This is a genomic window from Curtobacterium sp. Csp1, from assembly GCF_013347185.1.
This window is the reverse complement of the sequence record NZ_CP054594.1, coordinates 464,688-520,839: the sequence shown is the minus strand read 5'-3', so window position 1 is coordinate 520,839 and position 56,152 is coordinate 464,688. Positions and strand designations below refer to the sequence as shown.

The window sequence follows — 56,152 nt, the reverse complement described above, 5'->3', positions numbered from 1 at the left end:
CGGCTCGGCCCGTTCGCGTCGGCGCTCGCCGAACTGACCGGTACCGAGCTCGTGCTCCCGATGAACACCGGGGCCGAGGCGGTCGAGTCGGCGATCAAGGTCTCGCGCGCCTGGGGCTACCGCGTCAAGGGCGTCCCGGCCGGACAGGCCACGATCGTCGTCGCGTCCGGGAACTTCCACGGCCGCACCACCACGATCGTGTCGTTCTCGGACGACCCCGACGCCCGCAACGACTTCGGCCCGTACACGCCGGGCTTCCGCACGGTGCCGTACGGCGACGCGGCCGCCCTCCGCGCGGCGATGGACGAGACCGTCGTCGCCGTGCTGCTCGAGCCGATCCAGGGCGAGGGCGGGGTCGTCATCCCGCCGGAGTCCTACCTGCCCGAGGTGCGGACGATCTGCGACGAGTCCGGCGCCCTGTTGGTCGCCGACGAGATCCAGTCGGGTCTCGGGCGCACCGGCCACACCCTCGCCGTCGAGCGCGTCGGGGTCCGGCCGGACCTGGTCACCCTCGGCAAGGCGCTCGGCGGCGGCATCGTCCCGGTGTCCGCGGTCGTCGGCTCCCGGGACGTCCTGGGCGTCCTCCGTCCGGGCGAGCACGGCTCGACGTTCGGCGGCAACCCCCTCGCGGCCGCCGTCGGCACCGAGGTCGTGGCGATGCTCGGCGAGGGCACGTTCCAGGAGCGGGCGCTCGCCGGCGAACCGCTGCTGCGCGGTCTGCTCGACGACCTCGTCGGTCGCGGGGTCGTGGCGCACCGCGTGGCCGGGCTCTGGGCGGGGATCGACATCGACCCCGCGCTCGGCACCGGCAAGGAGATCGCGCACGACCTGGCCGACCGCGGTGTGCTCGTGAAGGACACCCACGGGTCGACCATCCGCTTCGCGCCGCCGCTCGTCGTCACCGACGACGAGGTCCGGCTCGCGATCGGGACCCTCGGCGAGGTGCTGGCCGCGCGCTGACGCGACGCGACCACCCGACGGACGGGAGGCGCGAGGCGGATCCGCCACGTGCCTCCCATCCGTCGTTCCGGCCGAGACCGGCGCGTCAGCGCACCCGCCAGCGCTCCACCAGCTGGTCCATCAGGCCGTCGAGCCGCTCGTCCGTCACCTGTCGCGACGGGTCCGCGTCGAACCACGCGACGATCTCGCGCGCACCCTGCCGGATCGACGTGGTCTGCGCGAACTCCGGCACCAGCGTCTGCACCTTCGTGTTGTCGAACACCGAGGTGTTCGCCTTGTCGCCGAGCAGGCTCGCACCCCAGTCCGCGTCGAGCGCGTCGATCGCATCGGACGGCACGTGCACGATCTCCAGGTCCTCGACCCCGGCAGCGGCCGCGAGCTCGTGCGCGATCCGGTCCCAGGTCGGTGCCTCGTCGCCCGTGATGTGGAACGCCTCGCCGATCGCCTCGGCGCGGTCGAGCAGCCCGACGAACCCGACGGCGAAGTCCCGCGCGTGCGTGATCGTCCACAGCGAGCTGCCGTCGCCGCACACCACGACCGGCTTGCCCGCACGCATCCGCCCGAGGACCGTCCACCCGCCCGAGAACGGCACGAGGGTCTCGTCGTAGGTGTGCGACGGGCGGATGATCGTCATCGGGAAGTCGTCCTCGCGGTACGCCTCGACGAGCAGGTCCTCGCACGCGATCTTGTCCCGCGAGTACTGCCAGAATGGGTTCTTCAGCGGCGTCGACTCGGTGATCGGCAGGTGCGTGGCAGGCGTCTGGTACGCCGAGGCCGACGAGATGAAGACGTACTGCCGCGTCCGCCCGGTGAAGACCTCGACGTCGCGCTGCACCTGGTCCGGCGTGAACGCCACGAAGTCGACGACGACGTCCCACCGTCGGTCGCCGATCGCGCCTTCCAGCGCGGTGCGGTCCGACACGTCGGCCTGGAGGCGCGTCACGGCCTCCGGGATCGGCCGCTTGTCCGTCTCGCCCCGGTTGAGCACGGTCACGTCGAACCCCTGCTCGACGGCTTCACGCACACAGGCGGCGCTGATGATGCCGCTGCCGCCGATGAACAGCACGCTCGGTCCCGACATGGATGCTCCTTCGCTCCCGGCGGTGCCGCTGTGCACCGCGCTCCTGCGATCCTGCCCCTCAGTCGCCGCGTACCGTCACGGGTCGGGGCGCACCGAAGCGCTCCACGACAGGAGTGACACGCACATGGAGTACCGCTACCTCGGCGACTCGGGCCTCAAGGTGTCCGAGATCACGTACGGCAACTGGCTGACCCACGCCTCCCAGGTCGAGAACGACGCGGCGATCGCCTGCGTCCGGGCCGCCCTGGACGTCGGCATCTCGACCTTCGACACCGCGGACGTCTACGCGAACACCGGTGCCGAGACCGTCCTCGGCGAAGCCCTGAAGGGGGAGCGCCGGCAGTCCCTGGAGATCGCCACGAAGGTCTTCGGTCCGACGGGTCCGAAGGGCCACAACGACACCGGGCTGAGCCGGAAGCACATCCTCGAGTCGATCGACGGCTCCCTCGAGCGGCTGCAGACCGACTACGTCGACCTGTACCAGGCGCACCGGTACGACCACGAGACCCCGCTCGAGGAGACCATGCAGGCCTTCGCGGACGTCGTCCGGCAGGGCAAGGTCCTGTACGTCGGCGTCTCGGAGTGGACCGCCGAGCAGCTGCGCGCCGGGCACGCCCTCGCGAAGGACCTCGGGTTCCAGCTCATCTCGAACCAGCCGCAGTACTCGGCGCTCTGGCGGGTGATCGAGGGCGAGGTCGTCCCGACGTCCGAGGAGCTCGGCATCTCGCAGATCGTCTGGTCCCCGATCGCCCAGGGCGTCCTGACGGGCAAGTACCAGCCCGGGCAGCCGCTGCCGGAGGGCTCGCGCGCCACGGACGACAAGGGCGGCGCGAAGATGATCGAGCGCTTCATGAACGACGAGGTCCTGACCGCGGTGCAGGAGCTCAAGCCGATCGCGGACGAGCTCAGCCTGTCGATGGCGCAGCTCGCGGTCGCCTGGGTGCTGCAGAACCAGAACGTCGCGTCGGCCATCATCGGCGCCTCGCGGCCGGAGCAGGTGCACGACAACGCGGGCGCTGCCGGGGTCACGATCCCCGCGGAGCTGATGTCCCGGATCGACGACGCCCTCGGTTCGGTCGTCGAACGCGACCCGGCGAAGACGAACGACAGCAGCCCGAAGACCCGCGAACCCTAGGCCAGCGGCGGGTCTCCGGCGCTCAGCACGACCGGAAGCATGCGACACCGCGGAATTGCGCGGCGCGGCGTGCTTCCGGTTGTGCGGCGGCACGCCGAGCTGCGAGGCCGAGCCTCGAGCACGCCCCCGGGAACGCAAAAGAGCCCCTCACTTGCGTGAGGGGCTCTTCACCGTGGCTGGACACGGCATCGATCCGTGGACCTTTCGATTTTCAGTCGAACGCTCTACCAACTGAGCTATCCAGCCGTGGCGACCCTGACGGGACTTGAACCCGCGACCTCCGCCGTGACAGGGCGGCACGCTAACCAACTGCGCTACAGGGCCATGTGTACTTGTGGGTACTTCTCGGTGTTGCTCGGTTGCTTGCTCACTCACGTGGAGTGACCCCAACGGGATTCGAACCCGTGCTGCCGCCGTGAAAGGGCGGTGTCCTAGGCCACTAAACGATAGGGCCGCAAGCTGCGCCGTGCGCTACCGATGGACAAGCATACGGATGCCCCGGGCGATGCACAAATCGAGTGCCCCGGAACGTGCATCCCCGGCGTGTCGCGCTGTGGAGACGGGTCCGACCAACGGGGGAGTGCGAGCATCGTCGACGGCCAGGCGCCCTCGCACGGGGGTGTCCCTGCTGCGACCCCTGTTGTTACTGTTGCGTCTGTTGACAGTGTTACGTGCGTGAGCCATGCCGCGCTGTTACGAAATCGAGACTCATGACGACTGCACCTCTGTTCTCCCGCCTGCCCCGCCGCCGCGTCCTCGCCGCCGCGGTCGCCGTCGCGCTCGCAGCCGGCGCGCTCGGTGCCCTGGTGCCCGCGACCTCGGCGTCCGCGACGAGCTACCCCAGCTGGGACGACGTCCAGGCCGCGAAGGCCTCGCAGGCCGCCCAGCAGGCGAAGGTCACCGAGATCAAGGGGCTCCTCGCCGACCTCACCACCAAAGCGTCCGCCGCCCAGAAGGCGGCCGAGGCCGCCGGTACCGCCTACCAGACGGCGCAGACGAAGTTCGACGAGGCGACGCTCACCCACCAGACGCTGCAGTCCCAGGCGGACGAGGCCGAGCGCACCGCGAAGCAGTCCGAGGCGCAGGCCGGGCAGCTCGCCGCCCAGCTCGGTCGGGCGAGCGGCGACGACGTGACGACGGACATCTTCACGCACCCGTCCTCGTCGAGCGACCTGCTCTACGAGCTCGGCGCGATGTCGAAGCTCACCGAGCAGGCCGACGGCATCTACGCCCAGGCGACTCAGGACCGCGGCGTCGCCCAGGGTCTGGCGGACAAGGCGCAGTCGGCGAAGCAGGCCCTCGGCGCCCTGGCCGAGGCGGCGCAGGCGAAGGCGAAGCAGGCGCAGCAGGCCTCGGACGACGCACAGACCGCGGTCGACGCCCAGAACGACAACAAGACGCGGCTCGAGGCGCAGCTGACGCTCCTGACGACGAACGAGCAGAACGTCGAGGCGGACTACCAGAAGGGCGTCGCGGCCGAGAAGGCCCGGCTCGCGGCGATCGCGGCCGAGCAGGCCCGACAGGCGGCAGCCGCGCAGGCCGCGGCGAACCAGGGCGGTGGCTCGGGCAACGGGTCCGGCGGCTCCGGTGGCGGTGCCCCGACGTCGTCCGGCTGGGTCCGTCCCGCCGGCGGTTACCAGACCAGCCCGTTCGGCTGGCGCGTCGACCCGTACACGCACGCCCACGCCCTGCACGCCGGGGTCGACCTGGCGCCCGGCTGCTACTCGCCGATCTACGCCGCACACGACGGCACGGTGACGTTCGCGGCCAACGGCGGCGGCTACGGCAACGAGGTCGTGCTCGACAACGGCGGTGGGATCTCCACCGCGTACGGGCACATCGTCGACGGCGGCATCCTGGTGTCCGTCGGGCAGCACGTCTCCGCCGGCCAGCAGATCGCGAAGATCGGCTCCACCGGTTGGTCGACCGGGTGCCACCTGCACTTCGAGACCCGGGTGAACGGCTCCGCCGTCGACCCGGTCCCCTTCATGGCCGCGCGGGGGATCTCGGTATGAACGAGCGCGCCGTCGAGAGGCACTGACCATGAAGTCCGCCACCCGCACCGGCTGCACCGCGATGGTCGCAGCTCTCGGCATCGGTCTGTCGATCGTCGTGGTCGGTCCCGCGCACGCGGCGCCCTCCACGCCGAGCTGGGACGACGTCCGAGCGGCGAAGGCGGACGCGGCCGACGCGCAGCAGACCGTCGACGAGCTGTCGAGTCGGCTGCAGTCGCTGCAGGACACGGCGGACGCGGCACAGGTGGTCGAGATGCAGGCCGGGCAGGCGTACGCCGTGGCAGCGTCCGAGCAGCAGCAGGCGAAGGACACCCTCGACGACCTGACGGCGCAGTCGAAGCGCGCGGCGCAGCGGGCGAAGGAGTCCGCCGGGCAGGTCGCCGGGCTGATGGTCGAGCTGTCGCGCACGGGTGGCGGCAACATCTCGACCTCGATGCTCGTCGACTCGTCGGACTCGAAGGACCTGCTCTACCGCGTCGGCACCATGTCGCAGCTGTCCGAGCGCTCGGCGACGGCGCTGGCGCAGGCCCAGGCGGACCAGAACACGGTCGACGCCCTCGCCGCGCAGCAGTCCTCGGCGACGACCGCGCTCGCGAAGGCGACGGTTGCGTCCGAGCGGGCCCTCGACGCGGCGAACTCCGCCGCGAGCTCCGCCCAGACGCGCGTGCAGCAGGAGCAGTCGAAGCAGGCCGAGGTGCTCGCACAGCTCGCGTTCCTGAAGGGCACGAGCGTCGACGTCGAGACGGCGTACTGGAACGCGCAGCAGGCGCAGCGCTCCGAGATGCAGCTCGCGGCGGAGACCACCGGTGGCCGGTCGAGCGGTTCGAACACGTCGAACAGCCCGTCGTCGAACACCCCGTCCGGCGGCACGAGCCCCAGCGCGAACCAGCCCAGCGCGAACCAGCCGAGCAGCAACCAGCCCAGCTCGAACCAGCCGAGCAGCAACCAGCCCAGCTCGAACCGGCCCAGCTCGAACCAGCCCAGCAGCAACCAGCCGAGCACGAGCCAGCCGAGCAACCCGGCGCCCGCCCCGGCACCGGCACCCAAGCCCGCTCCCGCGCCGAAGCCCGCCCCGGCTCCCGCTCCCGCGCCGACCCCGGTGCAGAGCAGCCCGTCCAAGGCCGCCGGCGCCATCGCCTACGCCCGCGCACAGATCGGCGACGCCTACGTCTTCGGCGGTGCCGGCCCGAACGTCTGGGACTGCTCCGGTCTCGTGATGATGGCCTACGGCTCCCAGGGCGTCGCGACCGGCGGCCACAACGTCGTCTGGCAGTACAACCACTTCCAGTCGATCGGCCGGCTCGTCCCGCTGTCGCAGCGGCAGCCCGGCGACATCCTGTTCTACTCGAGCAACGGTTCGGTGAGCGGCGCCTACCACGACTCGATCTACACCGGCGGCGGGATGATGGTCGAGGCGGCGAATCCGCAGCGCGGCGTGCTCGAGCGGGCGATCTGGACCCCGAGCCAGCTCCTGCCGTACGTCGCCCGCCCGACCGGCTCGCTCTGACCCCGAGCGCAGATCCCGGCGACCCCGCGACGAACGACGACGCCCGCCCTCCTGATCGGAGGGCGGGCGTCGTCGTCGGTGTCAGGCGGTCAGTGACCGGCGGGCACGTACGCGGCCTGGCCGGCCTGCACGATCGCCTCGGCCTCGGCGGCGTCGCCCCAGCCCTCGGCCTTGACCCACTTGTTCGGCTCGAGGTCCTTGTAGCGCTCGAAGAAGTGCGCGATCTCGGCCTTGGTCTGCTCCGGGACGTCCGCGATGTCCTGGACGTGGGCCCAGCGCGGGTCCTTCGCCGGGACGACCAGCACCTTCGCGTCGTTGCCGGCCTCGTCGCTCATCTTGAAGACGCCGACGGGGCGGACCTTGACGCCGACACCCGGGAAGGTCGGGTACTCGAGCAGGAGGAGCGCGTCCACCGGGTCGCCGTCGTCGGCCAGGGTCTTCTCGAAGAAGCCGTAGTCGGTCGGGTAGACGAACGACGTGAAGAGCACGCGGTCGAGGTACACGCGACCGGTCTCGTGGTCGACCTCGTACTTGTTGCGGCTGCCCTTGGGGATCTCGACGACGACGTCGTACGCGGCCATGTCTGCACTCCTGGTTTGTCGATCGGGCTGTCGGTGGTTCCGAAAGCGCGGCTAACGTTACCGGGTGAACGCTCCGCGCCCCCGGCTCGACCCCGCCGTCGCCGAGACCCGTCGCGCCGTCCGCGGGCTGCTCGCGCAGGCCCGACAGGACGGGATCGTGCGCGACGGTGACCTCGTGACCGTCGCGCTGAGCGGCGGTGCGGACTCCCTCGCCCTCGCGGCCGCGACCGCGTTCGAGGCGCCGAAGCAGGCCCTGCGGGCCGGCGCCGTGGTGGTCGACCACGCGCTCCAGGCGGGCAGCGAGGCGGTGGCGACCCGTGCCTCCCGGCAGGCGTCGTCGCTGGGACTCGAGCCGGTGACCGTCCGTCGGGTCGCGGTCGGGTCCGACGGTGGTCCGGAAGCGGCCGCACGGGAGGCGCGCCACGCGGCCGTCGCGCTCGTCGCGACCGCCACCGGGTCGCCCCTGGTGCTGTTCGGGCACACGCTCGACGACCAGGCCGAGACCGTGCTGCTCGGCCTGCTGCGCGGCAGCGGGCCGGACGCCCTGTCCGGCATGGCCCCGCTGGTGCGGCGGGCGGAGGGACCGGCCTACGGCCGGCCGCTCCTCGCGGTGCGTCGGCACACCACCCGCCAGGCCTGCGTCGCCGCCGGACTGGCCCCGTGGGACGACCCGCAGAACGACGACCCCGCGTTCACCCGGGTGCGGGTGCGGAACACGCTCCTGCCGGCCCTCGAGCGGGAGCTCGGCGCGGGGGTGCCCGAGGCGCTCGCCCGAACGGCCGACCAGCTCCGCGAGGACGCGGCAGCGCTCGACCACTTCGCCGAGGAGCTCGCGGAGGACCTCGCCGAGCACGCCGAGGCGGGCATCTCGCTGTCGGTGTCGGGGCTCCTCGCGAACCCGCCCGCGCTCCGGCAGCGACTCGTCCGGCTGGCGGTCGAGGGGGAGTTCGGCGTCACGCTGTCGCGCACCCAGACGCTCGAGGTCTGCCGGCTCGTCACCGACTGGCGTGGACAGGGACCGATCGACCTGCCCGGGGTGCAGGCCGCTCGGGAGGGCGACCGGCTGGCGTTCAGCGCCGCGCCGTGACGGTTACCCTGGACCGGTGGAACTCTCCGACGTCCAGGCAGACCTGTCCGAAGTGCTCTTCACCCCCGAGCAGATCGACGCGAAGCTCGCCGACCTCGCCGCGGCGGTCGACCGTGACTACGCGGGCAAGGACCCGCTGCTCGTCGGCGTGCTGAAGGGCGCCGTCATGGTGATGGCCGACTTCTCGCGGCACCTCAAGATGCAGGCGCGCATGGACTGGATGGCGGTGTCGTCGTACGGCTCCGGCACGAAGTCGTCCGGTGTGGTGCGGATCCTCAAGGACCTCGACACCGACCTGCACGGCCGCGACGTCATCATCGTCGAGGACATCATCGACTCCGGCCTGACGCTCTCGTGGCTCAAGCAGAACCTGGAGTCCCGCGGGGCCGCGAGCGTCGAGATCGTCGCACTGCTGCGCAAGCCCGAAGCCGCCAAGGTCGAGGTCGACGTGAAGTACGCCGGCTTCGAGATCCCGGACGCCTTCGTGGTCGGGTACGGCCTGGACTTCGACGAGCGCTACCGCAACCTGCGCGGCATCGGCGTGCTCGCGCCGCACGTCTACTCCTGACGGTCCGGTCGGCCCGCTCGGCCGACTCGTCGAGCGTGTGGAGTTCGCCCGCAGAGGACACCCATCCCCGCCACAGAGTCGCGGCCGTATGCTGACGACCACGCAACTCCGGCAGAGAAAGGTGTCGGGCCTCCGTGCCCGGATCACATGGACTTCAAGCGCATCCTCCGCGGGCCGTACATCTACGTGCTGATCGCGATCGTGGGGATCTGGATCGGCTGGGCCGTGATCAGCCAGTCCGGCACCCAGCAGATCGACACCCAGAAGGGTCTCGAGCAGCTCTCGGACGGCAAGGTCTCCTCCGTGGTGGTGAACTCCACCGAGCAGCGCGTGGACCTCACCCTCAAGGACGGCAACGCGAAGGAGCAGTTCTACTACTCCACGCCGCGCGGCGAAGAGGTCATCCAGGCCGTCAACGACGCGAACCTCCCCAAGGGGTACAACGACACCGTGCAGCAGGGGAACTGGTTCCTCTCGCTCCTCGGCATCATCCTTCCCTTCCTCATCATCGGTGCCCTGTTCTGGTTCCTGCTCTCGAGCGCCCAGGGCGGCGGCTCGAAGGTCATGCAGTTCGGCAAGTCCCGCGCGAAGATGAACAACAAGGAGAACCCGCAGGTCTCCTTCGCGGACGTCGCCGGCTCGGACGAAGCGATCGAGGAGCTCCACGAGATCAAGGAGTTCCTGCAGGAGCCGGCCAAGTTCCAGGCCGTGGGCGCGAAGATCCCGAAGGGCGTGCTGCTGTACGGCCCTCCCGGGACCGGCAAGACCCTGCTCGCCCGCGCCGTCGCCGGTGAAGCGGGCGTGCCGTTCTACTCGATCTCCGGTTCGGACTTCGTCGAGATGTTCGTCGGTGTCGGTGCGAGCCGCGTCCGTGACCTGTTCGACCAGGCGAAGCAGAACGCCCCGGCGATCGTCTTCATCGACGAGATCGACGCCGTCGGTCGCCACCGCGGCGCCGGGATCGGTGGCGGCAACGACGAGCGCGAGCAGACGCTCAACCAGCTGCTCGTCGAGATGGACGGCTTCGACGGCAAGACGAACGTCATCCTGATCGCCGCGACGAACCGTCCCGACGTGCTCGACCCCGCGCTCCTGCGCCCCGGCCGCTTCGACCGCCAGATCGGCGTCGACGCCCCCTCGCTCGCTGGTCGCAAGCAGATCCTCGAGGTGCACGCGAAGGGCAAGCCGCTCGCCGCGAGCGTCGACCTGGAGCTCCTCGCCCGCAAGACGCCCGGGTTCACCGGCGCCGACCTGGCGAACGTCCTCAACGAGGCCGCGCTCCTGACCGCCCGCTCGAACGCGCAGCTCATCGACAACCGCGCCCTGGACGAGGCCGTCGACCGCGTGATGGCCGGCCCGCAGCGCCGCACCCGGATCATGTCCGACCAGGAGAAGCTCATCACCGCCTACCACGAGGGCGGCCACGCCCTGGCGGCTGCGGCGATGCGGCACACCGACCCGGTCACGAAGATCACGATCCTGCCGCGCGGCCGCGCCCTCGGCTACACGATGGTGCTCCCGCTCGAGGACAAGTACTCCGTGACGCGCAACGAGCTGCTCGACCAGCTGACGTACGCGATGGGTGGCCGCGTGGCCGAGGAGATCGTCTTCCACGACCCGACGACCGGCGCCTCGAACGACATCGAGAAGGCCACGTCGACCGCGCGCAAGATGGTCACCGAGTACGGCATGAGCCGTGCGGTCGGGTCTGTCAAGCTCGGCTCCGGGTCGAGCGAGCCGTTCGTCGGTCGCGACATGGGCGGCAACGGCGGTCGCGACTACTCGGAGAACATCGCCGAGACCGTCGACGCCGAGACCCGCGCCCTGCTCGAGGCCGCGCACGACGAGGCCTACCAGGTGCTCAACGCGAACCGCGACATCCTCGACCGCCTGGCCGGCGAGCTCCTCGACAAGGAGACGCTGGACGCGCCGGAGCTCGTCGAGATCTTCAAGGACGTCCGCAAGCTGCCCGAGCGCCCGCAGTGGCTCTCGAGCGACAAGCGGCCGGTCTCGAACCTGCCGGCGATCGAGTTCCCGGGCAAGGCCGCCTCGACCGCGGCGGAGCAGGGCGACACCGAGTCGCCGTCGAAGCCCCGCCGTCGGCCGTTCGGCAACCCCGGTATCGCCCCCGCCTAGGCCGGCATGACCGACCTGCCGACGAGGCGCGCGCGCCGGCTCGCCGAGGCGAGCTCGGCGCGCGACGTCGAGCTCGCCGCCCGCGCCGCAGCCGCCGAGCCCCCGACGGTCGCGATCGACCTCCGGGCGCCGGCACCGGTGCCCGAGATCGTCACCGCGTCGACCCGCGCCGACCGGACCGCGGCCGGACGGACCGTCGCCGACGGCACGCGCGTGATGGGCATCCTCAACGTCACGCCCGACTCGTTCAGCGACGGCGGGCTGCACCAGGCGTACGACGCGGCCGTGGCGCACGCCCGGCGGCTCGTCGCGGACGGCGCCGACCTGGTCGACGTCGGCGGGGAGTCGACCCGACCGGGCGCCGAACGGGTCCCCGTGGACGTCGAGCAGCAGCGCGTGCTGCCCGTCGTCCGCCAGCTCGTGTCCGAGGGCATCGCGGTGAGCGTCGACACGATGAACGCCGCGACCGCCGAGCGCGCGGTCGAGGCCGGCGCCGTGATCGTCAACGACGTCTCGGGCGGGCTCGCCGACGACGACATGGTGCGGGTCGTCCGGGACACCGGCGTCGGCTTCGTCGTGATGCACTGGCGCGGCCACAGCGACCGCATGTACCGGAACGCCGAGTACGCGCACGCCGTCGACGAGGTCCGCCGCGAGGTCGAGCTGCGCGTCGCCGAGCTCATCGTGCTCGGGGTCCGGCAGGAGCAGGTCGTGATCGACCCCGGCCTCGGCTTCGCCAAGCAGGGCGTCCAGAACTGGGAGATCCTGGCCGGCTACGAACGCTTCGCCTCGATCGGGTTGCCGGTGCTCGTCGCCGCCTCCCGCAAGCGGTTCCTCGACGGGGTCGGCAGCGCTGCCGGCGCCCCGCCGCGGGACCGCGACCTCGCCACCGCCGCGATCAGCCTCCTCGCCGCCGAACGCGGCGCCTGGGGGGTCCGCGTGCACGACCCGGCACCGACGCGTGCCGTGCTCGACGTCTGGGATGCCTGGAGGGCAGCACGTACATGAGGGACACCATCCGACTGACCGGGGTCCGCGCCCGGGGCCACCACGGCGTCTTCGACCACGAGCGCCAGGACGGCCAGGACTTCGTCGTCGACGTCGCGGTCGAGGTCGACGCGAGCACGGCCTCCGGCAGCGACGACCTCGCCGACACCGTGCACTACGGTGTGCTCGCCGAGCAGGTCGTCGCCGAGATCGAACGCGACCCGGTGGACCTCATCGAGACGGTCGCCGAGCGCATCGCCGCCGCGGTCCTGACGCACCGCGCGGCCCTGGCGACCGAGGTCACCGTGCACAAGCCGCAGGCGCCGATCACGGTGCCGTTCAGCGACGTGTCGATCACGATCCGGCGGACCCGCGGCGGTGCCGTCCCGTCCGAGGAAGAAGAGTGAGCCGGGCGGTCATCGCCCTCGGCGCGAACCTCGGCGACCGCGGGAGCACCCTGCGCGCCGCCGCCCGGGCCATCGCCGACCTGCCCGGCGTCCGCCCGGTCGCGTCGAGCCGCGAGGTCGAGTCGGTCGCGCTGACCCTGGACGGCCTCGACACGACGAAGCCGCGGTACCGGAACGGCGTCGTCGTGGTCGACACGGACCTCGGCCCGCAGGAACTCCTCGACGCGCTGCACGGGATCGAGGACGAGCACGGCCGCACCCGCGAGGTGCGCTGGGGCGACCGGACGCTCGACCTCGACGTCGTGGCGATCGACGACCTCGTGCTCGACACGACCACCCTGACGGTGCCGCACCCGCGCGCCGGGGAACGGGCGTTCGTGCTCGCGCCGTGGCTCGACGCCGACCCGGACGCCGTGCTGCCGGGTGTCGGACCGGTGGCCGACCTGCTCGCAGCGGTCGGCGACGACACCGAGCGCGTCGACGAGCCGCGCCTGTTCGACGAGCCGACCCGCGCCTCCCGTCCGACCCGCGCCTCCCGGTCGGAGCCGCTCGCACCGGAGCCGACCGCGTGAAGCCGACCCGCGCCTCCACCCTCGTCAGCGTCGCGCTCGTGGCGGCCGTCGCCGGGTTCGCGCTCGACGCGGTCCTGGCCTCGCGCCAGGCGCCGACGCTGTTCCTGTCCACCCCGCTCGGTGCGACCCTCGCCCTGATCGGCGTCGCCGTCGTGCTGATGGCCCGCCCGGTGCGGCGGCACGCACGCGACGGGGCGTCCCGGCAGCGCGCCGTCGACCCGCTCTACGCGACGCGCGTCGTGGTCCTCGCGAAGGCGTCGAGCATCGCGGGCGCGCTGTTCGGCGGCTTCGGTGCGGGGCTCCTGGTGTACGTCCTGACCCGTTCCGCGCTGCCGCCGCTAGGCTCGGTCCTGCCGAACGCCGTGGCGGTCGGGGGCGGTGCCGTGCTCGTGGTGTGCGCGATCGTCGCCGAGCGCATGTGCATCGCGCCACCCCCGGGTGACGACGACGACGACCTGCCGAGGGGCGGCACGACGGCGAACTGACCGACGACCGCAGGAGGCCGTGATGCCGCTGGAACGACTCGACGAGCCGGGCCTCGGCCTGACCGGGACCACGTGGACGCGGGTGTCGCCGAAGCTCGTCTGGACCGAGCTCGTCAGCACGGTGCTCGTCGGGCTCGTGCTCACCGCCGGCTGCGTGCTGTTCGCGGTGCTGAACGACGGCTTCGGCCAGACCGCCGGCACCGTGTGGAGCCTCATCGCGATCGTCGTGGCCGTGGTCGCCCTCGTGACGGCGGTCCTCACGCCGCGCCGGGTCCGCGCGATCGGGTACGCCCTGCGCGACGACGACCTGGTGCTCCGCCGCGGCCTGATGTGGCAGCGCTTCACCGCGGTGCCGTACGGCCGGATGCAGCTCGTCGACGTGAACCGCGGACCGCTCGACCGCGTGCTCGGCCTGAGCGAGCTGAAGTTCGTGACGGCGGCAGCCTCGACGAACGTCCGCATCCCGGGCATCCCCGCAGCCGACGCCGACGCGCTGCGCGACCGGCTCGTCGAGCTCGCCGAGACCCGCCGCGCCGGGCTGTAGGGGGCACCGTGACCTTCCGACCCGGACCGCCGCCACCGGCACCGCCCACGAAGGGCGACGCCGCCGCCGCAGCGCCCCTGACCGACGGCGAGTGGCACCGCCTGCACCCGCTGACACCGCTCCTCAAGGGCGGCATCGTGCTCATCGTCGTGCTCGGGTACGTGCTGAACAACCTCCGCGACCAGCTGCTCGAGTTCGTCATCCCCGGCGCAGGTCCCCAGGACGACGGCGACCCGGTCCGCTACGTGTGGGAGCACGGCGCCGTCGGGTGGGTGCTGCTCGGGATCGTGGTGCTGCTGATCGTGCTGATCGGGCTCTTCTACCTGTCGTGGCGGATGCACGAGTTCCGTGTCACGGGCGAGATCGTCGAGGTGCGGTCGGGCGTCCTGTTCCGCACGAACCGCCGGGCCCGGCTCGACCGGATCCAGGGCATCAACATCTCGCGGCCGATCATCCCGCGGATCGTCGGCACGGCGAAGCTCGAGATCGCCCAGGCCGGCAACGACGCGAACGTGCAGCTCGCGTACCTCGGGGCCCGGGCCGCGGACGACCTGCGCTCCCGCATCCTCGTGCTCGCCTCCGGCGCGAAGGACGACGACCCTGCGGTGGAGCGCACGTCGTACGGCCCGCTGCAGGACCGCGTCGAGGAGCTGTTCTCGCCCGAGCTCGACCCGGGCGCCGTGCACGCAACCCGCGTCGTGAAGGTGCACCCCGGTCGGCTGATCGCCTCGATGCTGCTGTCCGGCACGACGGTGTTCATCCTGCTGGCGGTCGCCGCGATGATCGTCAGCGTCGCGCTCACCGGCGAGTACGGGATCCTGTTCGGCCTGTTCCCCGCCGTCATCGGTGCGGGCGGGTACTACGTCCGGAAGTTCTCCCGGTCGCTGCAGTACACGATCGCGGACACCCGAGACGGCATCCGGATCGGCTTCGGGCTCGTCTCCACGTCGAACGAGACGCTCCCGCCGGGACGCATCCACGCCGTCAGCGTGGCGCAGCCCCTGCTGTGGCGGCCGTTCGGGTGGTGGGACGTGCGCATCAACCGGGCGACGAACGCCGGGAACGGTGCGTCGAACAACCAGCAGGCATCGTCGATCGTGCTGCCGGTGGGCCGGGCCGAGGACGTCCGTCAGGTCCTCGACATCATCCTGCCCGGGCTCGTCGGCACGGCAGTGGCCGGACCGTCGGCGTCCCGCGCGGCACTCCGCGAGGGCGCGTCCGAGGCCGTGGACGTCGTCGACGAGAGCCTCACGACGACCGGCGACCGCGGCGGCTTCGTGCACTCGCCCCGACGGGGCGCGTGGCTCCGCCCGCTGTCCTTCCGCCGCAACGGCTACCGGTTCGTGCCGGGCGCGGTGCTGCTCCGGCTCGGTGCGGTGTGGCGGTCGCTCGTGATCGTGCCGCTGCCCCGCGTGCAGAGCGTCAAGGTCGAGCAGGGGCCCCTCGAGCGCTGGCTGCGGCTCGCCTCGGCACACGTGCACACCGTGCACGGGCCGGTCTCGGCGCGCGTCGGCGCGCTCGACGCGCGCGACGCGCAGCGCCTGTGGTCGGAGACCGCGCACCGCGCGGTCGAGGCGGCCGCGGCGGACACCTCACACCGCTGGCGCGAACGGGAGGCACGGCGCGGCCCCGCCACGTCGGGCACCAGCGCGACCACCCCGTCCGGCGACGCGTTCCCGGGGAGCCGCACCGCGCCTCCCGGCTGGGGCGACGTCCCGACACCGGGAGCCGCACGGTGAGGGCGGGGCGACTCGGGGTCGGCGTCGTCGGTGCGGGGAAGGTGGGACCGGTCCTCGGCGCAGCGCTCGCGAACGCGGAGCACGCGGTGGTCGGGGTGACGGCCGTGTCGGACGCGGGACGCGACCGGGCCGAGGCGATGCTCCCGGGTGCCCCGGTCCTGGCGACCCCGGACCTGGTCGAGCGGAGCGAGCTCGTCCTGCTCGCGGTGCCCGACGACCAGCTGGCGGAGCTCGTGCGGGGGCTCGCCGACGCGGGGATCTGGCAGCCCGGGCAGCTCGTCGTGCACACCAGCCCGGACCACGGCGTCGGTGTGCTCGCACCGGCGCTCGCGGCCGGCGCGATCCCCCTCGCGATCCACCCGGCGATGGCGTTCACGGGCACGAGCGTCGACCTGACGCGCCTCCGCGACGCGTACTGCGCCGTCACCGCGCCGGCGCCCGTGCTCCCGATCGCGCAGGCCCTGGTCGTCGAGATGGGGGCGGAGCCCTTCGTCGTCGCGGAGCAGGACCGACCCGCGTACGCCGACGCCGTGCGTGCGGCGGTGTCGTTCTCGACCGCGATCGTCGACCAGTCCGCCGGCACGCTGTCCGGGGTCGGCGTCGAGCGGCCGGGCCGGGTACTCGGTGCGTTGGTGCGGTCCGCGGTCGACAACGCGCTCGCGGCGGCCGACGGACAGGCCGCGCTGTAGCGGACCCGACCGTCGACCCCCGAAGAGGGGCACGGACCGGGGGTCGTGCTCTCCCTGTGCATCCTGCTAGCGTCGAGACCGGCTCACCTCCGTCTCACCAGCGGAAGCGGGTCGGGACCCGTCCTCACCAGGCGGATCCGCACGGCTCGCTCTCACCAGGCGGGTCCTCACCCAGAGATCAGATGGAGTTTCCCCCATGACGCGGCACACCCTTGCCGCGACCTCCGCAGGGGTCGCCTCGGCGACCGCTCTCGGAGTCGCGCTCACCCTCCTCATCCCCACCGCGGCGCAGGCAGCGCCCGTGGTCTCCCAGGCGAACGGCCGGCTCGTGTCGACCACGCTGCTCACCACCGGCACCCTCGACTCGATCGCGTCGCTCCGCGGTGCATCGGCCGTCAACGCGGACGGTTCGGCGGACGTCGTCGCGAACACCCCGCTCGACGCCACGGCCCTGCAGTCCGTGGGGCTGCAGAGCGGTGGCGTGAACCTGTTCGGCAACAACGGCATCATCCAGCTCGGCGCGGTCGGGCAGTACGCGGTGGCGAACGCGGACGGGTCGTCGTCGGCGTTCTCCGGCGCGGTGAGCCAGGCGCCCAGCCTGCTCGGTGCCGGTGTGACGGTCACGCCGTCCACGCTCGGCGCTCCGGCGGCGAACAGCAACGCGCAGATCCGGGTCGGCTCGGCCACGGCGCCGGTCAGCCTCGACGCCCGCATCGGCGCGCTGGCCGCGTCGGCCACGCAGGACGTCAGCGGCAACCAGAGCGGGCAGTACAACCTGTCGACGCTGGACCTGACGGTCGGCGGGACGGTGCTCTCGCCGACGCTCGCGTCCCTGCGGACCGCCCTCGCGCCGCTGTTCGTCCTGGGCGGGACGAACCCGATCAACGCGGACGGCACGGTGCAGGTCACGCTGGCCGACATCCTCGCCGCGGCGGGGGTGAGCGACCTCAACCAGCTGCCGGCCGGGACCAACCTGCTGCAGTACGTGCCGGCCGCGGTCGTCGCCAAGGTGACGAGCACCGTCAACGCACTCCCCGGCATCGGGAACCTGTCGTTGGTCCCCGGCCTCCTCGCCACGCTCACGAACACCGTGCAGCCGGCACTCGGCACCGCGATCGACGCCCTGGCGCAGCTCAACGTCAACGTCAAGACGAACGGCGCCGACGGTGCCTTCACCGAGACGGCACTCCGCGTCGGCTTGCTGAACGCCGGAGCGCTCACCACGGTCGACATCGCCTCGGCGACCGTCGGTCCGAACGCCGGTCGCGCCGCCGTCCCGATCGTGAACCCCGCCTCGGCCGGGATTGCGGGCGGTGTCGGTCTGCTCGTCGCCGCGGCGTTCGCCCTCACGGTGGTCCGTCGTCGTCAGGCCCTCGCGGTCGCACGCTGATGTACACCGGCAGCGGCAGCGGGATCGTCGGCCCCGCGGTGCTGACCGGCGGCGCGGTCGTCGCCGGGTCGCAGACCACCTTCGGCCCGTTCCTCCTGCTGGCGGTGGGCATCGCGATCGTGGCCTTCATCGGCATCCGGACGCTCTACCGACGACGCCAGCAGCGTTCGGGCCCGCTCGGGTAGCGCGCCGGGACCACCGCCGCACCGCTCGGGTGCGACACCGTGTCGGGACGGTGCCGCACCCCTCGGGGGAACCGTCGCACGACAGCGTGCCCTGCGGTCCCCACCGGTGGTCGCCCTCCCTCGGGCGGCCACCGGCCCTCGCCGACGGGCCCCTGACCCGTCCGGCACCTGCGGTCGACCCCTCACCACGGTCGGCCCCTCCCGTGGCACCGCGTCGACAGCACGACGCGGTGCCACGGGCCTCGAACCCCCTGGAGCCGTCCACCGTGACCGCAACCGAGTCCGCGCAGATCCTCGCCTTCGTCCTGCTCGTGGTCTTCCTGGCCTACGTCCTCGCCATCCTCGTGCCGTTCCTCCGGCGCCGCCCGGACCGCGAGGGCGACGCCGACGCGTTCACCTGGCACGCGTTCGTGCCCTGCCGCGACGAAGAGGTCGTGATCGGCGGGACCATCGAACGGATGCGCTCCCGGTTCCCGGCGATGCACGTCTGGGTCATCGACGACGACAGCGACGACCGGTCCGCGGCGATCATCGCCGAGCGGGCGGCGGTCGACCCGCACGTGCACCTCGTGCAGCGCCGCCGTCCGGCCGCGCGCACCGGCAAGGGCGACGCGCTGAACGCCGCATACGCCCAGCTCGACGCGTGGCTGCCGGCCGGGACGGACCGTTCTGCGGTCGTCGTCGTGGTCGTCGACGCGGACGGGATCCTCGCCGAGAACGCCCTCCGGCAGGCCGCCGGCCGCCACGCGTTCGGCAACCCCGCGACCGGCGCGTGCCAGGCAGCGGTGTGGATGTCGAACCGCGACGACCGCGACCCCGCCGGCGCGGCCCCCGGGCGGCTCGGCCGCTGGTGGTCCCGGTACCTGATCCGCATGCAGGACATCGAGTTCCGCACGACCATCGCCGCGATGCAGTGCCTGCGCGGCCGGACGCTCTCCGTCGGGCTCGGCGGCAACGGGCAGTTCACCCGGCTCAGCGCCCTCGACGCCATCGCCCAGGGGGAGCGGACGCCGTGGCACGGATCGCTGCTCGAGGACTACGAGCTCGGCGTGCACGTGATGCTCGCCGGGTTCCGGAACGTGTACCTGCACGACACCCACGTCGAACAAGAGGCCCTCCCCGGCACCCGGCGCCTGCTCACGCAGCGCACGCGGTGGTGCCAGGGCGGCATGCAGTGCGCGCGGTACCTCCTGCGGATCTTCACCTCGCCGCACGTGACCAACGCCGGGGCGCTCGAGGCGAGCTACTTCCTGGTCCAGCCGTACCTGCAGATGGCCGGTGTCCTGCTCTGGCCGACCGTGTTCGTCGCGATGGTCGCGCAGGGATCGGTCTCCGAGGGCTCCTTCTGGGCCTGGTTCGCCGAGGCCTGGTGGCTCCTGCCGCTCGTCGTCATCACCGGCATCGCGCCGTTCGCGCTGTGGCCGCTCATCTACCGCCGGCACATCGGGGAGCGGACGGGGATCGGTACCACCCTCGGGTGGGCGCTCGGCTACTGGATCTACATGTACCAGAGCTACGTCTGCGTGCCGCGGGCCTTCACCCGCATCCTGACCTCCCGCAACGGCTGGGCGAAGACCCGTCGCAACGCGGAGACCGACCACCTGTTCGTCGCCAAGGAGGCCTGACGTGTCGCACGCCGTGACCGCCCCCGTCGTCTCGTCCGCGGGCCCCCGCCGCGCCGTCGGACTGCTGCTCCTCGCGCTCGCCGCGGCGCTCCTCGTCGTCCAGCCGACCTTCCGCGCGGTCGAGGCCGAGGTCACGGCCTGGGTGGTCGGACAGTTCACGGACGGACGGTCGAACGCGGCCGTCGACGTCATCTACTTCGGCATCGGTACGCAGGACGTGCACGGCATCCAGATCACGCCGATGTGCTCGACCGTGGTGCTGCTCGTGCCGCTGCTGGCGCTCGGCGGCGTGCTCATGCTGCTCGGCTCGGTTCCGTTCCGCCGAGCGGCCCTCGCGCTCCTCGGGGCGCTGGCGATCGCCGTGGCCTGCAACGTCATCCGGTACGTCGGGTCGTCGGTGGCGCTGCAGCGCTGGGGCACGGCGGGCTTCGACGTCGTGCACGAGTACGTCGGGTCGCTGTTCGTGATCTTCGGGTTCGCCGGGGCGGTGCTGCTGCAGATCGTCGTGTCGGTCCGGGGTCGGCGCCGGGGGACCGCGCCGGACCGGACGCGCGGGCCCCGGGTCCGTCGTGCTGACGGCCGGGCACGTCGTGCCGACGGTGGGCCCCGTCGCGCGGGCACGGAACACGCGGCGGGCGCGGGCGCCGGCGTCGGGGTGCGTCGCGCCGGGCGGCGGCGGGCCTGATGCGCCGGGTGCTCGGAGCGTCGACGGTCCGCACCTTCGGTCGTGCCGTCGGGGCGGTCACCGCCGTCCTGGTCGTCGCCGCCACCGCGGGGTGCGGGGTGCTCGACCGTCAGCCGCCGGCCGCCTCGACCCCGGCGCCTGTCGGCACCTGCTTCGACCTCCGCTACCTCGCCGAGGTCACCGCGGTCAGCCTGGGCGCCCCTGCGGTCGACTGCGACGACGAGCACACGCTGCAGGTGTCCGCGACCACCGAGCTGACCGGGTCCCCGGCCGACCAGCGGGAGCGTCCGACGCAGCAGGTCCTGCAGCGGCTGACGAGCCGGCTGTGCGGGTACGAGCAGGCGCGGGCGTTCGTCGGGGCCGCGGAACGCGACGGGGTCGTCCCGCTCGCCACCTGGGCGTACTGGCCGACCGCTGCCGAGTGGGCGGACGGCGACCGCGCGGTCACGTGCGCCGTCGGCCTCGTCGGCACCGGTGGCGGACCGCGCACCGTGACCCGCTCGCTCGAGGGCGTGCTCCCCACCCGCTCGTCCGCCGACGTGCGGCAGTGCTACCGGCAGCAGGCTCGGCCGGACGGCACGTGGGAGCCGACCGGGACGGCCGTGCCCTGCTCGGCACCGCACAGCAGCCAGGACGTGAACGCCTGGCTCGACGTCACGACCGGGGACCCGACGCAGCAGGACGTCGAGCGGATGTGCTCCCCCTTCGTCGGGGACTACCCGACCACGTTCGTCACCGGCGTGGCCGTGCAGCAGACCAACGGGACCCACTCACTGCACTGCGCCGTCGGAGGAGACAGTCGTGCCGGACTCACCACGGGAGCGTTCCTCCCGACCAGCCGTGGTTGACACGGCCCCCGCCCCGGTCGCCACCCCGTCGGCGCCGGCGACCCGCGGTTCCCGGCGGGCCGCGAGCGCCTGGCTGCTGCTCGTCTGGCGGTGGATCGCCCCGGGTGGGCCGGCCGAGGACCCGCGGGGCCGGTGGGCCACGGCCGTCGCCGCGGGGTGCCTCGCCGTCGCGGTGCTGCTCCTGCACCTGTTCGTCCCGACCGTCGTCGGGATGGGGGACCAGGGGGACGGCCAGCGGCTGATGTGCGCGTTCGGGGTCGCGAACACCGCCCCGTACGACTACGCCGCGAGCACGCAGTACGTCTTCACGCAGTGGGTGCCGCACCGCTGGGCGGGCGAGGCGTGCGGTGCAGGCGGGTCCGGCGAACCCTACGTGTCGTCCCAGATGCTGCTCGTGTGGCCGGCCGTCGTGCTGACGCCGCTGTTCGGCTGGGGCGCCGGCATCGACACCCGCGCAGTCGGCATCGTCTGCGTGCTCGTGTTCGGGGTGCTCGTCGCGCTCTTCGTGGCGTTCCTGCCCGGACGTGCGCTCTTCCGGCTGATCGCCGCGGCCCTCGTCGTCGCGGTCGTCGGCGACGGCGTCTTCGCGCGGTTCTTCGTGTCCCCGTACTCCGAGGCCGCGTGCTTCCTCGGGGTCCTGGCCATGGTCGTCTGCCTGCTGGCGATGTGGCGGCGGGGCGACCCGACGTGGCTGGGCATGCTGCTCTTCTCGCTCGCGACGGTGTTCACGATCACCGCGAAGACCCAGATGGTCGCCCTCCTGCCCGCCGCGGCCCTCGCGCTGTTCTGGCGTCCGCTGCGGGCGCGCCGGGAGCGGGGCGTCCCGGTCGCGCAGGCGCGCCGCCGGCGGGGCGGCCCGGACCCGCGCGCCGGGCGCCCGCGTCCCCGCGTCCGCGTCGTCCCCCGTCTCCTCGGGGCCTCGCTCGTGGTCGCCCTCGCCGGGGTCGCCGTCGGGTACGCGGCGATCCAGCCGCGGCACTTCACACTGCTCAACACCTACAACGCGGTCTTCGTCGAGATGCTCCCGCACAGCCCGGACCCCGAGGGCGACCTCCGCTGGTTCGGCCTGCCCGCCGACTGGGCGTCGAGCAGCGGCACGACGGTGGCGTCGGAGAACGCGGCCGTCCACCGGCCGGACTTCCCGCGGTTCACCGACGAGGTCTCCCAGGGCCGGATCGCCCTGTTCTACGCGACGCACCCGGCGCGACTGGTCGGGATGGCCGACCGCGGGCTCGAGGCGATGACGCAGCCGGTGCTCGGTTACGTCGGTGCGTACCCACCGGACGTCGGTGCCGAGCCGTGGCAGCAGGAGCACCGCTTCCCCGTCGTCGTGGTCGTGTCGGCGCTCCTCGGGACCGTGCCGTCGGCGATCGTCCTGCTGCAGATCGTCGCCCTCGCGCTCGGCCTCGGCCTCGCGTTCCGGCGGCGGCAGCTCGGCGACCGTGCCGCGGCCTTCGGGGCGACGGTCGTCGTCACCGCGGTCGCGACCTGGGCGCAGTTCTGGGCCGTGATGCTCTCGGAGGGGGCGTCGGAGATCTACAAGCACCTGCTGGTCACCGACCTGCTGAACATGCTCCTGCTCGTCAGCATCCCGCTGTCCGCCGCGCTCCTCGCCCGGCGGATCGCCACCCCGCGCAGTGGGTCCGCCCGCGGCGCACGGCGTCGGACCGGCCCGGTCCGGCGCACCACCCACCAGGAGCCCCGGCACGTCTCGTCGCTCCGACCGACCGGACCGGGAGGTCACCGGTGAACCCGCACGTCATGGTCGTCTTCGGGACGCGTCCGGAGGCCATCAAGGTCGCTCCCGTCGTGCGACGACTCCGCTCCGACCGCTCGATCGACACGACGGTCGTCGACACCGGCCAGCACGCCGGACTCCTCGAGCCCGTGTACGCGACCTTCGACTTCGACCCGGACGAGCGGCTCGACGTCGCGGTGCCCGGGCAGGACCTCACCGCCCTCGCCACCCGGACGATGACGGCGGTCGGCGCGGTCATCGCCCGACGTCGCCCGGACCTGGTGCTCGTGCACGGGGACACCTCGGCCGCCGCGGTGACGGCGCTCGCCGCCCACTACGCACACGTCGAGGTCGCACACCTCGAGGCCGGGCTGCGGTCGGCGGACCTGTGGTCGCCCTGGCCGGAGGAGGCGAACCGCCGGGTCATCGGGCAACTCGCCTCGGTCCACTTCGCCCCGACGCAGCGTGCCGCCGACCGTCTGCTCGCCGAGGGCGCCGACCACGCGGCCGTGCACGTGACGGGCAACACCGTGATCGACGCGCTCCTGCACACCCTCGACGCGACGCCTCCGGCGCTCCCGGCGCCCGTGCAGGCCGCGCTCGACGCCGGACGCCGTCTGGTGCTCGTCACGGGTCACCGCCGTGAGTCGTGGGAGAGCGGACTCACCGACACGGCCGCGGGCATCGCCGACACCGTCCGCGACCGCGACGACGTGTTCGTCTGGGCGCCGCTGCACCCGAACCCGATCGTCCGCGCGGCGATCGAGCCCGCGTTCGCCGGTCTCGACCACGTCCTCGTCGACGCACCCCTGGACTACCCGACGTTCTGCCGGGCGATGCAGGTCGCGCACTGCATCGTGACGGACTCCGGCGGCGTGCAGGAGGAGGCACCCACGCTCGGCACCCCCGTCCTCGTGACGCGGGACACCACCGAGCGGCCCGAGGCACTGGAGGCCGGCGCCTCCCGGCTGATCGGCACCGACCGCGCGGTCGTCCGGGCCGAACTGGCCGCGCTCCTCGACGACGACGACCGGTACCGGGCCATGGGCCGCGCGGTGAACCCCTACGGCGACGGACGCGCCGCGGAACGGGTGCACGAGGTGGTGCGCGCCGTGCTCGGGGACCGCGCCGTATGACCCGCCCCGGCGGCCCGGGCGGACCGGGACGTGGTCGGCGGCTCGCGACGACGGCTGCGCTCCTGGTCGCCGGCGTGCTCGTCGTGGTCGGCGTCGTCGGGATCGTCCAACAGGGGGAGCGTCCGCCGGCGACCCCGTCGCTCCCCGACCTCCGGGGCAACCGTGTCGACGCTGCCCCCGGGCTCGCACCGTCCCCGGCCGCCGTGCGCCGGATGGCCGTCCGGGCCGCGGACGGCGACGCGTTCCGGGTGCCGTCCGTGGGGCTCGACGTCCCACTGCGGTCCCTCGTCACGGTCGACCACGAGGTCCAGCCGCCGACCTTCACGGACGCGTTCTGGATCCGGGACCTCGGCACCGGCGTGCGGACCCCGGAGCGCGGCACGGTCTTCGTCGCGATGCACTCCCTGCGCGGCGGCGGGGTCGGTCCGGGCAACGCGCTGTACGACACGGCGTCGGGCACGTCCCGGGTGGGGGCCGGCGACGCCGTCGAGGTCGCGGGCGCCCGCTACGTCGTGACGGGGACCAGGACGGTGCCGAAGCCGTCGATCAGCGGCGACGCCACGGTGTGGGCGGACGTCCCGGGCCGGCTCGTGGTCATCACCTGCCTGGAACGACCGGACGGCGGCCCGTCCCGCGACAACTTCGTGGTCGAGGCGCGCCTGGCCCCCTGACGAGGGCGAACGCCCGCGCCTCGCCGTGCGGCCGCCCGCCGCCGTGCGGCCGCCCGCGCCGACGAGCGCCCGTCCGAGCGCGAAGCGCCGGGTACCATCGGAGCGTCCCCCACGACCCCATCGGAGCCGCACCAGCAATGAGCGAAGAGACCGCCGCAGAAGCCCTGTCCGCCGAGGAGACCAGCGAGCAGCGACAGGTCCGGCTCGACAAGCGGACGAAGCTCCTCGACGCCGGTATCGACGCCTACCCCGCCGAGCTCCCGATCACCACGACGATCCCCGCGGTCCGCGAGCAGTACGCCCACCTCGAGACCGGCGAGGAGACCCAGGACGTCGTCGGCATCGCCGGCCGCATCGTGTTCTCCCGCAACACCGGCAAGCTCTGCTTCGCGTCCCTGCAGTCCGGCGACGGCTCCCGCATCCAGGCCATGGTCTCGCTGGCCGAGGTCGGCGACGAGTCCCTGGCCCGCTGGAAGGAGTTCGTCGACCTCGGTGACCACGTCTTCGTGCACGGCCGCGTGATCTCCTCGCGCCGCGGCGAGCTGTCGATCATGGTCGACGACTGGGCGATGGCGGCCAAGGCGATCCTGCCCCTGCCGAACCTGCACAACGAGCTCAACGAGGAGACCCGGGTCCGTCAGCGGTACCTCGACCTCATCGTCCGCGACCAGGCCCGCGCGACCGTCCGTGCCCGTGCCGCGGTGATGGCGTCCCTGCGCAGCACCTTCACCGGCCACGAGTACCTCGAGGTCGAGACCCCGATGCTCCAGACGCAGCACGGTGGCGCCTCCGCCCGACCGTTCGTCACGCACTCGAACGCGTTCGACACCGAGCTGTACCTGCGCATCGCGCCCGAGCTGTTCCTCAAGCGCGCGGTCGTCGGCGGCATCGACCGCGTCTTCGAGATCAACCGCAACTTCCGGAACGAGGGCGCCGACTCGTCGCACTCGCCCGAGTTCGCGATGGTCGAGGCCTACCAGGCGTACGGCAACTACGAGCAGATGGCCGACCTGACGCAGGAGCTCGTCCAGAACGCCGCGAAGGCCGTCACGGGCGGCTCGCTCGTCGTCACGCTGCCGGACGGTTCCGACTACGACCTCGGTGGCGACTGGGCGCGCATGGACATGTACGAGTCCCTGTCCGAGGCGTCGGGTCACGAGATCACCCCGGAGACCCCGCTGTCGGAGCTGCAGGCGCTCGCCGACGCCGAGGGCGTCGAAGTCGCGCACGCCACGCACGGCAAGTACGTCGAGGAGCTGTGGGAGCACTTCAACGGGGACGAGCTGTACGCCCCGACGTTCGTGATGAACTTCCCGGTCGACACCTCGCCCCTCACGCGGCAGCACCGCACGCGTCCCGGCGTGGTCGAGAAGTGGGACCTGTACGTCCGCGGCTTCGAGCTCGCGACGGCCTACTCGGAGCTCGTCGACCCGGTCGTGCAGCGTGAGCGCTTCGTCGAGCAGGCGAAGCTCGCCGCGGGCGGCGACCCCGAGGCGATGCGCGTCGACGAGGAGTTCCTCCGTGCCCTCGAGCACGCCATGCCCCCGTCGGGCGGCATGGGCATGGGCATCGACCGCCTCCTGATGGCGATCACCGGGCTCGGCATCCGCGAGACGATCCTGTTCCCGCTGGTCAAGTAGACGGACCGGTCACGTCCCGCCCGGCCTGGAGGCGCGGTGCGGGTCCGCCCCGCACGGCGCCTCCCACGGTCGGCCGGGTTATGATCGCCGGGTGCCGCAGGGAGTCGTGACCGGGATCATCTTCGCCGTGACGCCGACGATCGTCGTCGGCCTCATCTTCTGGTTCGTCATGCGCGCGATCATGCGGGCCGACCGGACGGAGCGCGCGGCCTACGCGAAGGTCGAGGCCGAGGAGCGCGCCCGCTTCGAGCGCGAGCACGGCCGTCCCGCCCCGGCACCGACCTCGGCCGAGTAGCCGCTTCACCCCGCGTTCACCCGTCGGTGGTGCACTGACGCGGTGGATCCCGCAGAGCTCGACGCCGAGGACGCCTTCGGACATCCGGTGCTGCCCGACGCGGTCCGCGACGCGTCCTGGCTGGACGACGAGGACGACCTCGACGACCTCGACGAGGACGACGTGGACGTCTGACCGTCCGCTCCCGGCCACCGGCCGTTCACCGCGCCGTCGCCCGGCGGCGTGAGCATCGTCGGCATGTCCACCACGCACGTCTTCACCGGTCGCAGCCTCGTCGGCGACATCGAGAGCGAGTACGACGAGTTCGACCGCGACGCCGACCTCGAGGTCTCGAAGCGACGGGACGGGTGGCTCGAGCCCTCCTGGTGAACCCCAGATCGTCCTCCTTCGGGGTACGTCACGCCGGATCGAACCGATCCCGGCCGACGTACCCCGTTTTCGTGTCCACGGGACGCGGTCGACCGGGGTACACCCTCGGCAACGTTGATGAAACACCCCTGCAACACCGGAAACACGGCGACATCCCCTTGCGCCCGGGCATCGAGGCGGACCATGCTGTCGACCAGGACGTACCCCGCGGGGGACAGTTCCGGCGGTGAAGCACGAGGTTCCCTGGGAATCGATCCGATCGGTTTGTGGGGTACACCTCGGGACCGCTTTACTCGTCAACACCCCCCACCGAGGCCATCACCGTCGAACCGCAGGGAGAGTCACCATGACGATCGCGACCGCAACACCGAAGACGACGACCACTGGCACCACCGCGCGCCGCACCAAGAAGGCTGCAGCAGCGAAGACCGCGGACGCCGCGGTGGAGACCACCACGCTCGACACCGAGGTCGAAGCCGACGAGCAGCTCGCGGGTGTCCGCGGCGCCTCGGTCGACCAGGTCGGCGACTACCTGCGCCACATCGGCCGCCTCTCGCTCCTCACCGCCGAGGAAGAGGCGGACATCGCCCGCCGCATCGAGGTCGGCCTGTTCGCCGAGGAGAAGCTCGCCACGGGGCCCGGCATCGACAAGACCCTGCAGCGCGAGCTGCGCTGGCTCGTCCGCGACGGTGAACGCGCCAAGGAGCGCATGATCACCTCGAACCTCCGCCTCGTCGTGAGCATCGCGAAGCGGTACTCGCAGCGCGGCCTGCCGTTCATGGACGTCATCCAGGAGGGCAACCTGGGCCTCGTGCGTGCCGTCGAGAAGTTCGACTTCACGCAGGGCTACAAGTTCTCGACGTACGCCACCTGGTGGATCCGCCAGGCCATCTCGCGCGGTCTCGCCGACAAGGCCCGGACGATCCGCATCCCGGTGCACACCGTCGAGCTCATCAACAAGATCTCGCGCACCGAACGCGACCTGACCGTCGACCTCGGCCGCGCGCCGATGCCCGACGAGGTCGCCGCGGAGCTCAGCATGAGCACCGAGGAGCTCCTCGACCTGAAGGGCCGCTCGCACGAGCCGGTCTCGATCCACACCGTGGTCGGCGACTCGGACGACAGCGAGCTCGGCGACTTCATCGAGGACGAGGACGCCGCGAGCCCGAACGAGCTCACCGAGACGACGCTCCTGCACCGCGACATCCGCTCGATCGTCGCGGAGCTGCCGAGCGACGAGGCGAACGTCATCCGGATGCGCTACGGCCTGGACGACGACAAGCCGATGACGCTCGACGAGATCTCGAAGATCGTGCACACGACCCGACAGGCGGTCAGCCGCGTCGAGTCCCGTGCGAAGCTGCGCCTGTTCGCGAAGGCCGTGAGCCAGGACATGCAGCTGTACCTGACCGACTGAGGTCAGCAGGCTTCGGCCGGCGCGTCAGTGCCGGCACGGGGAACCGGGCCGTCCTGTGGGAAGGCGGTCCGGTGGGGTGATGGGACGGCCCGTCCAGGCACTGCCTGGGCGGGCCACTCGTCCGTCTGCCGACGAGTCCTGGCAGCCGACCGGTCGTCAGCCGTCCTCGAGGTCGCGGTTCAACCGCTGCCGCAGGTCCTGCGGGATGAGCTCGATGAGCTGGTCCGGGCGGACCGGCAGGTCGAGCAGGCTGAGCTTCACCCGGCCGGTGCGTCCGTGCCGCTCGGCGTCCAGGCGGACCACGCTCGCGGCGTCCTTCCGCAGCCGGACGTCGATCTGCGCCCCGGTCGCGACCTCGCCGACGACGAGTCCGTCGACCTCGAGTGCGGCGCTCCTCGTGCCCTCGGCGATGTCGAGTCGGTAGCGCTCCCGCGCAGCGAGCACCACGGCGCGGTCGATCCCGGCCATCGGCGCCACCGGGGTCACGACGGAACCGGAGAGCGCGGGGGAGAGCACGGGACCGCCGGCCGCGTAGTTGTACGCGGTGGACCCGGCCGGGGTGGCGGCGACGATGGCGTCCGCGCGGTAGTAGCCGTAGCCGAGCCCACCGACGCTCAGGTCGGCGGAGACCTGGCCGGCGCCGGGACGTCGCACCACGGTGAGGTCGTTGAACGCCAGGTAGTCGGTCCGTGCACCGCTCCAGGACAGCCGGGCCTCGAGCGCGTGGTGCGGCTCGAGCTGGTACTCGCCGGCGGACAGCCGGTCGAGCGCGGCCTCGAGCTCCGGCGGCTCGATCTCGACGAGGAACCCCACGTTGCCGTAGTTGACGCCGAGCACCGGTACCGGGCGCTTGGCCACCAGGCGCATGGCCCCGAGCATCGTGCCGTCCCCGCCGAGCGCCACGACGAGGTCGATCTGGTCGGTGAAGTCGTCCTCCTCCACCACGTCCACCCCGCCGCCGAGGCGCTGCGCGTCCGAGCGGCGTGCGACGAGCCGCCCCTGTCCGGAGGCGTTCCACCGCTGCAGGGTCGCGACGGACTCCTGCACGTTCTTGGTGGGGTGGACGACGAGGCCGACGACGGGCTGCTCCATGCCCTGAGGGTACCCACCACACCCCGCCTGCCCACTGGGCGAAGCGAGGTCACGCCCACGGCGAACAGGGGCAGCCCTCCGGGGGTCCGCTGGTTAGTCTCGATGTACGTCACCGAGCTCCCACGAGCCCGGCAAGGGAGAGCACATGTTCGAGAGATTCACCGACCGAGCCCGTCGTGTTGTCGTCCTCGCTCAAGAAGAAGCGAAGATGCTCAACCACAACTACATCGGCACCGAGCACATCCTCCTCGGCCTCATCCACGAGGGCGAGGGCGTCGCCGCCAAGGCGCTGGAGTCGCTCGGCATCTCGCTCGATGCCGTCCGCGAGCAGGTCCAGGACATCATCGGGCAGGGGCAGCAGCAGCCGACCGGGCACATCCCGTTCACGCCGCGCGCCAAGAAGGTGCTCGAGCTGTCCCTGCGCGAGGCGCTGCAGCTCGGCCACAACTACATCGGCACCGAGCACATCCTGCTCGGCCTCATCCGCGAGGGCGAGGGCGTCGCCGCACAGGTGCTCGTCAAGCTCGGCGCGGACCTCAACCGCGTCCGCCAGCAGGTCATCCAGCTCCTGTCCGGTTACCAGGGCAAGGAAGCGGTCGCAGTCGGCGGCGAGACGCAGCAGAACGCCCAGCAGGGGTCGCAGGTCCTCGACCAGTTCGGTCGGAACCTGACCCAGGCGGCGCGCGACGGCAAGCTCGACCCGGTCATCGGGCGCGAGAAGGAGATGGAGCGGGTCATGCAGATCCTCTCCCGCCGCTCCAAGAACAACCCCGTCCTGATCGGTGAGCCGGGCGTCGGCAAGACCGCGGTCGTCGAGGGCCTCGCGCAGGCGATCGTCAAGGGCGACGTCCCGGAGACGCTGAAGGACAAGCAGCTCTACTCGCTCGACCTCGGGTCGCTCATCGCCGGCTCCCGCTACCGCGGTGACTTCGAGGAGCGCCTGAAGAAGGTCACGAAGGAGATCCGCACCCGCGGCGACATCATCGTCTTCATCGACGAGATCCACACGCTCGTCGGTGCCGGTGCTGCCGAGGGCGCGATCGACGCCGCGTCGATCCTCAAGCCGCTCCTCGCCCGCGGTGAGCTGCAGACGGTCGGTGCGACCACGCTCGACGAGTACCGCAAGCACTTCGAGAAGGACGCCGCACTCGAGCGTCGCTTCCAGCCGGTGCAGGTGAACGAGCCGTCGCTGCCGCACGCGATCAACATCCTCAAGGGCCTCCGCGACAAGTACGAGGCGTTCCACAAGGTGTCCATCACCGACGGTGCGATCGTCGCCGCGGCGAACCTGGCGGACCGCTACGTGCAGGACCGCTTCCTGCCGGACAAGGCCATCGACCTGATCGACGAGGCCGGTGCACGTCTCCGCCTGTCGATCCTGTCGGCGCCGCCGGAGCTCCGTGAGTTCGACGAGAAGATCTCGACGGTCCGCGGGTCGAAGGAAGCCGCGATCGAGGAGCAGGACTTCGAGAAGGCCGCGAGCCTGCGCGACGAGGAGAAGAAGCTCCTCGGCGAGCGTCTCCGCCTCGAGAAGCAGTGGCGTGCGGGTGACGTCGCCGCCTCCGGCACCGTCGACGAGGGCATCATCGCCGAGGTCCTGGCGCAGGCCACGGGCATCCCGGTCTTCAAGCTCACGGAAGAGGAGACCTCGCGGCTCGTCTTCATGGAGAAGGCCCTGCACGAGCGCGTCATCGGCCAGGAAGAGGCCATCTCGGCCCTCTCCAAGACGATCCGCCGCACCCGTGCCGGCCTGAAGGACCCGAACCGTCCCTCCGGCTCGTTCATCTTCGCCGGCCCCACGGGCGTCGGGAAGACCGAGCTCGCCAAGGCCCTCGCGGAGTTCCTGTTCGACGACGAGGGCGCACTGATCTCCCTCGACATGTCGGAGTTCGGCGAGAAGCACACCGTCTCGCGGCTGTTCGGTGCCCCTCCCGGGTTCGTCGGCTTCGAGGAGGGCGGCCAGCTCACCGAGAAGGTGCGTCGCAAGCCGTTCTCCGTGGTCCTGTTCGACGAGATCGAGAAGGCCCACCCGGACATCTTCAACTCGCTGCTGCAGGTCCTCGAAGAGGGTCGCCTGACCGATGGTCAGGGCCGCGTGGTCGACTTCAAGAACACCGTCATCATCATGACCACGAACCTCGGTTCGCAGGGCATCGCCGGTGGCCCGGTGGGCTTCCAGGTCGAGGGTGACTCGGCCGTCGGCTACGACCGCATGCGCTCGAAGGTGAACGAGGAGCTCAAGAAGCACTTCAAGCCCGAGTTCCTGAACCGCGTCGACGACACGATCGTGTTCCCGCAGCTCTCGCAGTCCGAGCTGCTGCAGATCGTGGACCTGTTCGTGAAGCGCCTGGCGGACCGCCTGCTCGACCGCGACATGACGGTGGAGCTCACGCTCGCCGCCAAGGAGCAGCTCATCAAGGTCGGCTTCGACCCGGCACTCGGTGCCCGGCCGCTCCGCCGCGCGATGCAGCACGAGGTCGAGGACCAGCTGTCCGAGCACATCCTGCAGGGTGAGCTCAACGCCGGCGACCACGTGAAGGTCGACTTCGCCGAGGGGACGTTCCAGTTCGAGACCGGGCGTCAGCCGGGTCGCGAGGAGGTCCTCGCCGGGGCGCCGACGCTCGAGAAGGCGCCGGAGACCCCGCAGGGCGAGATCGAGTCCTAGGACCGGATCAGACCAGACCACAGGAGGGCGGTGCCAGATGGCACCGCCCTCCTTCGCAGGCTCAGTCGGCGCGCCCCGCGCAACGCTTCGCGTTGCCACTCAGCGGGGCGCGCCCGTCCGTTCGTGGTTCCGATGTGCGTGATCCGGCTCGCGCCGGACCGGACCCCCGTCCGGGGGTAGCATCTTGGGAGTGCGAGGGTTCCCCCCAACGCCTCGTGCACGATGTCCGGCTGGTTCCCCCCAACAGGTCGGACGTCAGTGGCCCCGGTCCTTCGGACCGGGGCCACTTGCACGTGCGCGGGCGGGATCAGAGCGCCGCAGCGAAGGCGCGGACGGCGCCCTCCCAGCGGTCCGGGTCCTCGTTCCACTCCAGGGTGTGCCGGGCGTCGCGGAAGGTCTCGACGCGGGCACCCCGTGCCGCCAGGCGGGCGACGTCGTCCGCGGCGACGAGGGCGTCCGCGGCCGAGTGCAGTAGGAGCGTCGGCGTCCCGTCGTCCTGCCACCGCGTCACGGTCAGTGGATGCGGCACGCCCGCCAGACGGCTGAGCCCGGGGGTCGTGGCGACCCGGACGGCGACCGTGCCGACGGCGGCCGGGAAGCGTGCGGCCGTGACCGCCCCGCGGAGTGCCGAGCGGACGTCGAGCAGCGGGGCGACGCCGACGATGCCGTCCACGGAGGTGCGGGCCGCGGCGGCGGACGCGGCGAGGGCCCCGGCGGACCAGCCCTGCAGCACGACGCGCTGGGCACCGCGGGCGCGGGCGGCGTGGGCCGCGGCGGCGATCCGGTCGACGGCCGCCGGGTCGAGGGAGCGCAGCGGCAGGTCCGTCGTGTCGACGACCTGGTTCGAGGCACCGAGCGACCGCCAGACCCGCAGACCACGGAGCACCTGCTGCGGGCCGATCGACTGGCCGTGGACGTGCACCACGTGCGTCTCGGCGACCCCGTCGGGTTCGATGCCCGGGACGTCCTGCTCGTCGGCGTACACGAGCTCGGACTCCGGCGGGGTGAACGGCGCGGGACGGAGGAGTCGCCGCGCGGCAGCCGCCCCGAGGGCCACGCTGCCCGCGCTCGCGATGACCGTGCCGGTGAGTGCGGTGCGCAGGAGCTTCATGGTGCCCACTCTGCCACCGCCGGGTGCGCGGGCACGGCGCGACCACGGACGGACGGAAGGCGCGGTGCCAGCCGGCACCGCGCCTCCCGTTCGTCAGTGGGTCCGGACCGTCTCAGGCCTGGACGTCGCCGCGCCAGCCCGGCTCGGTCGGTGCGTTCTCGACGCGCTCCTTGAAGTTCTGCAGGTCCTTCTTGACGGCGTGCCCGCCGACGCCGACAGCGGAGCCGAGCTTCTCGAGCAGGCCCGTGGGCTCCCAGTCGATCTGCGCCGTGACCCGCGTCTCGCTGTCCGACAGCTTGTGGAAGGTGACCACGCCGGCGTGCTCGACCTCGCCGTCCTTGACGGTCCACGCGACGCGCTCGTCCGGGTGCTGCTCGGTGATGACGGCGCGGAAGTCGCGCTCCTGGCCGGCCACCTTGACGGTCCAGTCGGTGGTCTTGTCGTCGACCTGGACGATCTTCTCGACCTCGTCGAGGAAGGTGGGGAACTCCTCGAACCGGGTCCACTGGTCGTAGGCCTGGCGGACGGGGACGCTGACGTCGACGGTCTCGATGATCTGGGGCATGCTCGCTCCTTCGTTCGGTCCTGGGTACACCTGGGACGGTAGGCGCGGACGGCTGGGCGGCCTCCAGGGCGGTGTCCCCCTGCTCGGGCGGCGGGCTGGCGGCGGGCGTCCTATGCTCGAACGGATGACTGGACACGCCAAGCACGCGTTCGACGAACAGGACGAGCACGGGATCCGCGTGCGACCGGCGCTCGCGTCGGACGTGCCGCACATCCAGCGGCTCATCGCGCCGTACGTCGACCGGCGCATCCTGCTCGGCAAGGAGAACGTCGCGCTGTACGGGTCGATCCAGCAGTTCCGGATCGCCGAGGGGCCCGACGGCGTGCCGATCGGGTGCGGCGCCCTCGCCGTGTTCTGGGACGACATCGCCGAGGTGCGGACGCTCGCCCTCGACGAGCGGTGGATCCACAAGCGCGTCGGACACCGGATGCTCGAGGCGCTCGAGCACGACGCCCGTGAGCTCGGCGTCGCCCGGATCTTCTGCCTGACGTTCGAGGTCGAGTTCTTCGCGAAGCACGGGTACCTGGAGATCGGTGAGCAGGTCGTGTCGCCGGACGTCTACGCCGAGCTCGTGCGCTCGTCGGACGAAGGGGTCGCCGAGTTCCTCGACCTGGCCCGGGTCAAGCCGAACACCCTCGGCAACACCCGCATGCTGAAGATCCTCTGACGCTTTCGACGGTGCCTCGGCGTCGCGTCCCGGGCGTGGGGCGATCCCGTCCTACCCTGTGCGCATGTCCTCGTTCCGCCACCCCGTCGGCCCCCAGTCGTCCGGTGTCTACTGGCGTCGTCGTGCGCTCGTCGGCGGGGTCCTGCTGCTCATCGTCGTCGTGGTCGTCCTGATCGTGGTCGGCCGGGGGAGCGGGGCGTCCTCGGCGTCGGCGCCCGGGGCGACGGCGTCGGCATCGGGTTCGGCAGCGGGTTCGACCGGCGGTGCTGCCGGTTCCGCAGCCGACTCTGCTGCTTCCGCTCCTGCTGCGCCGTCCGCATCGGCTTCTGCGGCGGCGTCCGGATCCGGGTCGACCTGCTCGGCGGACCAGATCACGCTCGCCGCCGTGCTGGACAAGACCGTGTACGGCCCCACCGAGGACCCGAAGATCGCGATGTCGATCACGAACACCGGCTCGGACGCCTGCCACATGGACCTCGGCTCGGCGCAGCAGGTGCTGACGATCAGCTCCGGTGACGAGCAGTACTGGTCGTCGAAGGACTGCCAGACGAACGGCACGAACCAGGACGTCACGATCAAGGCCGGGCAGACCCTGACGACGCCGTCGATCACGTGGGACCGGACGCGCTCGTCGACGACCACGTGCGACTCGTCCCGTCCGGCGGTCACCGGTGGGGGTGCGAGTTACCACCTGCAGGTGGCGGTGGGGGACCTGAAGTCGGAGAAGTCGGCGCAGTTCGTCCTGAACTGAGGCGCTGGCGGCCGGCGGTGGCGTCGCGTGTCGGCGGCGTGCGTTGCGCGTCGAACCAGGTTTCCGACGTCGAACCAGGCGCTTCCGCTGGTTCGACGTCGCTTCCGTGGTTCCGTGCGCGGCGGCGGCACGGCGACGGTGCGGGCGGCGCGAGCGCCGTGACCGCCCGGGAACGCAGAACGGGCCCGCCGTCCGAAGACGACGAGCCCGTTCGAGAAGCTGAGGTGATCAGCCGATGACGGAGATGTTCTCCGCCTGCGGGCCCTTGCGGCCCTCGGTGATCTCGAACTCCACCTTCTGGTTCTCCTCGAGCGACTTGTAGCCGTTGCCAGCGATCGCGGAGAAGTGCGCGAAGACGTCGGCGCTGCCGTCGTCCGGAGCGATGAAGCCGAAGCCCTTTTCGTTGTTGAACCACTTGACGGTGCCAGTTGCCATGATGGCGTTTCCTTACTTTCTTGCCAGGCGAGATATCGCTGCCTGTCTTGCGAGGCGACACGTACTGCCGCCGATCCACCGACGGATTGTCGTCAGATCGATGCGCCCCGCGGGCATGGGCCGGCGGAACGGGTTCGGGGCCAGGCGACCTGAGAGGGTCAGTGACCGTTGGCGCTCGAAGGTGCAGAGCACCAGAAGAACGATGGACTCCCGCCGAGGCGGTTGTGACCAACCTACCGTGCCGAACGGCCCCAGCGGGAGTCCCGTGACGACATCTGTGCACGAGGACAGCGTTCCACCGCCGCTTTCCGCAGTCCCGCGCCGTCCGAGCGGCGCGTGGTGCGGTCACGGGAGCGCCGCGGAAGTGGTGGACTAGAGGCGATGGCAGACAAGGAACAGCGCTTCCGGAGCGAGCAGCTCGAGGAGGCCCTCGCAAAGCAGGACGTGGCAGCGGTGGCGTTCGCCCTGCGCAACGACATCGTGATCGTGCCGCGGCTCGTCACGGGCAAGAAGGACATGCAGGTGCGCGTCTTCGGCCGCGAGGGGTCCGACAAGCGGATCCTGCTGCTGTTCTCGTCCGCGGACGCGTACACGGCGATGGTGCCGGACGAGAAGATCCGGCAGGTCATGGTCTACGACGGGCCCCGGCTCGAGGAGTTCCTCGCTGCGCACCTCGACTCGCTCGAGGGTGTGTTCTTCGACATCGCCGGGCCGCACACGATGCAGTCGACCCCTGCGGACCTGCTGGCGGCGCTGCGCGCCTGACGCGGTCGGGGTCGGTCCTGCCAGTGCGGCTGGTCCGACGGTCGCGGCGGTCCGGTGGTCCGGTAGTCGCGTCAGTCGGCAGGGTCGGCAGGGTCGGCAGGGTCGGCAGGGTCGGCAGGGTTGGCAGGGTCGGCTGTTGCGGCAGTCGGCCGCTCCGGCCTGGAGGATCGGATCGCCCCCGTCCCGCCGGTTGCTTCCTCCGGTGGCCGGGCTGGCGTGCGCCGGGTCAGAACGCCCGGTCGAGCTCGCGTTCGCGCGCGGACTGCGTCATCGAGAAGGCCACCCGGAGCGCTTCGCGGAGGTGCTCCGACCCCGCGCCGAGCACCGTCGTGAAGCCGAGTCGTGCGGCTTCGCTCGCCCGTTGCTTCGCCCCCGTGGCCGGCCGGATCTCGCCGGCGAGGCTGATCTCGCCGACCGCCGCGAGCGTGTGCGGGTACGGGCGGTCCCGCGCGGCGCTCGCGAGCGCGAGGGCGATCGCCAGGTCGGCGCCCGGTTCGGTGAGCTTCATGCCGCCGACCGTCGACACGTACACGTCGGCGTCGGAGAGCTTCAGCCCGGCACGACGTTCGAGCACGGCGAGGAGCATCGCGACCCGGGACGCGTCGACCCCGTTGACCACGCGGCGCGGCTGGGGTGCGGAGCTCGGCACCACGAGGGCCTGCACCTCGACCGGCAGGGCCCGACGCCCCTCCATCGCCACGGTGACGCACGTGCCGGACACCGGGGTGCCGTTGCGCGACATGAACAGTCCGCTGGGGTCCGGGACCTCGTGGATGCCGTCGCCGGCCATGTCGAAGCAGCCGACCTCGTCGGTCGGACCGAAGCGGTTCTTGAGCGCCCGGACGAAACGGAGCGCGGTCTGGCGGTCGCCCTCGAAGTGGCACACCACGTCCACCAGGTGCTCGAGGAGCCGCGGCCCCGCGATCGTGCCGTCCTTCGTGACGTGCCCGACGATCAGAACCGGCAGCGCCCGCTCCTTCGCCACCCGGATGAGCGTGGACGCGACCTCCCGCACCTGCGAGGTCCCGCCCGCGATGCCGTCGACGGTGCTCGACGAGATCGTCTGCACCGAGTCCGCGATGACCAGGTCGGGCTGGACCTGGTCGATCTGGCCGAGGATGACGCCGAGGTCGACCTCGCTCGCCAGGTAGAGCTCGTCGTGCATGGCGTTCGTGCGCTCGGCGCGGAGTCGGACCTGGTCGACGGACTCCTCGGCGCTGACGTAGAGGACGCGCTTCCCCGTCGCCGCCGCGCGCGAGGCGACCTCGAGCAGCAGCGTCGACTTGCCCACACCCGGCTCGCCCGACAGCAGCACGGCTGCGCCGGGGACGATGCCGCCGCCGAGGACGCGGTCGAACTCGCCGATGCCCGTGTTCCACCGCTGCACGACGGTGCCGGTCGCCTGGGTGATCGGACGGGCCACCCGTGCTCCGGCGACGGCGACCGGAGCGGTGCCGCGGGAGCTCGCGGCCGCAGCGGTGGTGTCCTCGACCGTGCCCCACGCCTGGCACTCGCCGCAGCGGCCGACCCACTTGATGCTGCTCCACCCGCACTCCGAGCAGCGGTACAGGGACTGGGTGCGCGCCATGACGTCGAGGCTAGGCCGCTCCGCCGACATCACCCGTCCGCCGGCCCGGGGCGGTGTCGGAGTGGGAGCTGATGCTGGTGCTGCCCTCGTTCTCGCTCTCGCTCTCCTGCTGGTGCGGCAGCGGGATCGAGCCCGTCATCCGATGCCGGAGCCGCTCCACCCGCCCCGGTCGCTCGCTGTGGTCGAGCTCCGCCGCGTGCTCTGTGTCCTGCTCCGCACGCGCAGTGGCGACCGCGCCGGCCTCGCGCCCGAGGTCCTCGGCCTCTCGCGCGGACAGGTACTGCCGGATCGCCGCCACCGTGTCCACCCGGGCGTCCACCGCGGGCTCGAACGCGCTCGCCCAGATCTCGTAGCCGCGGTCGTTCGGGTGGAACAGGTCGCCGTAGCTGTTGAAGAACGTGCGACGAAGCCCCACGCGCTTCGTGATGACGTGCAGCGGTGCCACGGTCAGCCCGAGCTCGTCGGCGACCCGGTGGACGATCTCGTTCGCCACCGCCACCTTGCGCTCCCGGTCCGGCACGAACATGCACGGCAGCTCCGCGACGATCGCGTGGGAGGGCACCGCGCTGTAGATCGCCCGGATGTTCCGCTCGAACTTGTCCGGGTGGAAGTCCGCGATGTCGTTGGCGCCGATCGACACCGTGCAGATGTCCGGGGTGTGGTTCCGGAGCTTCGGGAGCTGGTCGTTCTTCGCCCCCCACGTCGTCGACCCCGAGACGCTGAGGTTGACCACGCGCACGGACATCCGCGACCGGTGTCGGATCCGGCGTGCCAGGAGCCCCACGTACCCGCGTGCCGGCGTCGTCGCTCCGACGCCCTGCGCCGCCGAGTCGCCGATCGCCAGGTAAGTCAGCTGGCCATCGTGCTGCAGGCGCTCCCGCCACCAGTCCGCGTGCACGGGCAGCATGTCGACCACCCGCTGCGCAGCGGCGCGCTGCCCGCGGACCCCGGCACGGGCGCCGAAGAGCCCACCCCCCACGACGGCGAGTCCGCCGAGGACCGAGGTGAGCAGGGCGACGATGGTGCGCGTTCTCATGCCGAGGACGGTACGCGGGCCGGCTCGTCCTCGACTCCGGCCGAGCTGGACTGTGGACAGGAGGTCGGACAGCACCGCCTGTGGAGGGTGGCCGAGCTGCGGTGGTTCGACGCGCCTCCCGGATCGTGTAAACTCTTCCCCGGTACCGTGTCCGAGCGGCCGAAGGATCATGTCTCGAAAACATGTGTGGGGGCAACTCCACCGTGGGTTCAAATCCCACCGGTACCGCCACAGGGCGATTCACGGAACTCAGTAAAGAAATTTACGGAACTCGTGAAGCCCGCACGAAGGCCCCCAGGATGCCCTGGGGGCCTTCGTTCTTACGCCTCTGAGCGGTCTTCAGCCGGTCGCGATATGGCACCTCGCCTGTGTGCTGGAAACGACCGCCGGTCGCCAACATCGCTCGTGGCCTCGCCGTTGCAATGGCAGCTCCTGGTCGAGAAGCCTAGAGCTCAACTGGCGCGGAACGCTCGGACCGCGGCGACCCGAGGGATATCGACCCACAGTCGAATGCTTCGCTCGGATACGGTGTCACCAGAGACGATGAAGGCGGCAGGTCCCAAGCGGTCGAGTTCTGCGGCGAGAGCAGCTGCTTTCGCGGCGCTAAGGTGTCCGACTTTTCGGCCTCGGCCGTACACTGCGACCGCGTTCTCGTCGTGCTCGTTAGCGGGTTCACGCACCAATGCGTACTCTGTCCCGCCGTATCGGGTGCGTTCCGAATCTGTCACCCAGTACGCCGAGCCGACGATTCGGTACCTCGACGACGGAAGTGCTCGCATATCGATCTGCTGCAGCTGTTTGTCGAGACGGACCGCGATGACGCCGGAACGGTTTCGGCGTCCCACTGCTGTGGACGCTTCGAGTCCGGGCGTAACGTTCTTGGCTCGGTCGAGGTCAGAGGTTTGATCGGCATTGTTGGGTGTGCTCGGCTTTTCGGTGCTGGTCGGGTCGAGCCTCTGTGACTCGGGCCTGCCTTCGTCTGCACGAGTGAAGTGTCGGACGAGGAGTCGGACGCCGAGAACGAGCACGATCATGACGAGCACGATTTCCAACACCATGCGGCTACCGTAGCCGTGATCGTCCCGCCGATCGCGGCCGAACGGACAGACGGACGGCCGCGAGCATGATCTCTCAGCCAAAGTTGTACGCCTAACCCATCTCGTGAACTGACTCGTGTTTCTAGGCGGCGTCCGTTGACGGAGTAGTGCCAATGGGTACGGTGAGCGTCCTGCCAATTCATCCCCGGCAGGCCGCTCACCGTGTCCCGTGTCACCGTCCGAGCCGGTGAATCTGACGGAGCAGTAGCTGTTCTCCTGCGGCGAGGAGTCGGAGCCGCAGTGGCGTCTTCTTGCGCCGTCGAGCGGCGACAGTGTTCCGCCAGTTGGTCTGATGTTCGGTCAGATCGGACCGATGGTCAGCGAGGGCGACCTGCGGTTCAATCTGGCAGTACTTCTGTGTCTCCGCGGGAACATGCTCGAGGTTGTGCGTGGCGAGCATGTATCGCAGGGGCCCAGGAACGCCTCGGCCACCAGGGTGGGCGATGAGACTTACCAGTTGTGCGAGGACTGCGGCGCTGACTGACGCTGATAGCGCTGCGACGTTCTGTTTCGCCGGCGCGGCCATGCTTGCCGCCGCAATGTACTTCGGGTCGTCGAGGAGGCCACGGCGATCCAGGCTGAGCTCGTTCATCTGCACCTGACCCATGCAGATGAGACATGGCCGACCGGGGACAAGGGTGTGTGAGCGCCAGATACCGGATCGCAGCCGACCGTCTTGGAACGAATTGAGCCCGATTCCGCCGTCGATGACGGGTATGAGGTCTGCGTACGCCAATGTGTTCAGCACAGCTCGTGGCCATGGCCGATCGACGCAGGAGACGATAACGTCGTAGTCCAACGCAGCGGCGAAGCCGTCGGGGTCGGTGACCGATAGTTCATGTCGGTGCACGGTGAATCGCTGGGCTGTTGCAGCAGTGGTGGCGAGACGAGCTACAACGTCGACTTTCGCGCGTCCCAGCGCGGCGTCCAAGCGAGTTGCGCCGACCATACGGTCAAGGTTGAGCTCTTCAACGGCGTCGTAGTCCATGATGCCGATGTCGGTCAGCCCGGTCGCAGCAAGTCGTTGTGCCACATCCAACCCGACACTGCCGGTACCGACGACGAGGACCCGTAGCCGAGCCATCGTTGCCTGAGTTTGGTCACCCCACGCTGACACCGTACGCACCTGAGCAGCGGTCGTCGCTGGCGCCGGGCGGAGGTCAGGGTTGAACGTCATCTCGAGCGCTGGTGCCACCACTCGCACGGACTCCGCCCACTGCGGGTCGTTGTCATGCCAGAACCGTGCGGACCACGCTCCGTCACCAGCGAGCGTCATGCCGACCAGTGGCATCGATGTGATGGCGGTGGCTGCACGGCGGTAGTCCGCTTCGGTGTCGTGGTCGGGTCGGCTGAGCCCTTGCCAGTTCGTTCCACGGGGGTGCGAGTGGAGCAACACGATGCCTTCGCCCTGCTGGTGCGCCTCTCGGGCAGCGCGGATCACGTACTCGCTGGTGAACGACGCGTTGCCGTGCACAAACCGCTCACCTTCCTGTGGGAGCACGACCCTGCGGAGAACCGCGGTGGTTCGAGACGCACCGGTCGATGGCGCCCAGGTTGCGATGACGACGTCTTCTTGGCGGTCCCTGCGGAGCAGGTGTCGGCGCAGGTCGAGGTTGACGTCCTCAGTCATGGCGACGGAGTAGCGCGTCATGATTGGTCCTTCCCTGTCGCGGCGGACACGATCCCACGCACTTGCCGGATCCATGCTGTTGCCGGTGGCACGGTCATATCCCACGGTCCGAGGTCGCGGGAGTGTCGCTTCCATCCCGGCAGCGTGTCCGTCTCGTCGGTGTTCGTCTCCCCGGTCGGGAACGTCACAGAGTCAGGAAGGTGCACCCAGTGCGGCGGGATCTGCGGCCAGTTCTGCACTTCGGTGACACTCACACCGGTCGGAACCTCTTGGCCGGCGCAGCTCCCGGCAACCGCCAAGATTGTGTAGAGCAGTCGCGGCCCGTCGGCCCGTACCGGTACGCCGGCTGCCGCCATGTCTTCCGTGAAGGCCCGCGTGGCCCGGTCGGTGGCTGACTCCTCGCTCACGCGACGCCGCCGATTCGCTTCGCGGTGACGAACTCGTCACCGTCGTGCAGTGTGATCACGTCGTCGGCCGGCAGGACGGCGGTTCCTCCGTGACCACCGACTCGGGCGAGGTCGTACTGGGTCGGGTCCAGGCCGACTCGTCGGAGGATCGCTGCTGCGGTGAGGTCGTCGTCCCAGGAGGTCTGGGGTTCCCCGTCGACGGTGAAGTGCACCTTTGAGCGGGTGACGAACCGGTCGCCGTCTTGCAGGTTCAGGATCTGTCGGTCCTTCACATGGTCCTCGACGCCGCCGTGACCGACGCGGAAGAGGTCGTAGGCGGCGGGGTCCTTCCCGCCGAGGAGGATCAGGTCGCTTGCGAGCTGGTCGGCGTCCTTGGTGGTGTGCTGGTGTCCATCGATGGTGAGGTGCAGAGCGTTGATGGTCATCGTGACCCTCCGTTTCAGTAGCAAAACGCTGTTGCAGATCAGGCTGGCACAGACTGATCTGTTTTGCAACTAGAACACTGGTTCGGCTGCCGGTATGATCGAGCCATGGAGATCCATGCCTGACACCTCGATCGACGTGAGCGCCCTGAAAGATGCTGTCGGCGGGAGGGTCGAAGCCGACGGCGTCTCATGGCGGACCGCGGCAGCGCAGATCGGCGTGAGCCCGTCGCTGCTCACTCGCCTCCGCAACGGGCAACGCCCTGACCTCGAGGCGTTCGCGAGAATCACGAGGTGGTTACGCATCGACGCCGGCCGATTCCTCATAGACCCGGATGCGGCGCCCCGCGAGGAGCCCCCTCTAGAGTCGGAGATCGCCATGCTGTTGCGGGCCCGAAGGGACTTGAACGACAACGATCGCGACCACCTGAACTCAATCTTGCAGATGGGGATTCGGATGGTGCGGGACAGTCGAGAGGACTGACCGCACCATGTCAATCAACAAAGCAGCACTCGCGCGTCTCGCTGGCGACATCCGCACCGAGACGGGGCTGAGTCCTCAGGATGCCTTCGATCCATGGGAGTGGTCCCGACGCAACGGCGTCAAGTTCGTCGCGATTCAAAGCATCCCCGGAGCGGAGGAGGCGGTTCGTTACTTCACCGCGACCCGCTTCGGTGTGTGGTCGGCGGCACTCGTCAGTGACGGTGTCGGACATGCCGTCTTCTACGACGACAGCCGTCCGAGGGTGCGGATCATGTCGGATCTCACCCATGAAGTCGCGCACGTCGAAGCCGAGCATCTTCTGACGCCTGCGTGGACGTCCGAGGACGGCAAGTGCGGGGGTGGAAACCGGGAGCAGGAGGAAGAAGCAGCGGAGCTTGCCGCTGCGATACTCGTGCCGAAGGAGCAGGCAACGTTATGGGCTCTGCGCGGATGGCCGGCGGAGTCTCTCGCTCGGAAGTACGGCGTGAGCGACAAGCTCGCCGAGTGGCGGATGAACGTTTCCGGCGGCAGGATCATCGCGAATCGGACCCGCAACCGCCGCGCGAGGTAGACGCTCCGTTGCACCCGAGGGCCACTCCTCGACGCCAGCGGCTGCGGATCGATCGGGTGCTTGCACGGGCAAGCGCGGCGTTTCGCTTGCGCGACGCCGCACCGTGTGGAGTCAATGCAACGTTTCCGACCTGCGGGTCCGTAGAATCCGGGCAAGCGACCGTCGGAGTCGCCGCATATCATGAGGATCACCAAGGGCTGACCGCGACACGCTGGCAGCCCTAGCAGTGTTGTGAGGGGAGAGAAATGCAGAGCGCGCATGCAGGACTCAGCGTCGGTCTTGCTACATCCGCCGCAGGTTTGCAGATGACCCGAGTGGCTACTGCCGCCGCGCGAACGCAGCACGGCCAAGCACCGCTCGAGGCTGAACGCAACGCCATCGACGCCGTCGTCGCGAAACTTCGATCCGAGGTTGAGCTTCTTCTCGGACGGCGTGACGCGGTAGTCGCCGACGAACCGGCCTACGCAATGGCCAGCTTCACACTTGACGCGCTGCATTCGCAGCAGCAGGGGCCCTCCTCCCCCGGGGAAGCGGACCGAGAGGGTACGGTCCGTGCACTGCAGTCCATCATCGAGCGGCTGCAGCAACTGCATGACGACGAGGTCGCAGCCGACGACGCACGGTTCCTTGAGATGCTGTTCCTTGCCAGTGGCGCCAACGCGTCCCAGTCGCTCTCCACCAGTGGTGAGAAGACGCCAGCGCTGCTCTGATGGATGTTGTAGCGCAGCAGGGGGCACGCGCACGGCACGAACGGAACGCCCTGCTCGACCGGATCCGTGCCTTTTCCGCGCACGTGAAGGAGCAGATCGCGGCGCTTGGTAGCTCCGGCACCGGTGCACACCTCGCTCTCGACCTGTTCGTCGACTACTGCGATGCCGTCTCGACGGAAGTGAGCGACGCGTTCGACCTCGCGCCCAACGAAGCAAACAAGCTCACACAGCTGCAGCAGTGGAGCACGCACTTCCGTCAGCGTGTGCAGTTCTTCGACGACCAGTTCCGACGTGGCCCCGGCCAGGTGCCCCTCCCCGTCGTCGACCTGATCGAAAACGAACTCATCGGTATGGGTATCACCGGCTCCCGAGCTGTCCTCAGCGTCGGCACGCCGAGCAACTTCATGACGTTCACCGAAGACCTCGCCGCAGCTCTCTTCGAAGGTCTGACGAACCCGCCGATGCGCCTGACCCCGCTGGCGATGATCACGGTGCCCGACCTCGAAGGTTCGCAAGCATCATGGATCCCGATCGTCTGCGGGCACGAACTCGCGCACTACATGCAGCGGCAGAAGGCGGTTATTCGGAGCCACACCAACACGCTCGACGACGATGCCGTCGCTCGGCTGCCCGACCGGCCAAACGGCTTCTCCGACACCGCCTGGGCCCGACGCCTGAATCAAATCGCGGCCGCCTGGTTGGAGGAGCTCACCTGCGACGCCTACGCCGTCCACCGATTCGGGGCTGCCGCGGTCATCGCAATGACGGACTTCCTGCACTACGTCGGCCCGGTCTCCAAAGCAGGGCAAACCCACCCGCCTCGCACTCTCCGAACGAGACTGATGCTGCGATGGCTGGACAGCACCGCGGGAGGCGACAAACTCCACATCGCCGACACCGCCCGCCTCCGCAGCGACGACACTCCAACCCCTCCCGCAAGCCCACTACCGTCGTGGGCGCTACTACTCGAACAGCACTTCGAGACCCACGCAATGGCAATTTGGGCTGACGTCGCCGCCTGGTCGGCTCGACCTACCTACGACCAGGCCACCGCCTCCGACAGGATCGAAGACTGCGCCGCACAACTGCTCAGCGGACGACCCGCCGTCGCACGCGAAAGCGGCCCAACCCGCGGTGCCGCATTCACGGAAGCCGACATCCTCAACGCAATCTGGCTCGGGTTCGCCAGCTACACCGACATGCCCCTGAATCGCATGGCGCTGAAGTCGCTGGATCTGCTCGCCTTCCTGCGGACGTGGAACAAAGCCGGCGGTGGCGCGGCCCCCAACGAGCCGCCGATGAACAGCATCACCCCCGCAGGCGCTCTGTCCGCTGGCGAGATCCGTAAGCGACTGTCCGCAGAAGACCGCAGCCGCCTCATCGTCACCCCACGACTCCCGCCAGCAGTCAACGATGCCAGCGTCGACCTTCGACTCGGCAACAACTTCATCGTCTTCGAACGCTCAAACCTCGGTGAGTTCGACGCCCTGGACGACGCCCGCGACCCCCGGGCCATCCAGACACCCGTGGTCCGTGAGTGGGGCGATGTCTTCTTCCTTCACCCCGGACAGCTGGTTCTCGCCGCGACCCTGGAGTACCTGGTGCTGCCGGACGACCTCGCCGGGCAGGTCATCACCCGCTCCTCGTACGGACGGCTCGGTCTGCTATCCGCGACGGCGGTCCAGGTGCATCCGGGCTTCGCCGGATGCTTGACGCTGGAATTGGTCAACCTCGGAGAACTACCGATGGCAATCACTCCGGGCGAGCGCGTCGCGCAACTGATGTTGTGGCAGACGGAAGCGCCGCAGAGTGCCGGAGCCGCGACGAAGAAGTACACGTATCCGACGGGACCCGAGTTCTCGAAGATCCGCGGCGACGACGAAGCTGACGTCCTGCGGCGCATGCGGGACGCCTTCCGCACCCGGTGACTGCAGCATCCACTCCGCTGCCTTGCGCTTCGCGCGGCCGCGGTGTTCTCCGCTTCCGCTGCGGCGTCGGTAGCGCTCCGTAAGCCCGGAGCTGGCGGAATAGCCGCCTGAACTGGGCTTTCTCTCAAGAGTTCTAGAACTCACGCCTGGGGAGACTGGTCGCGCATAGGTCCGTCCATGACCGAGCAAATCAACTCACAGCCGGCGGACTCTTCCGTCAACCTCATCCCTGTAGCACACTACGGACAGAAAAATGGCCACCACGCCGAGGGAGCAGAGGACCTCATCGTGAACTACCGTCCCATGCAGACCTCGGCCACCGAGTGGGCCGTTCTCCGGCCCTTCGTCATCGACGTCGCGCGTTCCGTGCCGTTCGTCCGCCACAAGCAGACGGTGCTGCTGCTGCGCGCGCTGACCCGACTCGCGAAGTGGGCGAAGAACACCGCGATGCTCCCGTTGGAGGCCGATATCCTCCTGGACCCAGACACTATCGCCGAGGCCTGCAGCACATTCGACAGCCGCTTCGTCGCTGGTAGTCACCAGTGGGTACTGCTCCGAGCGGCGGAAGAGCGCGGTCAAGAGTTCAGTCCTCGCAGTCTGACGGACCGCGACCGCTCCCTTCAGCCGCTCAGCGCCGACGAGTTGGCGGCAGCCGCCACACGCATCGCGACCTTCACGCAGGACCGTGACATCCGAACCGCAAACATGGCGATGGGCCTCAGTGGAGGAGCCGGACTGACCTTCAAAGAACTGCTCGCCGCCAAGACCAGCGACATCGCCAGCGTCACCGGCGGCTACAACGTCACCATCCGCGGCTCAGCGCCTCGCACGGTCGCGGTACTCAACGACTGGACCATCTACGTCGACCGAGCCCTCAAAGTTCCCACCCCCGACGACTGGGCTATCTGCACCGGCGTCAACGACCCGAGTTCCCGGCTGAAGCACTACCTGCATCGCCGCCGCAACCGCCACTACCCCGACATCCCTCGACTGCGGAGCACCTGGATGCGTCAGGTCTGCGGCATCCTCACCGTCGGCGAACTCGTGTACGCAGCCGGCTACCGAAGCGCCGGGTCTCTCGGCGCGTTCGACCCCTACCTGCTGCGCCGCGCCGACGACGCGCTCCTGCCCATCCTCCGCAGCGCGAAGGCAGTGACCCGATGAGCGACGCGAACAACTTCGACAAGGTCGCCGACGCCGTCCTCCGCATGGTCGCCGGCAGCAGCCTCCTCGATATCAGCGAAGTCGAGAACGCTGGGAACAAGACCACCCCCATCACCGAGGCAAAGGCGGAACTCGCCCTCCGACGCGTCGACGCCACCGGAACCCCGGACATGCTCGCGGCATGGCGCCGCGAAGACAAGACGTACCGCGGCGGCCGTCCCGCGGCTGTCACCGACCGGGCCAACCTCGCCGTCGGACTCATGCTCGCTGAGGAACGCTCCCCACTGCTGGTGTCTGAATTCGCGACCGCGTTCCGCACCCGTCTCACGCCCGGCGCACGTCGCGCGCTCGGAGTGGAGCAGGTGAAGGTGATGGCGGACTCCAACCGCGACCAGCGGGCGTGGTACGCCCGCTGCTGGCGGGGCATCCACAGCATCCTCGACACCTTCAACGCCTGGCCCGCTCCGGGGCAGGTGATGAGCCTCGAGGAACGCAACGCCGCCCTCGCCGCACGCGACCCGCGGATGCAGGCCATCAAGTCCGTCCGAGCGCGCGAGTTCACCTACGCGTGGCTCGAGATGACGTTGCAGGCCCTGCCGCAGGAGTACCGGGACGCATGGAAGGGCGGTCTCTCCGCCGACCAGACCGCCGTTCGAGCACCGAGCCAGCTGATGCCGTGGCGGCGCGACCACGAACTCGACGGCAGCCCCGAAGTCCCGAACCAGTGGGAAGTCATCGACGAGAACGGTGACAAGACGCTCATCGAAGCGCCGCGACCCGTCCTCGAAATCGACGCCACCCCGTACCCGCGGAACAAGTCGAAGCAGGACAAGACGTTCAAGGGCGGCGACCTCGCCTATGAGATGTCGTACGCAGCGAACATCACGATGATGGTCACCGAACCGGGCCAGCCGCTGGCACACCCGCAGCTCATCGTGTCCGCCAGCCTTCACCGATTCGGCCGCAGCATCGCCGAGCACACCCTCGCCGGCATCGAGTCCCTGCAGAAGCGTGGCTGGAACCCGAAGCGACTGACCGTCGACCTCGGCTACTCGGCCGGCATCGCACCAGTGAACTTCCACATCCCACTGTCAAAGATGGGCGTGCAGCTGGTGTCCGACTACCACCGCAGCCGGCTCGGCACCCACCAGGCTCTCTCCGGCGGCGCACTCCTCGTCGAAGGAACCCCCGTCTGCCCGGCGACGCCAATGGACCTGCGCACCGCGACCAAGGACGCCAACGCGGGCACCATCACTCCGCAACAGTGGCGGGAGCGGAAGGACCGACTGAACAAGTTCGCTCTCCGCCCCAAGGAGAAGGTCAACCCCGACGACGGCTCGCAGCCGTGGATGTGCCCCGCACGAGGGCTCGCCCCGACCGTGAAGTGCGCCATCGTCGAGATGGCCGCGAAGGCCAAGGCGGACCCCACCCGGCCGAAGGTGCACAAGTCGATGCTCCCCGGCCACCTCGACCGCGTTTGCAAGCAGCACTCGGTCCGCATGGAAGCAGAGGAGCTCGCAATGGTCCAGCCGATGAAGTACGGCAGTGAGGAATGGGCGAAGACCTACTCCCACGACCGTCAGTCCATGGAGTCGATGAACGCCCACCTCAAGGCAGGGCACGGCCTCCACGAGTCCCGAAACCGACGCATGCACGGCCTCGCCGCGCAGAGCTTCGTGTTCACCCTCGTTATCGCCGCAGCGAACCTCGGTCGTATCAACAAGTTCCTCTCCGACCGTGCAGCTGGAGTGGAAGGGCCCACCAGCCGTCCGCGGAAGCGTGACGTCGAGGACCGCACCCGCTACCGCCGTTGGTCCACGCCCCCGAAGGTCGTCCGCGGGCAGACCACGAAGGAGAAGCGTCAGGCGGCGGCGAAGGGACGCAAGACCGTGGCTGCGCCGCCGGTGCCGAAGGACCACGTCACCATGTTCAGCGAAGTCGACGCATTCGACAGCGCCGACGACACCGCAACCGGGTGACCTCATCCCCGGACAGTTATGAACGCCGCCTCGACCTTCGGTCGGGGCGGCGTTCATGCTGAGCGACGACTACGCACGCCTGCGCTCGCTCCTCTTAGCGGCGGGGCCCGTTGCCCAGGAGGTCCAGCGGGGTGCGGAAGGTTTCACGGGCGAGCGCGGCGCCGATGAGCGCGATGGCAGCCGCGCCGACCACGATGAACGCGGCGGGCAGCCAGTTATCGATGTTGCCACCGACGAGCGCAGTGCCGAGTGCGGGGGAGAAGCCGGCGTTGAGGATGCCGACCTGCAGGCCGATGGCCAGGCCGGAGTACCGCACCTGCACGCCGGATTGTTCGGCGAACCAGGAGGTGTAGATGCCGTTCGCTGCGGCATACGTGATGCCGGTGATGACGCACGTCGTCACGAACACCAGTGGCATGTTCCCTGCGGAGATGGACGAGAAGTACACGAAGACGAGTCCCGCAGACAGGATCAGACCTCCGGCGAACACGGGCCGTCTTCCGATGCGGTCCGCGAGTTGCGCAAGGAAGGGTTGAGAAACGACCGCCACCAGGTTGCCGACGACGCTTGCCCACAGCATGTCTGCTGCCTGCAGGGTGCCGATTTGGGTGGCGAACGCGAGTCCAAAGGACTGCATGAACGTGTTGATGATGATGACGAACGACATCAGCACGACGGTGAGGAACGGTCCCCAGTGGGTGCGGAATAGCTGCACGATCGGCAGCTTCGGCACCTCGCGTCGGTATTGCTCTGCCGTGAACGCCCGGGGTTCTTCCAACCGTCGGCGTACGAGGTACGCCACGACGAGGACCACCAACGACAGGAGGAACGGGATCCGCCACCCCCAGGTGTCACGAGCTTCCGCGGGGAGCGCAGCGATGGGAACGAACACCAGGGATGCAAGCACGATGCCAGCACTGATCCCAGACGAGGTGAAGCTGGTGAAGAAGGCGCGTCTGCCCTCCGGGGATTCCTCGACGGTCAACGTCGACGCACCGGCGGTCTCTCCTCCAGCGGACAAGCCCTGCAGGATGCGTAGCACGACGAGCAGGATCGGTGCGAGGTACCCGGCTGTTGCGTAGGTGGGGAGCACCCCGATGAGGAACGTCGATGCACCCATGATGGTCAAGGTGAGCACCAATGTGTTCTTTCGGCCGATCCGGTCGCCGAGGTGCCCGAAGGCGAAGCCGCCGAGCGGTCTGAAGATGTAACCGACGCCGAACACGGCGAATGACTGAATCAGGGCGATAGTCGGGTCGCCCGCCGGGAAGAAGATGCGGCTGAAGATCAGGGACGCAGCCGTCGTATAGACGAAGAAGTTGTAGTACTCCAACGCTCCACCGAGGAAGCTTGCGAGGGCTGCTCGTCGCGCTCTGTGGAGCGTCTCCGGTGTTGCTGTTGCTGTTGCTTGCATGGACCTCTCCTCATTGAGTGGACGCACGGGACCTCATGGTGAGCGCAGGCTGCATGGTCAACCGGACGTGAAGACACGCTATGTCCAGCCGGAGGACTTCGGGACAACCGCTAAATGCTGGTCCTAATACACGGAGCAGCCGCGCTTATGGCTCGAAGTTCATGCGTCCCGAGCATCACGGAGAAGAGCGCGTTGTTGGGCACTGTCGGGGGGCCCGACGAACGGGAGGAGCCGGTCGAGCGCTTCGGCGGACTGCAAACCAGCAGCCGGAAGCAGTGTCGGCAGTGGTGTTCCGATCGTGAGGTGATGCACAAGCCAGGTGGCGCGAAGGCGACGTGCCTGCACCGTGAGGCGTTGATGTGACCGGCTGACAAAATCGGTGATGAGGTTCGGGTTGCCGCCGGCCTGACCGCTGCGGAACAACCATCCGTCGGCAGTACCCGCGCGTTCCTGGAGGAGGTGCTCCCAGACGTACAGCACCGGGACAGTGCGTTCAGCGGCGCCATGCACGTGGACGATGAAGCCGTCGGCGTCGTGGCTGATGTCCGCGCGTCGAGCGGCCACTATCTCGCGGCCGGTCAGGCCAGCCCCTAGCCCCAAAGCGAGCAGGGCGCCGGCGGATGTGCGCCGGTCGTCAGAGTGCTGGCCGCGCGCCCAACTCTCGAGCGCGGCCTGCTCGGAGTCGGTGTACGGCGAGACCGGGGAGGAACGCGGGATCTTGAACTCGTCCGGGTCGTCGGGTTCGTCACGGACAGCTCGAGCAACGGCTCGGAGCTTCGACCGCATCGTCGATCTTCCGCTCGTGGAGTACGTCACGAGCCCGACGTGTGCGAACTCGTCGATCGTCGCGGAGTCGAACAGGATGCTGGTATCGAGCGGCAATGCGGCAGTTTCCACTGCCCAGCGGACGAGTTTGGTGGTCACCGGGAAGAGCTGCTTCTCGGTGTACGGCGACTGGGTCGCCGCTAGGTAGACGACGCTTTCGACGTACGCACGTATCGGCGCCCACGATGCGGCCGGTATTGCGGGCGTGTACGGGTAGTGGTCTGGGCTCATAGCGGGTTCCGGTCGGCAGTGGACGACCGACCGCGGGGCCGGCGTTGCCGTGTGGAGGTATGGGTCGCCTCTACGCTGGGATCATGACTAAAGCGCCGAGGGTGATGCCGCGCGATCTCGCGGACGCACCTTGGCCCGATATGCCCTCGAGTGACCCGCTGGGCGAGGTCGCGCGGCAGTTCGTGCTCAACGTTCGAGCTGCCTTGGATGGGCGAAGTGTCCGATCCGTTGCGGCGGAAGCGGGCATGAGTCATGGCACGCTGCTGAACGTTGTGAATGGCCGTGTGTGGCCCGACCTGTACACGATTGCACGCTTGGAAGCGACACTCGACGCCGGGCTGTGGCCGCGCCGACCGTAGTGTCATTGCAGCCTCGCGCGTCGTAGCCGAATCGACCGGTTCACCCGGCGAAACAGGTACACGGACCGGTGCCGCCTGCCTTCGGCCGCGACGGCTGGAGGCGGGTACCAGGTGCCGCCCGCGGCGACAGCGAGCTGCTGCAACGGCGACCACGGGCCGTTGGGGTAGTACGACGGGCTGGGACCCGCCATCGGCGTCGCTGCTCGGTCCTGCACGTCGCGAAGCCAAGCGATCCATTGAAGCCGGTATCGCACGGCCCCAGCTGTAGGCGATTCACCAGTGACGTCGATCACGCGTTCCCGGGATGCGAGGTCGAGGATCAACGCACCGGTGCTGCCGTCCCCGTTGATGCTCATGCTCAGCACGCCACCATGCTCCGTCATCGTCAAGGTCCAGCAGTCGGGTACCTCTATGGCGTCGGTCCAGGCATCGAGCGGGCGGTGCACCTGGACTCCGCGCCCACACCAGACCGACATGGACAAGATTCTATCCACCAATCGGCCACGTGTGAATCTGCACGTCGCCGACTTCAACTAGTCGGCGGGTACGCCGCGTCCCGATGAGTGGTCAGCTTTGATACTCACGCGGTAGCCCTATACGGACGCAATCAGGTCTGTGAGCCGTCTCCGTCAGCTCGGCAGGTTGTGGCGTAGGTCGTAGCCGGTGTCGGCGACGAACTGCAGCCGGCCTCTTACTTCCTCGATTGATGCCGCGTCGTCGTCGTTGCGCATGTCGGCTCGGAGCAACGTGTTGGCGGTGATGATGTCGTCGGTTCGGTCCGTGTAGCCGGCGGCGGCCGCGGTGAGGAAGATGGTGGGATCGGCGGCGACGACGAGTTCGGTGCCAGCAAGCCCGATGGGGTCGGGTTCGAAGCCGAGCGCGGCCATGTCGACCTCTTGCTCCGTGAAGGCGACGAGCCGGTACGGCATCGCGCGCTTGCTGATGGCGGGGTAGCCGGGGCGGTCCGAGATGGCGCGGCCGGAGATTCGGCAGCCAGCTGCGATGAGCCGGTCCGCTTGCTCGACGAGCGGCAAGTCGGACGTCCACCGTGTCCTGACGCCGCCTGGTCCCGGGTAGCAGGCAATGGTGAAGTCCACGAGCCCACCAACCTGTCGGGATTCCCACCCGATGTCGGTGCGGTGCACGCGCTTCCCGAGACGGGCGAGCGCGTCATCCACCTGCGCGGCGGTCAGCCCTGCCCGCACCAGCCCGTCGAAGGTGGAGCCGTTGACGGCGAGCATCCGCGCGACGGCGAAGGTGACGTAGATCGGTGCCGCATCCTTCCACCGTTCCTTCGTCCCGAGGGCTTGTCTGCCGTCGATCCAGACGCGTCGCCTGTCGACATCGACCAGCAGCACCGATGTCGTCTGTTCCGCGAGTGCAATCTGTGCCGCGGTCACGGTTCGTGGAGCCAGGAGCAGGAGTTCTGCCTCGTTAGGGTCTTCGTCTCGAGGCCGTTGGGTGAGGGTGGGGAAGCGCGCGCGGCGGCCGTCCGCGATGCGGATCGTGTCGAACGTCTCGACGACCGCGCGAAGCCCGGCGAGCTTGAGGACGGTGAGCGCCTCGGTGAGATCGGTGGTGTCGCCGAGCCCATACGGCATCGTGATCTGCGGCCTGCCGGAGTATGCGGCGGCGACCCACTCGAGCCGGGCGCCCATTAGCTGCGTTCTTCTGGGGTGTCGGGTCGGGTGAGGGCGATGAGCCAGCGGGTCTCTTCGAGGAACGGCTCCCACCCGGTACGGGTGTCACCGTGTGCTGGTTCGCAGATGTTGCCGGTATCGGTGCTACGGATGATGACCTGCCGCAGCGTGGTGCTGGAAGGCTCGCGGAAGAACACATGCCCGTGGACGCCGGTGTCGTCGTAGGCGACGTTGAGGAGGAACAGGTCCGGTCGATTGGTCATGGCCGCCACCGGCGTCCACGGAACAGGGCGATGATCGTGGTCAACGGTCGCCCTTCCCGCATCCAGTCCAACGGGGTCAGGATCCGGTCGTCGACGGTGAGGAACTCGAGGGGCGTGGTCATGAACTCCGTCATCGCAGCCGCGTCGAGAAGTGGCTGCGGTGCTGCTGCGTAGAGGACGTCGAGGCCGGGCAGCAGTGACGACGGGTCGCCGAACTCGGGGAGTGCGGGTCTCACGAGTTGCCAGTCGGGGATGCGTTCTTCGCCGTCGAGGTCGAAGCTCGTCAGACGGCACGAATCGAATAGCTCACCGACCTCGTCGATGCTGATCTGCAGGGCCGCGGCGACTTCTGGCTCGGTGAGGGTCGTGTTGAGGAGGTTCCGGCGGATGCGGGCTTGTGTGGTCTGCCACCAGTCTTCGGGAACGTCTGCCGGGCCGACGGCGGAGTGGTCGGGTTGGCGGGGGATCTGTCGGCCCTCATCGGCGTACGCGCTGAGTTGTTCGCGGGTGACTTCACCGCGGGCGTACATCCACAGTTGGGACTGCCAGGGCATGTCGTCCGGGAACCCTTCTAAGTAGCCGGAGTGGATCACCGCCCGGACGGCTTTCTCCCGCTTCGCGATTTCGGAGGCGGGGATGAGGAGGGTCTGCACGATGCGGTTCGCTTCCCGCACCGCCGGCACCGAAAGGTCCGACAGGACCGTGTTGGTCCTGTCGTAGAGCTCGTAGCCGGGCTCGACATCGATGGGGCGGACGAGGATCTGCGCCAGGTTCGCGTCCGGGTTCTCGGTGTCCTCGAGGAGGACGTGCCCCCAGAGGATCCGGTCGTTCGACAAGTGCAGAGACACCAGACGCATCATCAGCAACTACCTCCAGAGGTTGGTCGGGAGCGGGGCGGTTCAGGGCTGGGGGAAGTCGGCGGCGGTGCGGCCGATGCGCTCGGGCGTGTAGCGAAGGAGGAACCGCATGATGCGGTCTGCTTCGACCATCGCCGGGACCGCGGGGTCCTGCGCCGTCGGGTCGACGTTGGTGAGGCGGAACCAGGGCGGTTCGTCGGTGTGGTCGATGAGGACCGTCGCCGGCTTCTCGTCCGGGTGGGCGGGGTCGGTGAACATGACGGAGCCGAAGAACCGGGTGTCGTCGAAGGCCAACGTCAGCGACAGCAACTGCAAGGTCATCAGCGGGCTCTCGTCAGCTGCCGTTGGGATGCCAGCGGAGGTCGTGGGCGAGGTCGGACCGGAAGTGCAGCAGCTGCCGCAGCCCGTTCACCGCATCCGTGTTCGCGGCCACCCAGCTGTCTGCGTAGAGGACGTGCGCGGTGATGAAGTCGTCCGTGCAGCACCCCTCCGCGCCGGTTAGGACGGTGGTGTCTTGCGGGATGACAACCGACGCTGTCGCCTCGTTCGCGGTGGCGGGTTCGTAGCCGAGCGCTTGCATGTCGGGGTGGTGGGCGAAGAACGCCGTCAGCCGGTTCGGCGGGACGATGACGCCGGACTGGTGCGCGGCCCATCGGTCCGACATCACCCCACCCAGCGCAATCAGCTGGTCCGCCTGCGCGTCGATGGTGGTGTCGCGGCGCCAGCAGGTCCGGATTCCACCGACACCGGGATACGCCGCCAAGGCCCAGTCGCACAGGGCGGCCTGGTCGGCTGCTTCCCATCCAATCGGAGTGTGAAAGACGTTCGCCCCGAGCGCTGGCATCGCGGCGCGGACCTCGTCGAGTGGGACGCCGATGCGGTCCGCAATGGACTGGGAACCGCCGCCGTGGATGACGATGGTGCGGGCGATGGCGAACACGGTCCGCCAGCCACGTGTTGCGTCCCGCTCCATCGACGACCCGTGCACCTGCCGTCCGTTCGCC

Annotated in this window: 56 protein-coding genes and 4 tRNA genes (2 of these 60 only partly in view); 38 read left to right on the top strand and 22 right to left on the bottom strand. The window is 70.0% G+C overall.

Annotation, left to right across the window (positions count from 1 at the left end; genetic code table 11):
- On the top strand, positions 1-960 hold the 3' portion of the coding sequence (gene rocD / locus HUN58_RS02550) for an ornithine--oxo-acid transaminase (RefSeq protein WP_180225858.1). The gene continues 261 nt to the left of window position 1, outside the view; only the last 960 of its 1,221 coding nucleotides appear in the window; its start codon lies off the left edge, out of view; the stop codon is at positions 958-960.
- An 85-nt stretch (positions 961-1,045) separates the two neighbouring features.
- On the opposite strand, the gene HUN58_RS02545 is transcribed toward rocD, so the two are convergent.
- Positions 1,046-2,041: an SDR family oxidoreductase gene (locus tag HUN58_RS02545; RefSeq protein ID WP_144805151.1), complete on the bottom strand. Its 996-nt coding sequence runs from the start codon at positions 2,039-2,041 to the stop codon at positions 1,046-1,048.
- A gap of 124 nt (positions 2,042-2,165) precedes the next feature.
- Between HUN58_RS02545 and HUN58_RS02540 the strand changes: the two genes are divergently transcribed.
- Positions 2,166-3,176 (top strand): aldo/keto reductase family protein, encoded by a 1,011-nt coding sequence (locus HUN58_RS02540; RefSeq protein ID WP_180225857.1) that lies wholly within the window; start codon positions 2,166-2,168, stop codon positions 3,174-3,176.
- A gap of 173 nt (positions 3,177-3,349) precedes the next feature.
- Here the strand turns inward: HUN58_RS02540 and HUN58_RS02535 are convergent.
- The 3 genes from HUN58_RS02535 to HUN58_RS02525 form a co-directional block, all read right to left on the bottom strand.
- Positions 3,350-3,422, bottom strand: a tRNA-Phe gene (locus tag HUN58_RS02535).
- Position 3,423: 1 nt separating this feature from the next.
- A tRNA-Asp gene (locus HUN58_RS02530) sits at positions 3,424-3,500 on the bottom strand.
- A 57-nt stretch (positions 3,501-3,557) separates the two neighbouring features.
- Positions 3,558-3,630 (bottom strand) — tRNA-Glu (locus HUN58_RS02525).
- Positions 3,631-3,886: 256 nt separating this feature from the next.
- On the opposite strand from HUN58_RS02525, the gene HUN58_RS02520 reads away from it, so the two are divergent.
- Both HUN58_RS02520 and HUN58_RS02515 read left to right on the top strand, forming a co-directional pair.
- Positions 3,887-5,191, top strand: coding sequence for a M23 family metallopeptidase (locus tag HUN58_RS02520; protein WP_114850628.1), 1,305 nt, complete (start codon positions 3,887-3,889; stop codon positions 5,189-5,191).
- 28 nt (positions 5,192-5,219) lie between these two features.
- A complete protein-coding gene (locus tag HUN58_RS02515) occupies positions 5,220-6,698 on the top strand; it encodes an NlpC/P60 family protein (RefSeq protein ID WP_180225856.1) in 1,479 nt (492 codons plus the stop codon).
- Between the two features lie 89 nt (positions 6,699-6,787).
- Here the strand turns inward: HUN58_RS02515 and HUN58_RS02510 are convergent, their stop codons facing one another.
- Positions 6,788-7,279 (bottom strand): inorganic diphosphatase, encoded by a 492-nt coding sequence (locus HUN58_RS02510; protein ID WP_058742464.1) that lies wholly within the window; start codon positions 7,277-7,279, stop codon positions 6,788-6,790.
- Positions 7,280-7,343: 64 nt separating this feature from the next.
- On the opposite strand from HUN58_RS02510, the gene tilS reads away from it, so the two are divergent.
- From tilS to HUN58_RS02405, 23 genes are all read left to right on the top strand, one after another.
- Positions 7,344-8,366 carry a tRNA lysidine(34) synthetase TilS gene (gene tilS / locus HUN58_RS02505; RefSeq protein WP_114850630.1) on the top strand — a complete coding sequence of 341 codons (1,023 nt, stop codon included), beginning with the start codon at positions 7,344-7,346 and terminating at the stop codon, positions 8,364-8,366.
- A gap of 16 nt (positions 8,367-8,382) precedes the next feature.
- Positions 8,383-8,934 carry a hypoxanthine phosphoribosyltransferase gene (gene hpt, locus HUN58_RS02500; RefSeq protein WP_058742466.1) on the top strand — a complete coding sequence of 184 codons (552 nt, stop codon included), beginning with the start codon at positions 8,383-8,385 and terminating at the stop codon, positions 8,932-8,934.
- Between the two features lie 147 nt (positions 8,935-9,081).
- Positions 9,082-11,070, top strand: coding sequence for an ATP-dependent zinc metalloprotease FtsH (gene ftsH, locus HUN58_RS02495; protein ID WP_058742467.1), 1,989 nt, complete (start codon positions 9,082-9,084; stop codon positions 11,068-11,070).
- 6 nt (positions 11,071-11,076) lie between these two features.
- On the top strand, positions 11,077-12,078 hold the full coding sequence (gene folP / locus HUN58_RS02490; RefSeq protein ID WP_254631602.1) for a dihydropteroate synthase: 1,002 nt from the start codon (positions 11,077-11,079) through the stop codon (positions 12,076-12,078).
- The gene (gene folB, locus HUN58_RS02485) at positions 12,075-12,464 is read left to right on the top strand and encodes a dihydroneopterin aldolase (RefSeq protein WP_141859758.1); all 390 of its coding nucleotides are present in this window, start codon (positions 12,075-12,077) and stop codon (positions 12,462-12,464) included. The genes folP and folB overlap by 4 nt, the downstream gene beginning before the upstream one ends.
- Positions 12,461-13,036, top strand: a complete 576-nt coding sequence (gene folK / locus HUN58_RS02480) for a 2-amino-4-hydroxy-6-hydroxymethyldihydropteridine diphosphokinase (RefSeq protein ID WP_141859759.1) — start codon at positions 12,461-12,463, stop codon at positions 13,034-13,036. The genes folB and folK overlap by 4 nt, the downstream gene beginning before the upstream one ends.
- The gene (locus HUN58_RS02475; RefSeq protein WP_144805168.1) at positions 13,033-13,521 is read left to right on the top strand and encodes a DUF3180 domain-containing protein; all 489 of its coding nucleotides are present in this window, start codon (positions 13,033-13,035) and stop codon (positions 13,519-13,521) included. Before folK ends, HUN58_RS02475 begins: the two co-directional genes overlap by 4 nt.
- Before the next feature lie 22 nt (positions 13,522-13,543).
- Positions 13,544-14,065: a PH domain-containing protein gene (locus HUN58_RS02470; protein WP_058742270.1), complete on the top strand. Its 522-nt coding sequence runs from the start codon at positions 13,544-13,546 to the stop codon at positions 14,063-14,065.
- 8 nt (positions 14,066-14,073) lie between these two features.
- Positions 14,074-15,804 (top strand): PH domain-containing protein, encoded by a 1,731-nt coding sequence (locus HUN58_RS02465; RefSeq protein WP_180225855.1) that lies wholly within the window; start codon positions 14,074-14,076, stop codon positions 15,802-15,804.
- Positions 15,801-16,493: a Rossmann-like and DUF2520 domain-containing protein gene (locus HUN58_RS02460; protein ID WP_254631601.1), complete on the top strand. Its 693-nt coding sequence runs from the start codon at positions 15,801-15,803 to the stop codon at positions 16,491-16,493. Before HUN58_RS02465 ends, HUN58_RS02460 begins: the two co-directional genes overlap by 4 nt.
- A 196-nt stretch (positions 16,494-16,689) precedes the next feature.
- Positions 16,690-17,883, top strand: coding sequence for a choice-of-anchor G family protein (locus HUN58_RS02455; RefSeq protein ID WP_114850635.1), 1,194 nt, complete (start codon positions 16,690-16,692; stop codon positions 17,881-17,883).
- Complete coding sequence (locus HUN58_RS02450) at positions 17,883-18,068, top strand: hypothetical protein (protein WP_058742264.1); 186 nt, start codon at positions 17,883-17,885, stop codon at positions 18,066-18,068. Before HUN58_RS02455 ends, HUN58_RS02450 begins: the two co-directional genes overlap by 1 nt.
- A 266-nt stretch (positions 18,069-18,334) precedes the next feature.
- Positions 18,335-19,693 (top strand): glycosyltransferase family 2 protein, encoded by a 1,359-nt coding sequence (locus tag HUN58_RS02445; RefSeq protein ID WP_180225854.1) that lies wholly within the window; start codon positions 18,335-18,337, stop codon positions 19,691-19,693.
- A 1-nt stretch (position 19,694) separates the two neighbouring features.
- Complete coding sequence (gene xrtS, locus HUN58_RS02440) at positions 19,695-20,378, top strand: exosortase S (protein WP_180225853.1); 684 nt, start codon at positions 19,695-19,697, stop codon at positions 20,376-20,378.
- A complete protein-coding gene (locus HUN58_RS02435; protein ID WP_180225852.1) occupies positions 20,378-21,226 on the top strand; it encodes a septum formation family protein in 849 nt (282 codons plus the stop codon). The genes xrtS and HUN58_RS02435 overlap by 1 nt, the downstream gene beginning before the upstream one ends.
- Positions 21,219-22,976, top strand: coding sequence for a hypothetical protein (locus tag HUN58_RS02430; protein WP_180225851.1), 1,758 nt, complete (start codon positions 21,219-21,221; stop codon positions 22,974-22,976). Before HUN58_RS02435 ends, HUN58_RS02430 begins: the two co-directional genes overlap by 8 nt.
- Positions 22,973-24,100, top strand: coding sequence for a non-hydrolyzing UDP-N-acetylglucosamine 2-epimerase (wecB, locus tag HUN58_RS02425; protein WP_254631600.1), 1,128 nt, complete (start codon positions 22,973-22,975; stop codon positions 24,098-24,100). The genes HUN58_RS02430 and wecB overlap by 4 nt, the downstream gene beginning before the upstream one ends.
- Positions 24,097-24,771 (top strand): class F sortase, encoded by a 675-nt coding sequence (locus HUN58_RS02420; RefSeq protein WP_180225850.1) that lies wholly within the window; start codon positions 24,097-24,099, stop codon positions 24,769-24,771. Before wecB ends, HUN58_RS02420 begins: the two co-directional genes overlap by 4 nt.
- A 137-nt stretch (positions 24,772-24,908) precedes the next feature.
- Positions 24,909-26,411, top strand: a complete 1,503-nt coding sequence (gene lysS, locus HUN58_RS02415; RefSeq protein ID WP_141859778.1) for a lysine--tRNA ligase — start codon at positions 24,909-24,911, stop codon at positions 26,409-26,411.
- 91 nt (positions 26,412-26,502) lie between these two features.
- Positions 26,503-26,706, top strand: coding sequence for a hypothetical protein (locus HUN58_RS02410; protein ID WP_058742233.1), 204 nt, complete (start codon positions 26,503-26,505; stop codon positions 26,704-26,706).
- A 42-nt stretch (positions 26,707-26,748) separates the two neighbouring features.
- Entirely contained in the window at positions 26,749-26,880 is a 132-nt protein-coding gene (locus HUN58_RS20890) for a hypothetical protein (protein ID WP_257222156.1), read from the top strand.
- A gap of 63 nt (positions 26,881-26,943) precedes the next feature.
- Positions 26,944-27,075 (top strand): hypothetical protein, encoded by a 132-nt coding sequence (locus HUN58_RS20885; protein ID WP_257222155.1) that lies wholly within the window; start codon positions 26,944-26,946, stop codon positions 27,073-27,075.
- Between the two features lie 346 nt (positions 27,076-27,421).
- Entirely contained in the window at positions 27,422-28,492 is a 1,071-nt protein-coding gene (locus HUN58_RS02405; RefSeq protein ID WP_180225849.1) for a sigma-70 family RNA polymerase sigma factor, read from the top strand.
- A gap of 156 nt (positions 28,493-28,648) precedes the next feature.
- Here the strand turns inward: HUN58_RS02405 and HUN58_RS02400 are convergent, their stop codons facing one another.
- Positions 28,649-29,584, bottom strand: a complete 936-nt coding sequence (locus HUN58_RS02400) for an NAD(+)/NADH kinase (protein ID WP_175325450.1) — start codon at positions 29,582-29,584, stop codon at positions 28,649-28,651.
- A gap of 145 nt (positions 29,585-29,729) precedes the next feature.
- Between HUN58_RS02400 and HUN58_RS02395 the strand changes: the two genes are divergently transcribed.
- Positions 29,730-32,249, top strand: coding sequence for an ATP-dependent Clp protease ATP-binding subunit (locus tag HUN58_RS02395; RefSeq protein ID WP_141859784.1), 2,520 nt, complete (start codon positions 29,730-29,732; stop codon positions 32,247-32,249).
- Between the two features lie 307 nt (positions 32,250-32,556).
- On the opposite strand, the gene HUN58_RS02390 is transcribed toward HUN58_RS02395, so the two are convergent.
- Both HUN58_RS02390 and HUN58_RS02385 read right to left on the bottom strand, forming a co-directional pair.
- On the bottom strand, positions 32,557-33,360 hold the full coding sequence (locus HUN58_RS02390) for a hypothetical protein (protein ID WP_180225848.1): 804 nt from the start codon (positions 33,358-33,360) through the stop codon (positions 32,557-32,559).
- A gap of 112 nt (positions 33,361-33,472) precedes the next feature.
- Complete coding sequence (locus tag HUN58_RS02385) at positions 33,473-33,925, bottom strand: SRPBCC family protein (RefSeq protein WP_180225847.1); 453 nt, start codon at positions 33,923-33,925, stop codon at positions 33,473-33,475.
- A 124-nt stretch (positions 33,926-34,049) separates the two neighbouring features.
- On the opposite strand from HUN58_RS02385, the gene HUN58_RS02380 reads away from it, so the two are divergent.
- Positions 34,050-34,592, top strand: coding sequence for an amino-acid N-acetyltransferase (locus tag HUN58_RS02380; protein ID WP_180225846.1), 543 nt, complete (start codon positions 34,050-34,052; stop codon positions 34,590-34,592).
- 64 nt (positions 34,593-34,656) lie between these two features.
- Positions 34,657-35,343 (top strand): hypothetical protein, encoded by a 687-nt coding sequence (locus HUN58_RS02375; protein ID WP_180225845.1) that lies wholly within the window; start codon positions 34,657-34,659, stop codon positions 35,341-35,343.
- Between the two features lie 228 nt (positions 35,344-35,571).
- On the opposite strand, the gene HUN58_RS02370 is transcribed toward HUN58_RS02375, so the two are convergent.
- Positions 35,572-35,778 (bottom strand): cold-shock protein, encoded by a 207-nt coding sequence (locus tag HUN58_RS02370; RefSeq protein WP_022904520.1) that lies wholly within the window; start codon positions 35,776-35,778, stop codon positions 35,572-35,574.
- Positions 35,779-36,159: 381 nt separating this feature from the next.
- Between HUN58_RS02370 and HUN58_RS02365 the strand changes: the two genes are divergently transcribed.
- Positions 36,160-36,543, top strand: coding sequence for an SseB family protein (locus HUN58_RS02365; RefSeq protein WP_114850646.1), 384 nt, complete (start codon positions 36,160-36,162; stop codon positions 36,541-36,543).
- Between the two features lie 226 nt (positions 36,544-36,769).
- On the opposite strand, the gene radA is transcribed toward HUN58_RS02365, so the two are convergent.
- Entirely contained in the window at positions 36,770-38,131 is a 1,362-nt protein-coding gene (gene radA, locus HUN58_RS02360; RefSeq protein WP_180225844.1) for a DNA repair protein RadA, read from the bottom strand.
- Positions 38,132-38,141: 10 nt separating this feature from the next.
- Complete coding sequence (locus HUN58_RS02355) at positions 38,142-39,167, bottom strand: SGNH/GDSL hydrolase family protein (protein WP_167509966.1); 1,026 nt, start codon at positions 39,165-39,167, stop codon at positions 38,142-38,144.
- Positions 39,168-39,308: 141 nt separating this feature from the next.
- Between HUN58_RS02355 and HUN58_RS02350 the strand changes: the two genes are divergently transcribed.
- Positions 39,309-39,398 (top strand) — tRNA-Ser (locus HUN58_RS02350).
- A gap of 221 nt (positions 39,399-39,619) precedes the next feature.
- Here HUN58_RS02350 and HUN58_RS02345 read toward each other — a convergent pair.
- The 3 genes from HUN58_RS02345 to HUN58_RS02335 form a co-directional block, all read right to left on the bottom strand.
- Positions 39,620-40,225, bottom strand: coding sequence for an HIRAN domain-containing protein (locus HUN58_RS02345; RefSeq protein WP_180225843.1), 606 nt, complete (start codon positions 40,223-40,225; stop codon positions 39,620-39,622).
- Between the two features lie 211 nt (positions 40,226-40,436).
- Complete coding sequence (locus HUN58_RS02340; RefSeq protein ID WP_174779189.1) at positions 40,437-41,915, bottom strand: ThiF family adenylyltransferase; 1,479 nt, start codon at positions 41,913-41,915, stop codon at positions 40,437-40,439.
- 382 nt (positions 41,916-42,297) lie between these two features.
- A complete protein-coding gene (locus HUN58_RS02335) occupies positions 42,298-42,726 on the bottom strand; it encodes a hypothetical protein (RefSeq protein WP_208745390.1) in 429 nt (142 codons plus the stop codon).
- 115 nt (positions 42,727-42,841) lie between these two features.
- Between HUN58_RS02335 and HUN58_RS02330 the strand changes: the two genes are divergently transcribed.
- The 6 genes from HUN58_RS02330 (at position 42,842) to HUN58_RS02305 (ending at position 49,559) form a co-directional block, all read left to right on the top strand.
- Positions 42,842-43,207: a transcriptional regulator gene (locus tag HUN58_RS02330; RefSeq protein ID WP_208745389.1), complete on the top strand. Its 366-nt coding sequence runs from the start codon at positions 42,842-42,844 to the stop codon at positions 43,205-43,207.
- Between the two features lie 7 nt (positions 43,208-43,214).
- The gene (locus HUN58_RS02325; protein ID WP_208745388.1) at positions 43,215-43,778 is read left to right on the top strand and encodes an ImmA/IrrE family metallo-endopeptidase; all 564 of its coding nucleotides are present in this window, start codon (positions 43,215-43,217) and stop codon (positions 43,776-43,778) included.
- 305 nt (positions 43,779-44,083) lie between these two features.
- On the top strand, positions 44,084-44,488 hold the full coding sequence (locus HUN58_RS02320; protein WP_174779185.1) for a hypothetical protein: 405 nt from the start codon (positions 44,084-44,086) through the stop codon (positions 44,486-44,488).
- An 83-nt stretch (positions 44,489-44,571) separates the two neighbouring features.
- Complete coding sequence (dcd, locus tag HUN58_RS20195; protein WP_217488572.1) at positions 44,572-46,416, top strand: dCTP deaminase; 1,845 nt, start codon at positions 44,572-44,574, stop codon at positions 46,414-46,416.
- A gap of 177 nt (positions 46,417-46,593) precedes the next feature.
- Positions 46,594-47,580 (top strand): hypothetical protein, encoded by a 987-nt coding sequence (locus HUN58_RS02310; protein ID WP_208745387.1) that lies wholly within the window; start codon positions 46,594-46,596, stop codon positions 47,578-47,580.
- Positions 47,577-49,559 carry a hypothetical protein gene (locus tag HUN58_RS02305; RefSeq protein ID WP_208745386.1) on the top strand — a complete coding sequence of 661 codons (1,983 nt, stop codon included), beginning with the start codon at positions 47,577-47,579 and terminating at the stop codon, positions 49,557-49,559. Before HUN58_RS02310 ends, HUN58_RS02305 begins: the two co-directional genes overlap by 4 nt.
- A gap of 94 nt (positions 49,560-49,653) precedes the next feature.
- Here HUN58_RS02305 and HUN58_RS02300 read toward each other — a convergent pair whose 3' ends face one another.
- The 8 genes from HUN58_RS02300 to HUN58_RS02265 all read right to left on the bottom strand — a co-directional run.
- Positions 49,654-50,973, bottom strand: a complete 1,320-nt coding sequence (locus tag HUN58_RS02300) for an MFS transporter (protein WP_208745385.1) — start codon at positions 50,971-50,973, stop codon at positions 49,654-49,656.
- Between the two features lie 159 nt (positions 50,974-51,132).
- Positions 51,133-51,897 (bottom strand): hypothetical protein, encoded by a 765-nt coding sequence (locus tag HUN58_RS02295; RefSeq protein WP_208745384.1) that lies wholly within the window; start codon positions 51,895-51,897, stop codon positions 51,133-51,135.
- A 493-nt stretch (positions 51,898-52,390) separates the two neighbouring features.
- Positions 52,391-52,864 carry a hypothetical protein gene (locus tag HUN58_RS02290; RefSeq protein WP_208745383.1) on the bottom strand — a complete coding sequence of 158 codons (474 nt, stop codon included), beginning with the start codon at positions 52,862-52,864 and terminating at the stop codon, positions 52,391-52,393.
- 153 nt (positions 52,865-53,017) lie between these two features.
- Positions 53,018-54,046, bottom strand: coding sequence for a hypothetical protein (locus HUN58_RS02285; protein WP_208745382.1), 1,029 nt, complete (start codon positions 54,044-54,046; stop codon positions 53,018-53,020).
- Positions 54,046-54,300 carry a hypothetical protein gene (locus tag HUN58_RS02280; protein ID WP_208745381.1) on the bottom strand — a complete coding sequence of 85 codons (255 nt, stop codon included), beginning with the start codon at positions 54,298-54,300 and terminating at the stop codon, positions 54,046-54,048. Before HUN58_RS02280 ends, HUN58_RS02285 begins: the two co-directional genes overlap by 1 nt.
- Positions 54,288-55,151, bottom strand: a complete 864-nt coding sequence (locus tag HUN58_RS02275) for an antitoxin VbhA family protein (protein ID WP_208745380.1) — start codon at positions 55,149-55,151, stop codon at positions 54,288-54,290. Before HUN58_RS02275 ends, HUN58_RS02280 begins: the two co-directional genes overlap by 13 nt.
- A 39-nt stretch (positions 55,152-55,190) precedes the next feature.
- Positions 55,191-55,469, bottom strand: a complete 279-nt coding sequence (locus HUN58_RS02270; protein ID WP_208745379.1) for a hypothetical protein — start codon at positions 55,467-55,469, stop codon at positions 55,191-55,193.
- 13 nt (positions 55,470-55,482) lie between these two features.
- A protein-coding gene (locus HUN58_RS02265; RefSeq protein ID WP_208745378.1) for a hypothetical protein crosses the window boundary here: on the bottom strand, positions 55,483-56,152 show its 3' portion. The gene runs 290 nt beyond the window's last position; only the last 670 of its 960 coding nucleotides appear in the window; its start codon lies beyond the right edge, outside the window; it ends in the stop codon at positions 55,483-55,485.

Coding starts and splice junctions, on each gene's coding strand:
- HUN58_RS02545 (WP_144805151.1), bottom strand. CDS start 2,041: ATGTCGGGACCGAGCGTGCTGTTCATCGGCGGCAGCGGCATCATCAGC.
- HUN58_RS02540 (WP_180225857.1), top strand. CDS start 2,166: ATGGAGTACCGCTACCTCGGCGACTCGGGCCTCAAGGTGTCCGAGATC.
- HUN58_RS02520 (WP_114850628.1), top strand. CDS start 3,887: ATGACGACTGCACCTCTGTTCTCCCGCCTGCCCCGCCGCCGCGTCCTC.
- HUN58_RS02515 (WP_180225856.1), top strand. CDS start 5,220: ATGAAGTCCGCCACCCGCACCGGCTGCACCGCGATGGTCGCAGCTCTC.
- HUN58_RS02510 (WP_058742464.1), bottom strand. CDS start 7,279: ATGGCCGCGTACGACGTCGTCGTCGAGATCCCCAAGGGCAGCCGCAAC.
- ftsH (WP_058742467.1), top strand. CDS start 9,082: ATGGACTTCAAGCGCATCCTCCGCGGGCCGTACATCTACGTGCTGATC.
- folP (WP_254631602.1), top strand. CDS start 11,077: ATGACCGACCTGCCGACGAGGCGCGCGCGCCGGCTCGCCGAGGCGAGC.
- folB (WP_141859758.1), top strand. CDS start 12,075: ATGAGGGACACCATCCGACTGACCGGGGTCCGCGCCCGGGGCCACCAC.
- HUN58_RS02470 (WP_058742270.1), top strand. CDS start 13,544: ATGCCGCTGGAACGACTCGACGAGCCGGGCCTCGGCCTGACCGGGACC.
- HUN58_RS02455 (WP_114850635.1), top strand. CDS start 16,690: ATGACGCGGCACACCCTTGCCGCGACCTCCGCAGGGGTCGCCTCGGCG.
- HUN58_RS02450 (WP_058742264.1), top strand. CDS start 17,883: ATGTACACCGGCAGCGGCAGCGGGATCGTCGGCCCCGCGGTGCTGACC.
- HUN58_RS02435 (WP_180225852.1), top strand. CDS start 20,378: ATGCGCCGGGTGCTCGGAGCGTCGACGGTCCGCACCTTCGGTCGTGCC.
- HUN58_RS02420 (WP_180225850.1), top strand. CDS start 24,097: ATGACCCGCCCCGGCGGCCCGGGCGGACCGGGACGTGGTCGGCGGCTC.
- lysS (WP_141859778.1), top strand. CDS start 24,909: ATGAGCGAAGAGACCGCCGCAGAAGCCCTGTCCGCCGAGGAGACCAGC.
- HUN58_RS20885 (WP_257222155.1), top strand. CDS start 26,944: ATGTCCACCACGCACGTCTTCACCGGTCGCAGCCTCGTCGGCGACATC.
- HUN58_RS02405 (WP_180225849.1), top strand. CDS start 27,422: ATGACGATCGCGACCGCAACACCGAAGACGACGACCACTGGCACCACC.
- HUN58_RS02400 (WP_175325450.1), bottom strand. CDS start 29,584: ATGGAGCAGCCCGTCGTCGGCCTCGTCGTCCACCCCACCAAGAACGTG.
- HUN58_RS02395 (WP_141859784.1), top strand. CDS start 29,730: ATGTTCGAGAGATTCACCGACCGAGCCCGTCGTGTTGTCGTCCTCGCT.
- HUN58_RS02390 (WP_180225848.1), bottom strand. CDS start 33,360: ATGAAGCTCCTGCGCACCGCACTCACCGGCACGGTCATCGCGAGCGCG.
- HUN58_RS02385 (WP_180225847.1), bottom strand. CDS start 33,925: ATGCCCCAGATCATCGAGACCGTCGACGTCAGCGTCCCCGTCCGCCAG.
- HUN58_RS02380 (WP_180225846.1), top strand. CDS start 34,050: ATGACTGGACACGCCAAGCACGCGTTCGACGAACAGGACGAGCACGGG.
- HUN58_RS02375 (WP_180225845.1), top strand. CDS start 34,657: ATGTCCTCGTTCCGCCACCCCGTCGGCCCCCAGTCGTCCGGTGTCTAC.
- HUN58_RS02370 (WP_022904520.1), bottom strand. CDS start 35,778: ATGGCAACTGGCACCGTCAAGTGGTTCAACAACGAAAAGGGCTTCGGC.
- HUN58_RS02365 (WP_114850646.1), top strand. CDS start 36,160: ATGGCAGACAAGGAACAGCGCTTCCGGAGCGAGCAGCTCGAGGAGGCC.
- radA (WP_180225844.1), bottom strand. CDS start 38,131: ATGGCGCGCACCCAGTCCCTGTACCGCTGCTCGGAGTGCGGGTGGAGC.
- HUN58_RS02355 (WP_167509966.1), bottom strand. CDS start 39,167: ATGAGAACGCGCACCATCGTCGCCCTGCTCACCTCGGTCCTCGGCGGA.
- HUN58_RS02345 (WP_180225843.1), bottom strand. CDS start 40,225: ATGGTGTTGGAAATCGTGCTCGTCATGATCGTGCTCGTTCTCGGCGTC.
- HUN58_RS02340 (WP_174779189.1), bottom strand. CDS start 41,915: ATGACGCGCTACTCCGTCGCCATGACTGAGGACGTCAACCTCGACCTG.
- HUN58_RS02335 (WP_208745390.1), bottom strand. CDS start 42,726: ATGACCATCAACGCTCTGCACCTCACCATCGATGGACACCAGCACACC.
- HUN58_RS02330 (WP_208745389.1), top strand. CDS start 42,842: ATGCCTGACACCTCGATCGACGTGAGCGCCCTGAAAGATGCTGTCGGC.
- HUN58_RS02325 (WP_208745388.1), top strand. CDS start 43,215: ATGTCAATCAACAAAGCAGCACTCGCGCGTCTCGCTGGCGACATCCGC.
- HUN58_RS02320 (WP_174779185.1), top strand. CDS start 44,084: ATGACCCGAGTGGCTACTGCCGCCGCGCGAACGCAGCACGGCCAAGCA.
- HUN58_RS02310 (WP_208745387.1), top strand. CDS start 46,594: ATGACCGAGCAAATCAACTCACAGCCGGCGGACTCTTCCGTCAACCTC.
- HUN58_RS02305 (WP_208745386.1), top strand. CDS start 47,577: ATGAGCGACGCGAACAACTTCGACAAGGTCGCCGACGCCGTCCTCCGC.
- HUN58_RS02300 (WP_208745385.1), bottom strand. CDS start 50,973: ATGCAAGCAACAGCAACAGCAACACCGGAGACGCTCCACAGAGCGCGA.
- HUN58_RS02290 (WP_208745383.1), bottom strand. CDS start 52,864: ATGTCGGTCTGGTGTGGGCGCGGAGTCCAGGTGCACCGCCCGCTCGAT.
- HUN58_RS02285 (WP_208745382.1), bottom strand. CDS start 54,046: ATGGGCGCCCGGCTCGAGTGGGTCGCCGCCGCATACTCCGGCAGGCCG.
- HUN58_RS02275 (WP_208745380.1), bottom strand. CDS start 55,151: ATGATGCGTCTGGTGTCTCTGCACTTGTCGAACGACCGGATCCTCTGG.
- HUN58_RS02270 (WP_208745379.1), bottom strand. CDS start 55,469: ATGACCTTGCAGTTGCTGTCGCTGACGTTGGCCTTCGACGACACCCGG.